Annotated in this window: 44 protein-coding genes; 5 read left to right on the top strand and 39 right to left on the bottom strand. The window is 27.0% G+C overall.

Translation table 11 applies throughout. The features are described from left to right. The first annotated feature begins 815 nt into the window (after positions 1 to 815). Entirely contained in the window at positions 816 to 1,706 is an 891-nt protein-coding gene (locus ABHC41_RS13625) for a TetR/AcrR family transcriptional regulator (RefSeq protein WP_166505491.1), read from the top strand. Further along, positions 1,696 to 3,117, top strand: coding sequence for an MDR family MFS transporter (locus tag ABHC41_RS13620; RefSeq protein WP_195237826.1), 1,422 nt, complete (start codon positions 1,696 to 1,698; stop codon positions 3,115 to 3,117). The genes ABHC41_RS13625 and ABHC41_RS13620 overlap by 11 nt, the downstream gene beginning before the upstream one ends. 106 nt (positions 3,118 to 3,223) lie before the next feature. Here the strand turns inward: ABHC41_RS13620 and ABHC41_RS13615 are convergent, their stop codons facing one another. The 20 genes from ABHC41_RS13615 to ABHC41_RS13520 form a co-directional block, all read right to left on the bottom strand. Beyond that, complete coding sequence (locus ABHC41_RS13615) at positions 3,224 to 3,709, bottom strand: zinc-ribbon domain-containing protein (protein ID WP_195237834.1); 486 nt, start codon at positions 3,707 to 3,709, stop codon at positions 3,224 to 3,226. A gap of 77 nt (positions 3,710 to 3,786) precedes the next feature. Beyond that, complete coding sequence (locus ABHC41_RS13610; RefSeq protein WP_195237836.1) at positions 3,787 to 4,275, bottom strand: threonine/serine exporter family protein; 489 nt, start codon at positions 4,273 to 4,275, stop codon at positions 3,787 to 3,789. Next, entirely contained in the window at positions 4,275 to 5,063 is a 789-nt protein-coding gene (locus ABHC41_RS13605) for a threonine/serine exporter family protein (protein ID WP_195237838.1), read from the bottom strand. Before ABHC41_RS13605 ends, ABHC41_RS13610 begins: the two co-directional genes overlap by 1 nt. A gap of 316 nt (positions 5,064 to 5,379) precedes the next feature. Further along, the gene (gene abc-f, locus ABHC41_RS13600; RefSeq protein ID WP_166505495.1) at positions 5,380 to 6,945 is read right to left on the bottom strand and encodes a ribosomal protection-like ABC-F family protein; all 1,566 of its coding nucleotides are present in this window, start codon (positions 6,943 to 6,945) and stop codon (positions 5,380 to 5,382) included. Positions 6,946 to 7,387: 442 nt separating this feature from the next. After that, complete coding sequence (locus ABHC41_RS13595) at positions 7,388 to 7,687, bottom strand: (2Fe-2S)-binding protein (RefSeq protein WP_092925629.1); 300 nt, start codon at positions 7,685 to 7,687, stop codon at positions 7,388 to 7,390. Between the two features lie 111 nt (positions 7,688 to 7,798). After that, positions 7,799 to 8,830 (bottom strand): ABC transporter ATP-binding protein, encoded by a 1,032-nt coding sequence (locus ABHC41_RS13590; protein WP_166505496.1) that lies wholly within the window; start codon positions 8,828 to 8,830, stop codon positions 7,799 to 7,801. Between the two features lie 20 nt (positions 8,831 to 8,850). Beyond that, positions 8,851 to 9,645, bottom strand: coding sequence for an ABC transporter permease subunit (locus ABHC41_RS13585; RefSeq protein WP_166505497.1), 795 nt, complete (start codon positions 9,643 to 9,645; stop codon positions 8,851 to 8,853). A gap of 8 nt (positions 9,646 to 9,653) precedes the next feature. Then, positions 9,654 to 10,514: an ABC transporter permease subunit gene (locus tag ABHC41_RS13580; protein WP_166505498.1), complete on the bottom strand. Its 861-nt coding sequence runs from the start codon at positions 10,512 to 10,514 to the stop codon at positions 9,654 to 9,656. Beyond that, complete coding sequence (locus ABHC41_RS13575) at positions 10,504 to 11,724, bottom strand: ABC transporter substrate-binding protein (protein WP_195237841.1); 1,221 nt, start codon at positions 11,722 to 11,724, stop codon at positions 10,504 to 10,506. Before ABHC41_RS13575 ends, ABHC41_RS13580 begins: the two co-directional genes overlap by 11 nt. Before the next feature lie 345 nt (positions 11,725 to 12,069). Next, positions 12,070 to 12,393 carry a hypothetical protein gene (locus ABHC41_RS13570; protein WP_166505500.1) on the bottom strand — a complete coding sequence of 108 codons (324 nt, stop codon included), beginning with the start codon at positions 12,391 to 12,393 and terminating at the stop codon, positions 12,070 to 12,072. A gap of 176 nt (positions 12,394 to 12,569) precedes the next feature. After that, positions 12,570 to 13,634, bottom strand: a complete 1,065-nt coding sequence (locus tag ABHC41_RS13565; protein ID WP_195237843.1) for a rhodanese-like domain-containing protein — start codon at positions 13,632 to 13,634, stop codon at positions 12,570 to 12,572. 257 nt (positions 13,635 to 13,891) lie between these two features. Further along, positions 13,892 to 14,959, bottom strand: a complete 1,068-nt coding sequence (locus ABHC41_RS13560; protein WP_092925615.1) for a DUF4179 domain-containing protein — start codon at positions 14,957 to 14,959, stop codon at positions 13,892 to 13,894. Then, a complete protein-coding gene (locus ABHC41_RS13555; RefSeq protein ID WP_092925613.1) occupies positions 14,960 to 15,514 on the bottom strand; it encodes a sigma-70 family RNA polymerase sigma factor in 555 nt (184 codons plus the stop codon). Positions 15,515 to 15,692: 178 nt separating this feature from the next. Beyond that, positions 15,693 to 16,871, bottom strand: coding sequence for an MFS transporter (locus ABHC41_RS13550; RefSeq protein WP_092925611.1), 1,179 nt, complete (start codon positions 16,869 to 16,871; stop codon positions 15,693 to 15,695). Between the two features lie 263 nt (positions 16,872 to 17,134). Continuing rightward, on the bottom strand, positions 17,135 to 17,557 hold the full coding sequence (locus tag ABHC41_RS13545) for a gamma-glutamylcyclotransferase family protein (RefSeq protein WP_092925609.1): 423 nt from the start codon (positions 17,555 to 17,557) through the stop codon (positions 17,135 to 17,137). Then, entirely contained in the window at positions 17,551 to 18,192 is a 642-nt protein-coding gene (gene pcp / locus ABHC41_RS13540) for a pyroglutamyl-peptidase I (RefSeq protein ID WP_092925607.1), read from the bottom strand. Before pcp ends, ABHC41_RS13545 begins: the two co-directional genes overlap by 7 nt. Before the next feature lie 41 nt (positions 18,193 to 18,233). Then, positions 18,234 to 19,166, bottom strand: coding sequence for a DUF979 domain-containing protein (locus tag ABHC41_RS13535; RefSeq protein WP_195237844.1), 933 nt, complete (start codon positions 19,164 to 19,166; stop codon positions 18,234 to 18,236). Between the two features lie 17 nt (positions 19,167 to 19,183). After that, complete coding sequence (locus ABHC41_RS13530; protein ID WP_092925603.1) at positions 19,184 to 19,855, bottom strand: DUF969 domain-containing protein; 672 nt, start codon at positions 19,853 to 19,855, stop codon at positions 19,184 to 19,186. Between the two features lie 250 nt (positions 19,856 to 20,105). After that, a complete protein-coding gene (locus ABHC41_RS13525; RefSeq protein ID WP_195237845.1) occupies positions 20,106 to 21,149 on the bottom strand; it encodes an ABC transporter substrate-binding protein in 1,044 nt (347 codons plus the stop codon). Positions 21,150 to 21,250: 101 nt separating this feature from the next. After that, entirely contained in the window at positions 21,251 to 21,898 is a 648-nt protein-coding gene (locus ABHC41_RS13520) for a hypothetical protein (protein ID WP_271893106.1), read from the bottom strand. A gap of 281 nt (positions 21,899 to 22,179) precedes the next feature. Here ABHC41_RS13520 and ABHC41_RS13515 point away from each other — a divergent pair, with 281 nt between their 5' ends. Then, entirely contained in the window at positions 22,180 to 22,365 is a 186-nt protein-coding gene (locus ABHC41_RS13515; RefSeq protein ID WP_092925597.1) for a hypothetical protein, read from the top strand. 33 nt (positions 22,366 to 22,398) lie between these two features. Here ABHC41_RS13515 and ABHC41_RS13510 read toward each other — a convergent pair whose 3' ends face one another. The 11 genes from ABHC41_RS13510 to ABHC41_RS13460 all read right to left on the bottom strand — a co-directional run bounded on the left by ABHC41_RS13510 (position 22,399) and on the right by ABHC41_RS13460 (position 33,113). Next, positions 22,399 to 23,256 carry a kinase gene (locus ABHC41_RS13510; RefSeq protein WP_166505505.1) on the bottom strand — a complete coding sequence of 286 codons (858 nt, stop codon included), beginning with the start codon at positions 23,254 to 23,256 and terminating at the stop codon, positions 22,399 to 22,401. 273 nt (positions 23,257 to 23,529) lie between these two features. Beyond that, positions 23,530 to 24,222: a DUF554 domain-containing protein gene (locus ABHC41_RS13505; RefSeq protein ID WP_195237849.1), complete on the bottom strand. Its 693-nt coding sequence runs from the start codon at positions 24,220 to 24,222 to the stop codon at positions 23,530 to 23,532. Positions 24,223 to 24,294: 72 nt separating this feature from the next. Beyond that, entirely contained in the window at positions 24,295 to 24,783 is a 489-nt protein-coding gene (locus ABHC41_RS13500) for a prolyl-tRNA synthetase associated domain-containing protein (protein WP_271893109.1), read from the bottom strand. A 48-nt stretch (positions 24,784 to 24,831) separates the two neighbouring features. Next, positions 24,832 to 25,920, bottom strand: coding sequence for an SIR2 family protein (locus ABHC41_RS13495; protein WP_166505508.1), 1,089 nt, complete (start codon positions 25,918 to 25,920; stop codon positions 24,832 to 24,834). Positions 25,921 to 26,130: 210 nt separating this feature from the next. After that, entirely contained in the window at positions 26,131 to 26,526 is a 396-nt protein-coding gene (locus ABHC41_RS13490) for a YdeI/OmpD-associated family protein (RefSeq protein ID WP_271893111.1), read from the bottom strand. A 24-nt stretch (positions 26,527 to 26,550) separates the two neighbouring features. Continuing rightward, positions 26,551 to 26,934, bottom strand: coding sequence for a VOC family protein (locus ABHC41_RS13485; RefSeq protein WP_092925587.1), 384 nt, complete (start codon positions 26,932 to 26,934; stop codon positions 26,551 to 26,553). A 314-nt stretch (positions 26,935 to 27,248) separates the two neighbouring features. Beyond that, on the bottom strand, positions 27,249 to 28,589 hold the full coding sequence (locus tag ABHC41_RS13480) for a TldD/PmbA family protein (RefSeq protein ID WP_166505510.1): 1,341 nt from the start codon (positions 28,587 to 28,589) through the stop codon (positions 27,249 to 27,251). Positions 28,590 to 28,591: 2 nt separating this feature from the next. Next, positions 28,592 to 29,983: a TldD/PmbA family protein gene (locus ABHC41_RS13475; RefSeq protein ID WP_271893114.1), complete on the bottom strand. Its 1,392-nt coding sequence runs from the start codon at positions 29,981 to 29,983 to the stop codon at positions 28,592 to 28,594. Between the two features lie 92 nt (positions 29,984 to 30,075). Next, positions 30,076 to 30,894: a YjjW family glycine radical enzyme activase gene (locus tag ABHC41_RS13470; protein WP_271893116.1), complete on the bottom strand. Its 819-nt coding sequence runs from the start codon at positions 30,892 to 30,894 to the stop codon at positions 30,076 to 30,078. A 2-nt stretch (positions 30,895 to 30,896) separates the two neighbouring features. Continuing rightward, the gene (locus ABHC41_RS13465) at positions 30,897 to 32,390 is read right to left on the bottom strand and encodes a YjjI family glycine radical enzyme (protein WP_166505513.1); all 1,494 of its coding nucleotides are present in this window, start codon (positions 32,388 to 32,390) and stop codon (positions 30,897 to 30,899) included. Between the two features lie 27 nt (positions 32,391 to 32,417). Then, complete coding sequence (locus ABHC41_RS13460; protein WP_166505514.1) at positions 32,418 to 33,113, bottom strand: Crp/Fnr family transcriptional regulator; 696 nt, start codon at positions 33,111 to 33,113, stop codon at positions 32,418 to 32,420. A gap of 320 nt (positions 33,114 to 33,433) precedes the next feature. On the opposite strand from ABHC41_RS13460, the gene ABHC41_RS13455 reads away from it, so the two are divergent. Beyond that, on the top strand, positions 33,434 to 34,003 hold the full coding sequence (locus ABHC41_RS13455) for an HD domain-containing protein (RefSeq protein WP_166505515.1): 570 nt from the start codon (positions 33,434 to 33,436) through the stop codon (positions 34,001 to 34,003). A gap of 514 nt (positions 34,004 to 34,517) precedes the next feature. On the opposite strand, the gene ABHC41_RS13450 is transcribed toward ABHC41_RS13455, so the two are convergent. The 3 genes from ABHC41_RS13450 to ABHC41_RS13440 form a co-directional block, all read right to left on the bottom strand. Then, positions 34,518 to 35,624: an alpha/beta hydrolase gene (locus ABHC41_RS13450; protein WP_195237865.1), complete on the bottom strand. Its 1,107-nt coding sequence runs from the start codon at positions 35,622 to 35,624 to the stop codon at positions 34,518 to 34,520. 150 nt (positions 35,625 to 35,774) lie between these two features. Beyond that, positions 35,775 to 36,662, bottom strand: a complete 888-nt coding sequence (locus ABHC41_RS13445) for an AraC family transcriptional regulator (protein WP_271893120.1) — start codon at positions 36,660 to 36,662, stop codon at positions 35,775 to 35,777. Between the two features lie 98 nt (positions 36,663 to 36,760). Further along, entirely contained in the window at positions 36,761 to 38,002 is a 1,242-nt protein-coding gene (locus tag ABHC41_RS13440; RefSeq protein ID WP_271893122.1) for an AraC family transcriptional regulator, read from the bottom strand. Between the two features lie 171 nt (positions 38,003 to 38,173). Between ABHC41_RS13440 and ABHC41_RS13435 the strand changes: the two genes are divergently transcribed. Beyond that, entirely contained in the window at positions 38,174 to 40,426 is a 2,253-nt protein-coding gene (locus ABHC41_RS13435; RefSeq protein WP_195581159.1) for a glycoside hydrolase family 3 N-terminal domain-containing protein, read from the top strand. A gap of 70 nt (positions 40,427 to 40,496) precedes the next feature. On the opposite strand, the gene ABHC41_RS13430 is transcribed toward ABHC41_RS13435, so the two are convergent. The 5 genes from ABHC41_RS13430 to ABHC41_RS13410 form a co-directional block, all read right to left on the bottom strand. Then, positions 40,497 to 41,804 carry a TRAP transporter large permease gene (locus ABHC41_RS13430; protein ID WP_092925571.1) on the bottom strand — a complete coding sequence of 436 codons (1,308 nt, stop codon included), beginning with the start codon at positions 41,802 to 41,804 and terminating at the stop codon, positions 40,497 to 40,499. Between the two features lie 37 nt (positions 41,805 to 41,841). Beyond that, the gene (locus tag ABHC41_RS13425) at positions 41,842 to 42,372 is read right to left on the bottom strand and encodes a TRAP transporter small permease (RefSeq protein WP_092925569.1); all 531 of its coding nucleotides are present in this window, start codon (positions 42,370 to 42,372) and stop codon (positions 41,842 to 41,844) included. A 21-nt stretch (positions 42,373 to 42,393) separates the two neighbouring features. Continuing rightward, complete coding sequence (locus tag ABHC41_RS13420; protein ID WP_092925567.1) at positions 42,394 to 43,401, bottom strand: TRAP transporter substrate-binding protein; 1,008 nt, start codon at positions 43,399 to 43,401, stop codon at positions 42,394 to 42,396. 19 nt (positions 43,402 to 43,420) lie between these two features. After that, entirely contained in the window at positions 43,421 to 44,821 is a 1,401-nt protein-coding gene (gene uxaC, locus ABHC41_RS13415; protein WP_271893126.1) for a glucuronate isomerase, read from the bottom strand. A gap of 165 nt (positions 44,822 to 44,986) precedes the next feature. Then, the coding region (locus tag ABHC41_RS13410; RefSeq protein WP_271893128.1) for a mannonate dehydratase at positions 44,987 to 45,211 on the bottom strand (225 nt) is incomplete at its 5' end.

The following is a 45,211-nucleotide window of genomic DNA, read 5'->3' as shown; positions in this document are numbered from 1 at the left end:
TAATTCCTCTTTAGTCAATTTTAGACCTTCTTTCTTCAATAATTATATATATATTTATACTTTTAATAACTATTATTTATGTATTATTCTTATTTGTAATTATACTCCTATATATTAATTTAAAACACTTTTATTTTTTATTTCTAATTTAAATAGTAGTTAACATAATAAGATTATGGTAATAAATTATTATTATTAATTTTTATATAATTAAATATTAATAATAATATAAATTTACGAGCGAATTTCTGTGATAATCATGTGTTAAAAATTTAAGTATTTTATATCTACTAGGAATATACCTTTTATATTTTTATATTTCTTCAATACTATACTTATGTCTACCTAGATTCCATTTGATTCTTGTGATTCTTCATTTTGTACTAGTGGTGTGCATTCTATGGGGTTGTATCAACAATTGCATTCATATTTTCCTATATCCTTTAAAATACCATCTATAAATTTGTCTTTATTCACTGCTATAGATAAATATTTTCTTTTAATTCACTTTACCATACGTTTTACTTAAATTAAGGCATACTTGTAGGTCTAGTATTATCCATTATTTATCCTTTGGCTGGTAATCTTATATGCTATATCGTTATTTGTATATTTAAGTAGTAGTATAACTAATTTTTTAGTTGTTTATTTTATAATTAATTTCATCTATTCCACTCCCGATTGCTATGTATATAAGATTAACTCCTTAAGAATATTGGCCCTGTTACTTGACAAAAATAATAAAAATATACATAATAGTACTATAAAGTATCAATAAGTACTAATCAGTACTATTAGTTTCTAAGAGGTGATTTATGAGTAGTAAACAAGAAGTTATTATGCAAGTGGCTCAAAAATGTTTTAATAAACAAGGATTAAAATATACATCAATAGATGATATTGTAAAAGAATGTAAGATATCTAAATCTACATTTTATAAGTATTTTGCGACTAAAGAAGATTTAGTTTGGGAAATGTTAATCTATTCTAATAAAAAATTTTCTAATGCATCTATATTGATAGACACAGATAATACAAAAACACCACATGAAAAATTAAAAGAAAAAATAAAACTTGTATCTGATTATCTTAAATATAACTATTCTTTTAATGCACACATTCTAGGAGAATTTTCAGAAATTAAGGGTAATTCTTTAATAGAGATAAGAAATAACTTAAGATCTAATATAATAAACTGTTATAAGACCCCTTTAATATTAATTTATGGTGAAGAAATAACTCCTTTTATATGGGAGTTATTATTTGTTATAGATAGCTTAATTCATGAATTTAATCTTGTAATGAAAATGAATAAAAGAAATATTAGTGAAGAATATATTTTTGAATTTATAACTAGACAAATAGATTTAAATATAAAAAATCTAAGATACAACAAAAGTATTATAAATGAAAATATATTTTACTCTATAGATGAAATTGGTGAAAGCAATTATAAAGATTCTCTAAAAGATGTTTTTTTAAATGTAGTATATTCTATAAAAGAATGTATTAAATTAAATGAAAACGAAAAACTATCTGAAGCAATTACAAAAATAGAAGAAGAATTTAATTTAGGTAATTATAATTCATTGACTATGCATGCTATGATAGCATACTTAGAAAAGCAAGATTCTCTAAAAGAATATGCAGCTAAATTAAATAGATTGATATCTAAGTTAGGAGATGAAATAATAAATGGAGAATAAAAGATTAAGGAATTTAATAGTTTCAGCGCTAATGCTAGGTTCATTTTTAACAGGGCTTAATCAAACTGTACTAACTTCAGCACTACCTAGTATAATGCATGATTTTTCTGTAAATGCAGATACAGCTCAATGGCTAACATCAATTTATATGCTTGTTTTAGGTATTATGATACCCTCAACTGCATATTTAATAAGTAATTTCTCAACTAAAAAGCTATATATTAGTGCTATGTTGCTATTTTCTATTGGATGTACGATATCTATATTTACAAAAAACTTTTCATTGCTAGTTGTGTCTAGAGTCTTTCAAGCGATGGCTTCCGGAATAATAATGCAATTAGTTCAAGTTGCAATGCTAAACCTATACCCTAAGGAAGAAAGAGGAGCTGCCATGGGTATGTATGGTTTTGTTGTTGGTGTTGCTCCAGCAATAGGACCAACATTAGCTGGGTATGTAATAGATAACTTTGGATGGAGAGTTTTATTTTATGTTCTAGCTTTTATTGCAGTATTAGATATGATATTTGCACACTTTACATTAAAAAATATTACAGAAATTAAAAAATCTAAACTTGAATTCATATCACTAATATTATCAACTTTCGGGTTTGGAGGATTATTAACAGGAGTTTCTAATGTTGGATCATATGGAATATTAAATCCTATAACATATGTACCAATAGTAATTGGAATTATATCACTTATATTATTTACAATAAGACAATACAAGGTTGATGTACCACTTTTAAACCTTAGAGTATTTAAAAGTAAACAGTTTGTAGTATCAGTTATATTGCTAATGATTACTTATGGAGCATTTACATCTGCAACTATGATATTATCTTTATATATACAATCAGCAAGAAAAATGTCCGCAATGATACCAGGATTAATGATGCTTCCAGGTTCAATACTTATGTCTATATTAAGTCCAGTATCAGGACGTATGCTTGATAAATATGGAGCAAGAATCCCAGTTTTATCAGGATTTTTATGTTTGGGAATAGGTACATTTGCATTTTCAAACTTAAGTGAAACAACGTCTATTTTAACATTAACTATTATGTATTCGTTTAGAATGCTCGGAATAACATTTTTATTAATGCCAGTTACAACTTGGGGACTTAATTCACTTAAACAATCTGAACTGGCAGATGGTAGTGCTATAAGCTCTACACTTAGACAAGTTTCTGGGGCAATAGGCGCATCTATGCTTATATCTATAATGACACATGTATCAAATAGTAGTTTAAATACGTCTCAAGTTCTTGCTGATATAAAAGGAATGGATGCTGCATTTAGAATTGCTACTATATTAGTAGTAATCGGATTAATAATTGCAATAATATATGTAAAAGATAATAAGAAAAAATCTAAAAAAACATGTAACGATAATCTGGCTTTAGAATAAATTATATAATTTACCCCTTAAATTAGTATATTTATTAACAGTTATAATAAAATATAAAAACTTAAATAATAAAAAGATGGCATCATATTTCACAATGCCATCTTCTTTATTTTTTTAAGTTTTTTATTTCTTCTATAGTAAGTCCAGTTTTTTGTGCTATCACTTCAATAGGTAATACATCTAATAATTCCTTTGCTATTTCTATAGCCTTTTCTTTTTTTCCTTGTTCTATCTTCTTTTTCTCAAATTCTAAATCTTCTATAGATTTGTTAATTTCTTCAGATTTATCATAATTAAAATAATTTCTATCTTCTAAATCAATAAATTCTATATTATCTAAATCTAAAGATACTTTTTCTTTCTTTTCGATTTTTCTTCCAATTTCATTATTTAACTTTCCTATTTTGTTACAGCAAGTCATTTTGACAAAGTATGTTTTGTTCCATTTAAAAAGAGGTATGAAGAAAAACATAAAATACCAATATGATATATATACTTCTACATGTCCATACTTTCCACAGCATTTACATATAGTAAATTCATCAAAGTCTAGTTTTTTCTCTTCTTGACTTACACCCATTATAAAAAACATTTGTTTCCTCCAATAGTCTTACTAATATTTAGTAATATTATATCAAATTAATTACCTTTAAAGTACTAATTCTATTTTTATTGTTGGCTAATTTGTGAAACCTTATGAATCTCTACTTTTTCATTTTTCCTTAAGTTTTTATAATATGTCCTAAATAAAGAAGAAACTACTATAACACCAAGGGCTATAGAACCACTTGCAAATAAAACATTAGCTCCTGTAGTGAATGATTCTTGGAAATTTCCTTCTATAACATAATACATTGTATTATATAATCCAAGACCTGGAATTAAAGTTATTATTCCTGGAACTACAAATAATATAGTAGGTTTTTTCATCTTTCTTGCTAATATTTCACATAATAATGCTGCAATTGACGCTGCTATAAAGTTTGCACTCATCATATCAAAATTGATTCTCATTAAAATTATATATATAGTCCATGATATCATTCCTATAGAACCAGATATGTATAGTGTTTTTTTAGGTGCATTTAAAAATACTGCAAAACCAACTGCTGCTAAGTATGAAAATATTATATGTATATACATTGGCATCCAAATCATTATAATAATCCTCCCCATTTTACATATATATTCATTGACATACCAACACCAACTGCAATAGCTGTGGCAATAACTCCTGCATCAATTGCTCTTCCTACTCCTGACATTAACTCCCCTGATACTAAATCCCTTATAGCTTTTATAAAAGGTACGCCTGGTAAAAGTGGCATTATAGATCCTACTATTAACATCTTTGGTGTATCTAATATACCAAGTTCTACAAGACCTATTCCACAAAATCCTATAATTATAGATGAAACTAGTGTTGCAAAAACAGGTATATGTGTTATTTTTTTTACCTTATTATAAGTAATCATAGCTATTACCGATGTTATAAGAGTTAGCATAAATGTTATTACGTTATCTCCTCCAACTAATACTGCAAAACTAGAAGAACCTATTGCAGTCCATATATTTATCTCACTTTGTGTATGCGGTGATTTATCTTCTAAGTTTTTTAATTCTGCTATTGCATCATCTATTGACATATCTATATCGTTAACAAATTTTCTTGAAAACTCATTTAGTAAGTCAATTTTATTTAAATTTATACACCTATTTTCTATTACTTTCATAAATGTATATCCATCAAATCTATCATCAGAAACTATAATGGTATTGGGTGCCATAAACACATTTATATGAGAAAATCCTCTAGATTTGCAAATCCGTTTTACAGTATCGTCTACTCTATAAGTTTCTGCTCCATTACTAAGCATTAATTGCCCTATAAATGTGGCTAATCTCAAGACATCCTTTTTGTATTTATAATTAATACTTTCTGCCATAGTTGACCCCCTCATTTACATATTATTTTTATTAGAAATTAATTATATCACTTCTATTTAGATATATAAAGCAAAATTTTTATACTTTAAAATCATTAGTACCTTTAAATATTTTCAAATATTAAAAAAATACTTTTCATTATTAAAAATAATTAAACCCGTTATATTAAGAGGAACATTTTGTTCCTCTTAATAGTTTATTATTATAAAAAAGATAGTGCCCAAAAGTACAACACTATCTTTTTTAATTATTGATAATTTAATTTTATTTACCATTAAATGATACAACACTAAATATATTTAAAATATATTCTTTTTATATTATATCTATAATTTTAGTAGCTATTTTCTCTCCAAAACATTTATCATGCTCTACAAAAAGCATAGTAGGTTTTTCTTCAAGAATCATATTTTCTATTTGTATACGCGAAATTACATCAATAAAATTAAGGGGTTCGTCCCAAATATAAAGTTGAGATTTTTCACATAAACTTGCAGCAATAAGTAATTTTTTCTTTTGACCTTCACTCCACTGTTCTATATTCTTTTCAAATTGAATATTTGTAACACCTACTTGATTCAAGCTACTTTTTAAATGCTGTATATTTATTCCTTTTTCTGCTGAAAACTCTTCAATTTTTCCTTTTAAAAAATTTGTTTCTTGAGAAACATATGATATCTTACTTACTTTTTCTACATAGCCTGTATAATTAATTTCTTCTCCCATTAATAGCTTTATTAAACTTGATTTACCACACCCATTTTTACCTCTTATCCAAATACGATCTCCTGGTTTAATTTTAAAACTTATTGGTTTTTTAAATATTTCCTTTTGATATACTATTTGTAAGTCTACTACCTCTAACAACTTATCTGAGTTTGTCTCTATATTCCCTATTTTGAGTTTTTCTACCTGTTCTATATTTTTTAGCAATTTAGATTTTTCCTCTATAGCTTTATTTTGACGCTTTTCTAAGCATTTAGCTCTTTTCATCATCTTTGATGCTTTATGCCCAATATATCCTCTATCTACAGGACCACCTCCTATTTTAGTGGACTCTAATTTATCAGACCAACTAGATTTTTGTTTAGCTGCTATTTTAAGTCTTTTAATGTTTTTAAGTAATTTTTCATTTTCTGATTTTTCAAACTCATCTCGCCTATCATTATTTACTTGCCATGTAGTGTAATTACCTTTTTGGATATCTATATTACTTTTATTAATAGATAAAACATGATTAATTACTTCATCTAAAAAGTTTCTATCATGTGAAACTAATATAAATCCCTTCTTCTTATTTAAATATTTTGCTACACATTCTCTACCTTCTGAATCTAAATGGTTAGTAGGTTCATCAATAAGTAAAAAGTTATTTTTTCTAAGAAATAATGCTGATAATAATAGTTTTGTACGCTCACCAGAACTTAATGTTTTAAAATTTCTATCTAGTATTTCTGGTCCTAATCCTATTTTTCTTACTTCTTTTTCTATCATTTCATTAATAATATATCCATCATAGCTTATAAATTTATCTAACACTTCTCCATATTCTTTTATATATTTAATATCACTTGAATATTCTTTTAGTTCTTTTTCCCATTTAGTGAACGGTGCTATTGCTTCTCTCATAACTTCTAAAGCTACTTGATTGTCATTCTCTACATTCATAGGAAAATAATCAAAGCTTACTGGACTTATTATTTGCCCACTATATTTATATTCTCCTTTTAATAATTTTAAAAAAGTTGTTTTCCCTCGACCATTTCTACCTATTAATCCTAACTTCCAGTCTGTATCTATATTTATGGATACATTTTTAAATATATCATCTCCATGGTTATCATATTGAAAACTTAAATTATTTATTTTAATTTGTGCCATAATTGTCCTCTCCTTTGTTGAGGAAATAAAAAAACTTCCTCAACTTAAATAGTATTTTTTACTACTTAAAAGATAAGAAAGTTATTATATTTAAATATTATGACATGCAAATAAAAGCAATGATTGCTTTTATTTGAGTAATTTAGTTATAACATTTAATCTTATTCTTAACTTTAAGTAGTTTATAGGGTAGCTTAATAAAACATCTATTTTTGATGTTTTAAAACCTAATTAAACTATATTATTGTTATTTTGAATAAGATTAATTGTTCATTTTATCTAATCACCTCTATATGTATTTTATATTATTATAATATTATAGTAACTTAATTTCAAGTGCTTACATTAGATCAAGAGATTTCATGAATTTAATTTTTTAAGATAATTTAAGTTAAAAAGGGATATGTCTTAAGACATATCCCCTTTTATAACTATAAACTAGTTATCTTTTATTTTCTATTATATTTGATATAATACCTTTACATCTTCCACATCCAGTACCTGCTTTAGTAACTTCTCCAACTTTTTCAACAGTGTCAGCTCCATTTTTTACTGCTTCTACGATTGTATCTATTGATACATTCTTACATTTACATGCATTTTTTATAAGAGCCTCTACTTCCTTAAGCTCTTCTTCGTTTTCAATATTTATATCAGACATCTTTTTAAGCTCTTCAATAGTTCTAGCTCCCTGTGCTTGAGCCTTTCTAACTTGTAAATATTTATCCATATCTAGTTTCATATGTATTTCTCCTAACCTTTAAATTTATTTATTAATATATTAACTTTATAATTATTTAATATTATAATTACATTATATTTATATCCAATATTAATATATAATAAACAAGTTTTATTGAGTAAAGTAAACTACATTTTCTAAATTAAAGTTTATTTTTACATTTTGGTTAACTTCATAAAAATGCTTATTTGAACTAACCTTGAGTATAAAGTCTTTTATATCTATTTCATAAATTGTATTTTCACCTAAATATGTTTTCTTTTTAATTTTTCCTATAACTCCATTTGGATAATTTTCATTATTAATTTCTATATTTTCTTTAGATATCATAAGTTCTACATTATCTAAACTTTCATTTTTATCAATATCTAAGCTTAGCTTAACATATTCATTTTCAAATAATCCATTATATATTTTCCCACTTATATAATTTCTTTCTCCAAATATATTCGCAACTACTTTACTATTTGGTTTTTCATATAAGTTTTTTGGAGTATCAAATTGTTTTATTTCTCCATTTACCATAACTGCTATTTTATCACTCATCATCAAAGCTTCTTCTTTATCATGAGTTACTAGTATTGTAGTTATTTTTAATTTTTTTTGTAAATTTAATACAAACTCTCTCATTTCTTGTCTTAAGTTTATATCTAAATTTGAAAAAGGTTCATCTAAAAGCAGCACCTTTGGATTTATCGCTAAACTTCTTGCTATGGCTACTCTTTGTTTTTGACCTCCCGAAATTTGTGATGGGTACTTTTTTTCGTATCCATTAAGTTTTACTAAGTCTATTAATTCTTGTACTTTTTTATTACGTTCGCATTTTTTAATTTTTTTCATTTTAAGTCCAAACTCGATATTTTCAAATACATTCATATGAGGAAATAAAAAATAATCTTGAAATACTATGGCTACGTCTCGTTTTCCTGTGGGTATATTTTTTATACTATTTCCATCAAATAATATATCTCCTTTATCAAAATCAAGTATTCCTGCTATTATATTTAATGTAGTGCTTTTACCACATCCTGATGGTCCTAGTAAAGAAATTATTTCGCCTTCATTTATTGATAAATTTATACTTTTTAACACATTTATATTATTAAAACTTTTATTTAAGTTAACTATTTTAACACTTGACATTGTATTCTCCTTAAATTGGTTTATCCTAAAAAGTAATTGTTTTTATTATTTAAATAATACTTTTTTATTTTTCCTTCTACAAGTATTAGTACTACTATACTTACAATTAAAAATACTAGACTGTATAGTGCTGCTACTGTTCTATCTCCGCTTTGTATATATGGAAACATAACCATAGGATATGTAATTATATTACCTCCTCCTATTAGCATAGTTAAGAAGTATTGACTAAATGAAATTATAAAACACATACTAGATGCACCTATTACTCCTGGAAATATTAAAGGTAATGTTATGTATCTAAATGTGTTTATTGAATTTGCTCCTAAAAGCTTTGCTTGTATTTCTAATTTGTCTCCTACTAAATTATATATATCCGCTATCATTTTTACTGCATAAGGAATACAAGGAAGTATATTTATTATTATTACTCCTATTATATTATTTGCTAGACCATTTCTTAAAAAAGTAATGTGAACCCCCATAGCTATAGATATCATAGGTACAATTATTGGTGATAGCACTAAAATTTCAAATAATTTTTTTCCTCTAAATTCATATATTGATATAGCCTTAGCTGCTGGTATGCTTATTATAATTGTTATTAATATCACTATTATTGATATTAATATACTGTTAATTAATATTTTTATATTATAAGTATTTAATATATATTCAAATCCTCTTAAAGAATAGTCTGTAGGTATTAGCTTTGGATAAGTCCACCTACTAGTTATTGTCCATATTAATAGTATTGAAATTGGTATTATAAGTACTATTAATAATATATATAAAATTAATTTTTTACTTTTCATAATTTCACCTATAATTTATACTTATACATCTTCGAAAAAACTTTGTTATATATTATTAATAAAACAAAACTTATGCCTGATAATATAATATTTATAACCATAGATAATGCCTTTTGGTTAAAATCCGTGCTTATATAATTATTGTAAGCTAATACTGATAATGCTTTAGGTGTAGTTGGTCCTATTAAAAATGGTACTTCATATGACCCAAAAGCAAAGGTAAATAATATTATAAATGAAGATATTATAGATGGCATAGCAAGTGGCAAAGTTATGTATCTAAAACTTTGTAATTTACTAGCACCCAAATTTAGTGCTACTACCTCTAGCTTCTCATTTATATTTTTTAGTATATTATAAGTAGTTATAGCTACAAAAGGTATTCCTTTGTATAAATATACAAGTATTATTCCTATACCATTTTTATCAGATATTAAATTTATAAATTGTGATGAATCAGATATTATACCTAAATTATATAAAAGTCTTGATATTATTCCAGATTGAGAAAATATTGTTACCATAAAAAATACTACTACTATATGTGGAATTATCATTGGCAAGTTTAGTATGGTATTTCTAAAGTTTGAATACTTATCTTGAGCTAGTAAATAGGCTAAGAAAACACCAAGTATTACAGATATTAAGCTTGATATTAATGATGTATTTAAACTAAATAGAAGAGACTTCAAAAAAGAAGTCTCTCTTAAAATCTCTTTATAATAACTAAAATTTATTTCATTAAAACCTATTTGTGGAAAGTATCCTAAACTTTGTAATATACAATTTATTATTCCACACCCCATTATAAATAACAAAAGTATAGCTGTTGGTGCTATGAGTATATATGGTTTTATTTTATTGTTCACTTTCTAAAACCTCTTTTGTCCATATTTTTTCTATTATTGGAACAAGATCTGCTCTTAATTCTGGAACAGCATTTTCTATTACTATCATTTCATCACTAAATTTACCTTTTTCACTTTTAGGTATTTTGTTCATATCTAATATTGTTGAATCTCCCCAGTTTTTGCTAAATGTTTTAGAACCTTGTGCATCTATACTCATTAAGTAATCTATTAAAACCATAGCACCAGCTTGATTTTGAGTATTAAATGGTACTGTTAAGAAATGAGTATTGCTTATATTTCCTTTTTCAAATTCTATTATCTTAGTATCAGGACTAAATTCTTTACTTTCTATTTTAGATGGTATTACATTTGGTGAATATGTCATTGTAAAATAAACTTCTTCATCTGAATACATATTATCTAATTGTGAAGTTGTTGAAGGATAAGTTTTACCTTTATTCCATAAATATGGTTTTATCTCTTTTAAATAGTTAATAGCAGGTTGAATTACTTTTTTTACCTTTGTTTCATCTGCTGGTAAATCTTTTACATTTTCATATCCTACTATATCGTATATTACGTTTCTTACAAAAGCACTACCCGTAAAGTCAGGAGGTGCTGGATATGTAAATTTACCTGGATTTTTCATTATTACTTCTTTTAAATCATTAGTATTTTTAATTTCTTTATCTACTTTAGAAGCATTTTCTACTATTGTAAATTGTGCTTTACCCCAAGGTGCTTCCATATTCTCTACTGTTGTCCCAAAGTCTGTAGTTATATCTTTTGAAGCTGTGTCTACATATTTATTAAAGTTTGGAAGTTTTTCAGTAAATTTTCCTAATAACAAATTACTATCTTTTGCAGTTTTAAAGTTCTCTCCATTTATCCAAACTACATCCATATTTCCTTTTAAATTGTTTGCTTGTTTATCTGATAATAAACTGTTTAATATTTCATCTATATTCATACCTACTCTTTTTAAAGTTATATCATACTTTTCTTTCATTTGAGGTATTATGTAAGTATCAAACCATTTATTCATTACTTCGTTACCACCATAACCATAGAAATTAACAGTAGTCCCTTTAGCTTCTTCTAATAATTGTTCATATTTTTTATCTGAAACATTTACTTCTTCTGGTTTTTTAGATGGTTTTGAGCATCCAATTAAACTTATGGTCATAATTATACTTAAAGCACCTATTATCTTTCTTTTAAATTTCATATTTATCTCCTTTTGTATTATTTTATTTTTTATCAATATTATCTTATGTTATATATCTATTTTTTATTTTTTATATGTATTTAAAAAATTTGATTCGCTCATGTTACTCAAACGACTTCGTCCGCTAATCAAAAATTCTTTTTTGAGCTACTGTGTAGGCGAATACCTTTACTTTTTCCAAATATGTTACTATAACTTTAATTCATAGATTAACAACAATTTACAATCAAATAAATTCCCTTGGTAAATAAAAAAGTATTGATGAGTTCATCAATACCTTTTTGTTGATATATAGAATATAATTATTTTTAATTCTTATAAAGATACTTAGCATACCATTTATTTTTAATTCTTATACCAAATAACTCCTATAAAAGTCTTAATAATCTGTATTAATGTCATTAACCCAAGCATAACGCTTATATAATAAAATGCTCTTATTTCTTCTGCTGAATATATCAATATAAATCCTATAAAGAAAAGTACAAGTATAACCATAGTAATACTCATAGTAGTTACTATTTTTTTTAACCTTACTTTTCTTTTCATGTATAGTATTAATACTAATAGCATTAATGTTATCAATGCTATTATGGCAATATATTGTATAGTTTGAATAGGATATTTATCTTCCCAAACATAATTTTTATGTACGACATGTCGTAACATTCCCATCTTTTTGTGTGTAAAATAGTTCACCATATACGCTCCGACTAAGAGCAGAATTTCTAGTATTGTAGTCAGTACATAAAAAATCTTTTTTATTTTTTCCATATAAATATCAACCTCATTATCTGAAATTTAAAATAATCACTACAATTAGTTTAGTGATTATTTTAAATTATTTATTTTGCAGCTTTGTTTGTTGGTAGTTTACCCACTGTAGTATATTCACAATTACCACTATTTGGATCTCCTACTTGTACAGGAAGATTATTATGCATTTGCCATTCATTCCATCCACCATCATAAACAGTCATCTTATCCCATCCTGCATCATAAGCAATTAACCAAGGAACTGATGCTCTCCAACCTGTTCCACAGTAAAATGAAAGTTCATTATTTTTATTTATATCAGAATCTGACCATAATTTTTCCATTTCTTCAGCAGTTATAACAGTTCCATCTTTATGTGTATAATCTTCCATATTGTATGGATTGCTTCCTGCATGTCCCCAAACTGCGCCTTTAGGCTCACCAGCTCTATCAATATAAGTGTATCCACTTGTTTTACCATCAAATTCATCTTTACTTCTTATACTTACTAGACGGAAGTTTTGGTCATTTTTTAATTTATCTTGAACTTGTTCTATAGACATCCAATATTCTGGATGTGCTGGAACAGTTGTTCCAAAGTCTTTTGCTGGTGTTGCTTTTTCTACTTTAGTTTCTATTTGATACCCTGCTTTTTTCCATGCATCAAGTCCACCATCTAGAACTTTTACATTATCAACACCTGCCCAAAGATATGCATATGCTACTCTACTTACTGCTGAAATATCTGTTCCATATAAAATAACAGTTTTATCTTTTGTAACTCCTAAATCTAACATACCTTTTTCAACTACCTTAGGATCTGATATATTCCAAATCGGTTCTGATTCAACACTTGAAGTATCCACATGTAAAGCTCCTGGAAGATGTCCTTTTGTATAAGTTGGACTGTCTTTATAAGTTCCCCACGAAACTTCTAATATAGTATAATTTTTAGACTCTGGTTGATTTCCATCTATTACACTTTGTACCCACTTAGGTGATACAAAGACTTTTTGTGTATCTACCTTTTCTGCCTTTATATTTAATTTCGTTTCTGTTGTTTTTTGAGAATCATTTGAAGGACTACTACATCCTACCGCCATTGTGGCTACCATTGTGATACCAACTAGTGCACTAATTAATTTTCTTTTCATAATTGTCCTCCGTTACTTTTTATCATTTTCTTAAAATGAGAGTATTTATAGCTAACCTTAATATCACCCTCAATTATTTAAACCCATATAAAAATTGATACCTTAAAAACAAATCTAAAAGATTTGAATTTACTGAAATTTGACCTCGATAATTTTATCATAATTCATATAAATCTCCAATATTTATACAAAATTTAAATACTTAATATTGGTATTATTTATTTTTTCTATACGTTAATATACAACATTTAAATTCTCTAATTTATATCTATATAAACAATAGCATCTTTAAATATCTTAGGATTATCATCAATATATATACAAGGTATTACACTAATCTTTTTTTCATTTCCTTTTAGTTCAAATTCATCACCTATATATAAATTACCATCAATTAACTCTCCTCCAGTTCCAGGTCCATGTATTAATTCATTATTATTTTCGTCCTTTGCGATTAATACTGGTTCTCTTCTTTTATTAACACTAAGTTCTGTGTATAAGTCATAATTATATTTAATCTTAACAGATACAGGAGATACCCTAATTTCCTCTATAGTGAAATTTCCTTTATATACATTTTCATCTATTTTAAAAGTTTTATTTATTTTATGTACTTTAGTATCATTTAATATATTTGATGCATTTATTATAGTATTAAATTCCCAATTGCCCCTAATAGCTTCAAATTCTTCATTTCTATAGTTATGCATTTCATTAAAAATAATCTTTAAGTCATAATCTTTGTTTCCTTCTATCTTATCTAATATTTCATAAGGAGTGTCAGATGCACCATCTCCATCAGTATCTATTGATAGTAAACTAGTTTTAAACAATATATTCCCTTTTTTTTCTCCTATTACTTTTTCAACTTCACAAGAATTACTCTGTCCCTCAAATACAAGGTCATCAATAATAATTGTTGGATATAATGGTGATAAAGTTTCTATATTTAAATTATCATTAAAATTGGAATAATCAACACTCATACTAATTATTAGCTGTCTATCATCTAACATAACTTCACCTAGACTAATTTTTAGCCCATTAGATTCAATAGTTTGATTCCCTTCAAACTTGTACTTATCAAATTCATTTTCTTCTCTTCCTAGTAAAACTTCTATTTGTTTTGTTATATTCTCTATATAAGCCCATGTAGTTTTACTATTTAATGCCATAGTTCCTAAAAGAATGATGCTTGATCCAGCTATTATAAGCTTTTTCTTTTTTAATTTTATTTTTTGTTTATCCTTTAAAGCCTTATTTATAACAACCTCTATAGAAGAATCAAAGTTATCTGGTATCTTTATATTATCTAATTTGCTCATTTATTTCCCCTCCATTAATATCTTATATAATTTCTTTTTTCCTCTTTTTATGTAAGTTTTAATAGTATTTTCATTGCATTCAAGTACGTCTGCTATTTCCTTTATAGTCATATCTTGAAAGTATTGAAGTATTATAGGAGTTTTAAATTTTTCTTCTAATATATCTATAGCATTATATAAATCTATTTTCTCTTCCAATTTCTCATATGATATATCCTCAACTTCTTCTAATGCTTTTATGTCATATATAACCTTACTTTGACTTCTATTTCTATCATTTACATTATTGATAAGTATTCTTGTAATCCAAGTTTTAAAGTATTTTGGATTTTTTAATTTATGTATATTTATAATTGCTTTATATACTGTTTCTTGGCATACTTCTACTGCCTCTTCTTCATCTTTTATATACAAAAAAGCTGTTTTATATAAGTATTCTTTGTTTTCATTTATAATTGCATTAATTGAATCTTTGTCTCCCTTTATAGCTTTTTTTATTATATCCTCATCACTAACTTTATTTTTACTCCTTCTTAACATTAATAATTGTCCCATATCCCTCTCCTTTTGTTTGTATTACATTCATTAGACGCAATAGATATATAATAAGTTTCACTTAAATTAAATTATTTTTTAATTAATAAAAGCCATGTGTATAGAATAGACTTCCATACTCATGGCTTTTATTAATATTTAGCATTTTATATAAGTTATTTTATTTAGCAATTTTAATCTATGCAATAACTTTTTCAGTTTTTTCTTCTAAACACACTCTTGGCACAAGTAAGCATACTATCATACAGCATATCCCACTTAATATAAATGGTAATTTATTACCTATATCAAATATAAATCCAGATGCTAAAGATCCTACAATCATACCAATAGCTTTGTATGATCCTTGTATACCCATTATTTCACCATAATTTTCTTTTGCAAGTTTTGATACTATACTTTGTTGTATAGGAGTAACTAAAGCACTACTTCCAACGAATACCATTATAAACATAAAGCTAATTAATATGTTGTTAAATAATGATGCTAATATCATACTTATTCCAGCTATCATACAAGCTACTATTAAAGTGTATTTTTCATTATATTTTTTACTTAGATATGGATTTATACATAAGTTCATAATTAAAGCTACAACCCCAGCAAATGCCATAACAATACCATTAACTGTAGTTGGCATATTTAACACTGATTCTATATAATAGTTTATAGTCGAATTATATGAAGTTGTTGCTATAGTTATTAAAGTCATAACTATCATCATAATACTTACAGTAGGATTTAATGAAGTTGACTTACTTCCTTTTTTAAGATGTTTAGTATAAATCTCTATTTTACCAAGCTTTTTATCAATAGTTTCATCTAAAACAAAGTATATAACTCCTGCAACTAATAAACATAATATAAACTGAGTAAAAAATGCAAATTTATAACCTAAATTTCCACTAAATCCACCCATAAGAGCTCCTACAGAACTTGCTATTGATGTAGTTGCTGTATGATATGACATATATTTTGTTCTTTCTTCTTTCGAAGATATATCACTAACATAAGCTATACAAGTAGTTATAAATGCTACTGACATAGCTCCACCAGTTATTCTAAACATAAGTATAAGTGGTGTACTTTCTATAAATCCAAATCCTAGTTGGCTAATACCATAACCAATTACCCCAATAACTAAAAATCTCTTTCTTCCTCTTTGGTCAGACAAACTTCCCCATATAGGTGACATTACAAAATGAGATACTGCCATAGTTGAGTATAGTACACCAAACATATATGTAGGTAGGCTTAGTGCGTTTATAAGAGATGGTGTTACAGGATGTGCCATATTAAAGGTCGCCATGGTTATAAAATTTATAAATAATATCTTTCTCATTTTTATCTTGTCCATATTTACTCCTTAAGTTTTTATTTTAAACCTTAATTATTATATCATAAAAATATTTATATAACATAAAAAATTCACTTCACTTTATCAATGTAATTTATATAGTCAACTACATATTCCGTTATCAAAAAATTATTTTTACTTAAGTAAATATTTTGCTATAACTTTAACCTATAGATCTTTTACTATTTCTAAATAAGTGCAATATCTTAATAATTAAAAAAGCACAGATTACCATCTGCGCTCTTTTATACATCTCTTTTATATTAAATTTTACTTATAATATATTCTTTCCAATCTCCATGAGGTATCTCAATTAATTTATCTTCTGAATTATTTAAAGCTTTTGTATTATATTCATAGTAATATGCTATTTCTTTTATTCCATCTTTTAGAATAACTTCTATTTCTTTCCTTAAATACTCACAATTTATATTATTATCTTCACTATAGTTTTCTAAATCATCTAATTCTTTTAGGCTTTTATCAAAGTCTTTAAGCTCCATTAGCTCACCTATAATAGTACCATCCCCTGGTACAACAGCTGGATATCCCTTATTATCTAAATGAAATAAATTTCCATTTATTGTTGCTTTACAAGTTTTTGATACCTTACCTTTTAGAAGTTTTTCATAATTGAACATATCACTTCTTAAACTACCATATACAAATATTTTATCTATTAACATATTTCTCCACCTACAGCTTTTATATCTTTATCATATAATGTACATGCCTCTATTGCTAATTCTAGACCCTTTACTATTTCTTCTAAAGACATATATGGAGTATTTTTCTTGTCTATAACTTGAGAAGTCATATATGGTATATGTATAAACCCACCTTTTATATTTGGATATTTCTTATCTATCATGTACATTATTCCATACATTACATGATTGCATACAAATGTACCAGCTGTATTTGATACTGTAGCAGGTATTTTATTTTCATTCATATGTTTAACCATAGCTTTTATTGGCAAGTTTGAAAAATATGCAGCTTGTCCATCTTCTTCTATTATCTCATCTGTTGGTTGATTTCCTTCATTGTCCTTTATTCTAAAATCATCCATATTTATAGCAACTCTTTCAGGAGTTATATCATATCTTCCTCCAGCTTGTCCTATAGATATAACTATGTCTGGATTGTGTTTTTCTATAGCTTCCTCTATAGCTTTTACTGATTTATGTCTAACTGTTGGTATCGTTAACTTTATAACGGTAGCTCCATTTATATTTTCTTTTACCATTTTTACAGCTTCCTCAGCTGGGTTTACTTTTTCTCCACCAAATGGATCAAATCCTGTTAATAAAACTTTCATACTCACCGTCTCCTATCTTTATATTAATTCTTTACTTCAAATTAAAATGCTAAGAAGTACATTGCAAATATATGAATTACTAATAATATTATAGCTACTGGTGCTTGATACTTTATAACATCATATTGCTTTTTCATATCAAGTAATGCTGCTGGTACTATGTTAAAGTTTGCAGCCATTGGAGTTAACAGTGTACCACAATATCCTGCTGTTAGTGCAAGGGCACCAACTATAGCCGGATCTGCTCCTTGACTTAATACAAATGGAACACCTATACCTGCTGTTATAACTGCAAATGCAGCAAATGCATTTCCCATTATCATAGTGAATATTGCCATTCCTAGTACATATGCTACTACTCCTAGGAATCTATTATCTACCGGAACTACTCCAGATATTATATTAGATATAACTTCACCTACTCCAGCTTGAGTAAATAATGCACCTAATGCAACTAAAAGTTGTGGTAACATACTTGCAGGACCCATCTGTTGTAAAAGTCTTGCACTATCTGTTACTGTTGTAGATGGTTTTGCTTTTGTTAATATAAATGCTGCTATTAATGCAACTACCGAACCAGCTCCTATTGCAAATTGCGATGAACTACCAAAGTCTTTTAAAGCCATTGCAACTAAAACTGCTACAAGTGCTAATACTAATGATGGCATAAATATTTTATTACCAAGTTTTTCTGACTGCTTTTGTCCAAATTCTTCACTTGGAGTTTCATATTTAGCAAATACAACTTGCTTTGTAAGTGTTAGTAAACTTGAAGCTACTAATATTAGCCCTATTACATTTGATGGTATCAATTTCCCAAATATAAATGGTATAGATATTAATACCCAAAATAAAGCTGTTCCAAATCTTTTATTGCTATCTATTGTTTTATACGATTTTATCGCTATAACTATCATTAAAATCCCCATAAGGGCGTAAAAAATTTCTAAAGATATATTTATAAAATTTTGCACTTAATTTTCCTCCTTATTTAATTATTTTGTCTGTATTTTTTATTTAGTTTTCTATCAAATAAGTAGTTTTGAAGTGCAGATACTAAAAATGCAACTACAGCCATTATTATACTAGCTTTAACTATTTCTAATTCTGTAACATTAAACCCTTGTTCTGATAAAGTTGACGCTATAAGTAATACTCCACTACTTCCTGCAAATAAGTTTTGTCCATAGAAGTTACCATAGTTTTCCGAAGCAGCTGATAATGCTTTTATAGCCTCTTCATCTTCTTCATTTATTTTATTGTTTTTGTTTATAGCAGCAGCTTGAGCCATTGGGTTTACTAAAGGTCTAACAAATTGAGGATGACCACTCATTCTTATTGATAAAGCACCTGCTATTTGTCTTGCAAACATATATATGCTTAGTACCCCTCCAGCTGTAATCTTTCCAATCTTTTCTATTAGATATATAGCCCTTTGCTTTAGCCCGTATCTTTCTAGTATACCTATTACTGGTAATGTTAATATAAACAGTGATACTGCTCTGTTAGCTACAAAGGAATCTCCTAATATAGTTAGTATTTGGTTTATATCTAACCCAGATACTAGTCCTGTAACAATTCCTGCTACTAATACGGTAAATAGTGTTTCTATTTTGAATAAAAATCCAATTACAACTATCAAAACACCTATTAGTTTTATCATTTTTATTCCTCCCTAATTATCTAAATTAAATTTTCAGAAATTTAATTTTTTTCATAAATTTCATATTTTTCAATTTTATTAAATTATACAATATAAAACATTTTCTTACAATATTTTTATTTATATTTTTAATATTTTAATTTTGAAAATATTTTTTATTTAAATATTTAAATAAAAAAACCTATAACGATAAACATAAATTTAAATATGTTTACTTATAGGTTTTTTTTATTTATGTTAATTATTTTAATTAATCAATACTTTTTATAGCTTTATCTGCAAAGTCAGTAGTTACTATGTCACTATATAGAGGTTTTTTATCTAACTCACCAGCTTCAGTCATAACTTCCATTAGTTTATTTAAACTTTCTTCTTTTAATGTAGGTTCTTGACACCATGCATCTATTTCTTTATATCTATCAGCAACTGATATTAAATCATCTAAGCTCATATCATCAAAGAATGGTTGCATAGATTTAGCAATCTCTTCTGATGATGCACTTTGAACCCATAATTGTCCTTTATATACTGCATTAGTAAATCTTTGTATTAAATCTTTATTTTCGCTCATAAAAGACTTAGTAGCACAATATGCAGTATATGGAATTTCACCAGAATCTTGACCTACTGATGCTACTATATAACCAGTGCCTTCTTTTTCCATAGCTGTACCTGTTGGCTCAAAAGCAGTTGTAAAATCAGCTTCTCCACCAGCAAAAGCTCCAGTCATTACTCCAAACTGCACATCTGTTCTTACATTTGTTTCACCAGCTTTTGTATTTTCACCTATTGTAAGTCCATTTTGTTTTAATACATATTCTAGTGTCATTAAAGGTACGCCACCTTTTCTTCCACCTAGTATTTCTTTTCCTTTTAAATCTTCATATTTAAAATCTGGCATTTCTTCTCTAGCAATTATAAAACTTCCATCTCTTTTAGTAAGTTGTGCAAAATTTATTGCATAGTTTTCTTCTCCTTGATTATAAACATAAATAGATGCTTCAGGTCCCATAAGACCTACTTGTGCTTCTCCAGATATTAATGCTGCCATAGTTTTATCTGCTCCTTGAGCATTTATAAGGTCTATGTCTATACCTTCTTCTTCAAAGAATCCTTGAGTTATAGCTGCATATTGAGGTGCATAAAATACTGAATGAGCAACCTCAGCTATTGTTACTTTATCTAGCTTTTTCTCATCAGTTTTTCCTCCTTCACTAACATCTTGGCTGCAACCTGTTATGCATAATAAACCAACTGCTAATGAACTTATAAGTGTAACAGCTTTTTTAAACATAATATCCCCCCATGTTGAGATTTAACTACTGATATATAATATTATTTCTTCATTAAAATTGTTACATTCTAATAAATCAACCTCACTTAAGGGATTTATTTTTAATACTTATTTACAATAAATTTTTTATTTAATGCATCTGTAATATAATTAATTCCTATGCCATTAATCATCTGAGTAAAACTTTCATATTTATCATAAATATCTTTATAAAAATCTACTAAAATTTCTATAACTTCAAGTAGTTCCTTTTGTGTACTTACTTCAACTATTAATTTGCTCTTTATATATATCCTATAATTTGGTTTATCTCTTTCTATTATTTTAAAATAACATCTTTTAATGCATTCTCCACATCCTATACATTTTTCTTTATCTATACAAACATCCTTACAAATTCTTTGCATTGCCCTACTTTTGCAATTTCTTATAGATGGACAAGTTTTGCAGTAAAAGCACATACCTTTATGCATACTTACACCTTTCTTTATTAATATAGCTAAGTCATATTCATTAATATCAAAATTATCACTACAAGATTCACTTATACTTATGTTTATTCTATGGTTTAGCTTTATTTTCTTAGTACTTTTATCAATATATTTATATATTTTATTAGCTAAATTAACATCTTCACTCACAGAATATATATATATATTGTTAGTACAATACATAAAGGACTTTATATGTTGGTTGTATATTTTTAATTTATTATGTTCTTTTATATGCATAGCTTTATCATTATTCATAAAATACTCCCTTTAATATAGATTATTTATGATTATTAACTTTAAATTCTTTCAGTATAAAGTATATTTTTATTATTTTGTAATTATGTGCTTATATTTTTAAATAAGATATTATTGTTCTTAAAATTTAAATTAATTTAGAAGGTGTGTTGTAAAATAATTTATATCCATTTTAAAATTTTTTTATATGAATATTTATCTATATATGTATTAATACTAATTATAAGAATATAATAAGTTGGATGTGTTAATATCTAACTTTGAATTACGAGGTGCTTATTATGAGATTATCTTTTAAATCATCTAAAAAAAGTAGTGTATTAAACCTACTAAACTTCAATGAGTTTACTTATGATAATGATGTTTTATCATATGATGATGAATACTTTGAAGAATATGACTACTATACAAATAGTATTCCTAACACAAATTATGGATTTGAAAAAGATGATATCTTGTATTATTGATATAAAAAGGACTAGGATTACCTAGCCCTTTTCTTATGCATTTTCAAAAGTATATATAGCATCTATCCTAGCTGTATATATAGATGAATTAGTACAACCTACATACTTTGCATATTTTTCTATTTTTTCCTTATCTATTTCAAGATTATAAGAATGTTCTTTTAATAACTTTTTAACATAATTATCCATTAAATAATCTTTATAATCACTTATGTCATACCCTAAGTAAATTGTTAATCGTTCTATTTCTTTATTAAAATCTCCATCTTCTTTTATTAAAAACTTATATACCTCTTCTCTATATGGATTTAAATGTATTATTTGTTTAACTATTTGAGCTTCATCTAATCTAGTTATAAATCCATCTTTGTAATTATTAAATAGTGCATTAGATTTTTGCTTGCTTTCTTCATCTATAAAAAAGCCAATATTATCTACTTTATTTTCTACAAGTGCATCTACAACTGCCATATGTATGTTAAAGCAATCATTATATAAATGATGAGATAATGATTCTAGTGTTGATTTAGCTTCATTATTTTTAAAGTTGTTTCTCTTACCTTTACCTTTAAATAAATTATTGCACATTCTTTCATAGTTTAAGTATTTTTCACAATAACTTTTTTTAAATACATCTATGTCTATTGTTATTACATCAAAGCTTATTATAGTTTCTATAGCCTTTTTTAGACCTTCTTCTATATGTTTAAAACCATCATTTTTGCAGTACCCTTGAAGATTATTTATATTTTGAATATGTTTAATTCCTTCATTATAAAAACTTTCACTAACTTCTATAGCATATAGCTTAAATAATCGTCTTATCTTATTGTAATTATCCATTTTTTCATCAAACTCTACAACTGCCCCATTTATATCAAATGTAACCATTTAATTTCCTCCTATCAATATAAAACCTTCTATACTTCTAATATTTGATTTTAAAATTTATTTTCCTTTTAAATACGTAATTTGTCTAACGTTTTATTTTTTCTATTTAAATATATGGTGTTATTTTATATTAATAAGAGGTCTTTGGTAAAATTTTGATAGCATTATATACAAAATTCGATTTTTTATTAAAACCATTAATAATATTTTTCAAAAACAAAAAAATGAATTACCTTATATCTTAGATAATTCACTCTTTTTACTTAATACTATTTATATAATATTAATCATCCCTGCTAAAATAGGTAAAAATACTGCTATAAGTAAATTAGCTACCTTTATATTAGTAACCTTTAACATATTAAGTCCAAGACCTATTATAAGTAAACTACCTATGGCAGTCATAGAATTTATAACAGGGGTTGAAAGTATTCCCGACAAACTAGATGAAAGTATTGTTATAATACCTTGATATAAAAATACAGATACTGCTGAAAATAAAACACCTATACCAAGAGTTGATGTAAATATAATAGCACTAACACCATCCAATATAGACTTAGCAAATAATGTTTCATGATTTACACTTAGCCCACTTTGAAGACTGCCAACTATAGCCATAGCTCCAACACAAAACAATAAACTAGCAGACACAAATCCTTCAGATATAGATACAGCTTCTTTTTCTTTATCTTTATTAAACTTTACTTCTAAATAATCCCCTAATTTATTTAGCCATTTGTCTATATCTATAATTTCCCCTAATAAAGCCCCTAAAGCTATACAAACTATAGTCAAAAGTGTATTTTCTCCTTTAAATGCTCCCTCTATTCCTATATATATAACACAAAGTGCTAAACCATTCATTACAGTTGTACTTATTTTTTCACTTAGTCTTCCCTTGACAATAATTCCTATTATACAACCTAAAACAATAGATATACTATTTACAATAGTTCCTATCATAATATCCCCCCCAATATTTTAATCCTAAAATTTATCCCTTAAATAATATTATTTACCTCCATTTTATATAGTTTAAACTTCTACAGGTATTAAATCATATCCCATACTATGTACAAACTTTTTCAGACCTTCTGAGGATAAATTAACCATCTTTGTATTTATATTAGGATGAAAGTTTAAATTTTGTCCATCTAATACATCTTTATCTATACATAAGGTTACTTTTTTCTCTTCATCATTTATTATAGAAAATGGATTAACACTACCTGGTGTAAGTTTTAATGTGTCATATAGCCTTTCTGCTGATGCAAAAGATAATCTAGTACTTCCTAATTGTTCTTTTAATATCTTTAAGTCTGCTTTTTTATCATCTCTAACTACTACTAGATAATATCTATCTCCTTTAGAATTTTTTAAAAATAAATTTTTACAATGATTTCCCTTAGCTACATCCTTTATAATCTCTAACTGCTCTGCTGTGTATATTGGTTCATGTTCAAATACTTCATACTCAACATTTAAATCATCTAATATTTGATATACTTTAGTCTCTATGTTCATATATTTCTCCTTATATCTTTTGTGATTATATATTTATATTTAATTATACTAAATATTAGTAATTTCTTGTAAGTACTTTAATGGATTTCTAGAAAAATCTTGAAAAGAGCCTTCTGTATATATCACATCTTTTCCTAAAAATCTTTTATATCTTTCTTCTTCCTTTCTCATAGAGTAATCTTTTTTTCCTTCATGATTATTAAATACCATAATCTTTAAAGGAGGTTTTCTTCTACTACCTTGAACTCTTTTTAACATATACTTTATATGTATATCAGAATCAGGGAAAGAATATCCACAAAATACAAGTATATCTGCGTTTCGTAAATTCTTTTCTACTTCTCTCCAAACATTAGATATATAAACATTTGACATATCTTTAAAGTATGTAGGTGGTATTATTATAGGTATAGTAGTTTCACCACACTCTAAACATTTAGCATCTTCTATATTATATAATAATCTCATAACCCCTCCTTCATAAGGAGTTAATGTTAGGCTGTTACATATAGGGCAGTATAGCCAATTTAATGATCCATGTATTTTATATAGCTTTATAGTTTTTCCAAATGGTTTTCTCCAGCCATCTTTTACATAAAAGTTAGTAAAATCAACTCCATAATCTAGCATTATATGATTTTTTTCTTCACTATATAAGGATGCTATGGTATTATCTACATGTATATCATAGTTTGCACTTATAAATGTTGTCTTTTCTATTAAGTTTGCTTTAGATAAATTATCTACTAATAGCTTATGGTATTTGTTATTTCTATTTTCACTTTCATGTATTGCCTTTGCCATTAATAAAATTAAATATTGTCTTAAAAATCTTATGCTATCACTTTTGTTACTTAAATTTTCCATCCCAAAGTTTTTAAAAGCTTCTCCTCTTTTTTCTGCCAAATCAAGAAGTCCTAATACTTCTTCAAAGGTTGGAAAGTTTACTTTATCTATATTATCTTTTGTTATATCTATATCAAACATTTGTTTAAAGAATTTATATAGTTCTTTATTCATGTCACTTTCAAAATCATTATCTTTTAAACTTTTAAAGTAATCTACAAAAAGGTCACTTTGTATTGGTAAATTTTCAGCAGCAGATGCTCCTGCTCCAAGGAATATACTTATGTTCATTTTGCCCTCCATTACTAATTTAAAGTCTTTATTTATTATATTAAATTTTTTAAAATTTATAATTTATCATAAATTTTCTTAATAAATGATCTATGTTTAGTAAACTATGTAAAAAAACCACCATTAAGGTGGTTATAAGTTTACTATTTATAATTTAGTGTTTGATTTTAATTTTAAAACTGCTTCTGCTATTCTTTTTTTTCTAGTTTCTTATTTTTTGGCACCTGTTATCCATTGATAGTATTTTTTCTTTGAAGAGTAAGGTAGACTTTCATAAAATTTCATAGCTTCTTCATTTTCGTTAATAGCATTTTTAAAATCACCTGGTAATTCAATTACCCTTTCCTCTTCATCTTTTTCAATTTCAACAAATACTTTATCTAAAGCTTCTTTACCTATTTCTTTTCTTATGGCTTTAGTTATCCCTATTATATAACATCCTAGGCCCATATTTACTATAGATCCTCTATATTTGACTCCATCAAATTTAGCTTTTACTTTTATCCTTTTTGCATTAAATTCTGTTTCAACATCAAATGGTATTTCAATGAATGTAGCATCTTTATCTGGTACTTTCTGTATTATTGCTTCAAACTCATAGATCATATTTTCCTCTCTAGGCACAAATCTTTAGTATATATCTTCTCTAACTAGATAATCATTACCATCTTGGTCTTTGAATGAGAATATTTTTCCATAAGGCATTATCATTAATTCTCCTACTTCAACTTCATTTGATTTCATTTTATTGTAAGTATTTTCTATGTCCCTAGTACTTAAAATTATATTAGGATGATTAACATTTGCTTTTGGATTTTGAGATAACATCATATTTTTATCATATATAACAAATGTAGTAAATTCTTCTTTACTTGGTCCAACTTCTAGCCATTTCATAGAAGGTCCCATTTGCTTTTCTAATTTAACTATAAAGTTCATTTTGTTGATCCAAAACTCTTTAGCCTCTTCTTGATTGTTAACATATATAGTTATTTTTCCTATTTTGTCTATCATATAATTTCCTCCTAAATTGTTGTAAAAAACTACATATTTAATTTTTTATTTCAAGTTCTATAAATTAATTTGAGATAATATTATAAACATATTCTTTTTAAGATTATATACCCCAAAAAACAAAATGTATATCTTATTATTAATAAAAATTATGCTAAATTTTTATCATTAACTTACATATTTTTATATCATAAATAAATATAGGCTATGGAGATTGCTCCATAGCCTAAGTTTTTATCTTATTTATTTTAGTTTTAATAAGATAGCTTCTACTGATTGTTTTTGTATTAATATAAATTATTAGATTTTATTACTTATTTACCAGCTATTGATAGCTCCTTAACTATAACAGAAGGAGAACCAACATTACTCATAGGGAATTTTAAATCACTTCCAACTACTTCTATATCTTTTAATAATTCAAAGTAATTTCCTGCAACAGTTATTTGTTCTATAGGATGAGTCTTAACTCCATCTTTTATATAAAATCCTTTAGCAGCTAATGAAAAATCTCCACTTATTGAGTTAGCTCCAGAGTGAAGCCCTGCTAAATCAGTTATCATTATTCCCTCATCAACTATCTTCATAAGTTCATCTAAATCTTTATCTCCAGCTTCAATATATAAGTTACTACACTCAACACCTATATTTGATGCAAATGATGCTTTAAATCCATTACCAGTACTCTTAGTATTTGCTTTATTTGCAGTTTTTAAGTTGTGAAGTAATGTATTTAATCTACCACTAGATACTAATTCTTTTTTATAAGTTGCCACACCTTCATCATCAAAAGGAGTTGACCCTAATCCATTATCTAAAAGTGGGTTATCAACTATAGTTAAAACTTCACTTCCTATAATCTCACCTTCTTTTTCCTTAAGAAGAGATAATCCCCTTTGTGCAGCATCTGCACTAAATGTATTTGAGAAAGTTTCAAGAAGTGATGCCATAGCATCTTTATATAGTATAGTTTTATATTTTTTAGATTCTATACTACTTCCATTTAATTTACTTATAGCTTCTTTAATACCATCTTTAGCTATTTCTTTTGGATTTAATTTATCTATAGAATTAACTATAGAATATCCTATACCATCTTGTTTTTGACCATTATCTTCAACAACAGGTACAACATAAGCCATTAATATATTACTTTTATTATTAAGCTCTAATCCATTAGTGTTATATATGCTATGACTAGATGAACTATATGATATTTTACAACCATTTATATTAGCGACCTTATCGTAAGACTTAGCTTCTTTTTCTATATTAAGTACTAAATCTATCATTTTAGCTGGGTCTATGTTTTCTAAGTCTTCACTGTAAGTTTTAACTTCGCTATAATTCTTATCACCTTTATATATAAATTGAACATCATCACTTTCTACATTTAAAGCACTTTCCTTAGCATTTTTTATAAGCATATTTAAGGCATCAAAATCTAGTATTTCAGTAAAAGAATATCCCATTTTACCATTTATTAATCCTCTAAAAGAAAGCCCCTTAGATTTTTCTAAGTTGTACTTTTCAACTTCACCTTCATAAACACTTATACTTAAGCTTTCTCCTTGAGTGTAGTATATTTCGCATTCACTAAATCCAGCTTCTAATCCTTTTTTAAGCAACATTTTTCTAAAAGCATTAAATTCCATGACTAATTCTCCTCTCTTCCACCAACTGTTATTTCTTTTACTCTTATCATTGGTTGACCTACGTTAGTTGGTATACTTCCAGAAGATGAACCACACATACCTTGTGCTTGTTTTAGATTGTTTCCAACCATATCTATATTCATTAAAACCTCGCTACCTTTTCCTATTAAACTAGCACCTCTTACAGGTTCTACTATTTCACCATTTTTAACTAAATAACCTTCTGATACTGCAAAGTTAAATTCACCAGTAACAGGGTTTACTGATCCTCCACCCATTTTTTTTGCATATAATCCATTGTCTATAGACTTTATTATATCTTTAGGATCATCAGTACCATTAGCTATATAAGTATTAGTCATTCTTGAAGTCGGTGCAAATTTATAGCTTTGACGTCTACTACTTCCAGTAGCTTTCATATTCATTCTTCTACCATTTAATTTATCTATCATATATGACTTTAGTATTCCATTTTCTATTAATACATTCTTTTTAGTAGGATTTCCTTCATCATCAATATTTGCTGAACCCCAGTGATTAGTTAATGTTCCATCATCTATTGCAGTTACCTTAGTTGATGCTATTTGCTGACCTAACTTATCTGAAAATACAGAGTTTCCTTTAGCAACAGAAGTAGCTTCTAGTGAATGGCCACATGCCTCATGAAATATTACTCCACCAAAACCATTGTCTATTGCTACTGTCATTTTACCTGCTGGGCAATTTTTAGCATTTAGCATTGTTACTGCTACACGAGATGCTTCTTTTCCGTAGTATTCTGGGTCTATTTTTTCAAATAACTCAAATCCCATACTAGCACCAGGTCCTTCAAAACCTGTTTGATTTTCAGTTTCATTAGATGCTACAGAGTTTATAGATAGTCTTGTTCTTATTCTTCTATCTTCTACATATAGTCCTTCTGTGTTTGCTATTAATACTTGTTGGTCTTTATCTAAGTATCCAACACTTACTTGAGATATTAAGCTATTGTATGATTTTGCACTTTTATATGCCCTTTTCATAACGTCTATTTTTTTGTTGTATCCTACAGTGTTTGGATATATTTTTATAGGATTTATATCTGTTAAAACTTTAGTATTATTTAAAGTTATGCTTATATCTTCTTTTAAGCTACCTAATGCTAAAGCTGCTTTATAAGCTGTATCAATTAGTGAGTCTAGGCTATTGTCATTAGTGTATGCATATACACTTTTTAATCCTTTAAATATTCTAATTCCTATACCGTAACTTCTTCCCCCTAGTGCATTTTCTATTTTTTCATCTATTAAACCTATAGAGTTAGTTATAGTGTCTTCTTCAAATATTTCAGCAAAGTCAGCACCTGTTATTAGGCACTTTTCTAATACTTTGGTTGCTATTTCTTTAGATAACATAATTTTCCTCCTATTTACTCGTATATTTATATTATATATATAAAAACACCCGTATACAATGTATACGAGTGTCCTATATTTAAATGATTTATTTATAAGTTATTAGCAATACTTTTTCTAAGCTCTATAAAATTATTTATTTCTTCTTCATTAGGTCCTACTTCACCATGAAAATCTAATCCTTCTTTTCTAACTCCATATTTTCTATATGCATTAAACTTATACTTGCACTTATCTTTAATAATCTTTGAAACTTCTATTACAGTTTCTTCATTATTTAAATTAGGAGCTATAACAGTTCTAACTTCGTAAAGTTTTTCTATACTTAAAAGATATTTTAAGTTTTTTAACACTATATCATTACTTACTCCTGTTAATTTAATATGCTCATATTCATCAATACTTTTAACATCTAGCATAAATTTATCAGTTAAATCAACAAGTTCTTTATGCTCTGTTAAGTCTATGCTTCCATTAGTATCTACAAAACAAGTAAGGTTTAATTCATCTTTAACTTTTTTAAATAATTTTACTAAAAAATCTGAGTTAAGAGTACACTCACCACCACTTACAGTTATCCCTTGAATAAATGGACTTATTTCTTTAATTTCTTCAAAAAGTTTATCTACTGAATAGTCTTTAGTTTTAGGGCTTGATAAATTATCACATGCTTTAATGCAATCGTCACATCCTATACATTTTTTATCATCCCAAATCACTTTATTATCTATTTTAAATAATGCATCTACCTTGCAAGTTGAAATGCACTTACCGCAATTTATACACTTATTTATAGTTTCTGGGTTATGACAATAAGTACATTTAAAATTACACCCTTGAAAAAATATAGCGGTTCTATTTCCTGGTCCATCTATACAAGAAAAAGGAATAATCTTGTTAACTAGTGCCATAATTAAGCCCTACGCTTTCTATCAAAAGCTTTAGAACCATGTTTTGCATTCATACCAAATACTGTTGCATTATTTTTAACTGCATTCCCACTTTCAAGCTGATTAACTTCTGATTTTTTAACTAAATATCCTGTAACACGAACTACATCACTACTATCTGAATAAGCTGATATATATCTTATTCCAGTTTTAAATGCTCCATCTATAACATTAACTATAGCTTCTGGATTATCTTTATATGTATCTTCAAACACAAATATATCACCTATTCCATTAAAGAAATACTTATGATATGGTGCTGATTGTATAATGTGTTTAAATAATTCAGGTTCTTCTCCTACTGGAATTCTACATCCTGGAGATATACCTGTATCTGTATCTATTCCAACTTGAGCGTGCATTAAGTGTTGACCTCCAAAACACCCTGTATACTTTGATTTATGTGAAGTTACTATAGAATTAATATTTTCTATTATTCTTAACCCTAGTTCATTAGCTTCTTTTGAATATCCAAATCTGTCCTCTTGATTAGTTGCATTTAATAAATGATTTACAGCCTCAGCAAGTCCAACTATACCAAACATTCCTGAGAATAACTCTTTTTTAATAAATCCTTCTAATACAAGGAAGTTTGATTTAAAGAATGCTGCTTCTTCTACTAAAAATCTTATTCTTTCATCTATATACTCAAGCATCTTTTGTGTAACAAAAGGTATTTTATTTTCTATAAAATCATCAACAGAACTTGATTCTTCTGCTAATCTACTAAGAACAAGTCTAACTAGGGTATATCCCCCTCCACCTATTAAAAATCCATTGTAACAACTTGCAAGTGCATATTTTTCAGTTTTAAAATCAACAACATCCATCTTATGATTTGCAAAACTTGGCTTAGCTGTAGATAATGCTGTTTGTGCACATAGTGCTATAAATTCTTTTGATGTTAAGTCTTTATCATATTTAACTGTTAAATTTGGTACTGCACATTGTAATTCGCTCATTGCTTTAAGTATAAGTCTACCAGCTTTAGTATCTATTGGACCTATGTTTGCATGAACAAATGAATCAGTAAGTGTTCTATCTATGTGTTTTAAGTATAATTTTATAGCCTTGTAAGCTTCTTCTTCATCTTTTACAAAAGGCTCTAAAAGTTCATCTATATTCCCTAAATATACTGGATATGATGTTATTGATGGAACATGCTTGTAAAATATTAATAAGTTATTAGTTGCTTCCCATATATCATTAGGTACATCAAGTTCTAAAAACTTGCATCCTTCTTTCATTAGTTTTTCATAATCTGGTATAACATATCTTGGTCTGTAAGGAGCATTACCTTCAAACATTGTGCATATTATATTTTTTTCTAGCAAAGGTTTAGTTTCTTCATCTATATTTAATACATTAAGAGTACTTTCTCCTTGACCTGCTAGCTGTAGTACTTGTTGATTATAAGTTAAAGTTTCATTTTTTATAATGTTTAGTGCTTGGTTCATATATTTTCCCCCTATAATTTATATTAATTATTTACTTTTAATTGAATCTAGTTTATTTAATAATTTATAAAACTGTTCTTTATTTATTGATATATATTTTCTATTTACACAAATTAATTTTTCTTCTTTTAATTCTTTTAAGTTTCTATTTATTGTTCTTATAGAAAATCCTAATACTGACCCTATTTCTTCTCTTGTTTTATATATATATACAACATCTTTTTCTTCACTTTCAAATATATCTATTAAGTAATTTATTAGTGAATAGATTGCTGGGTATGCAAGAACTTCTCCTTTATTTAAAGATTGTTCATACATACTTTTTGATACAAAGTGTAATATTTTTAATGTTAAATCTTGGTCTAGTTTAATCCATTTTATAAAATCACTTGTAGATATTTTAAGCATTATACAATCTGTTATAGTTTTAAGTGTTGATGAGTAAGCTTGTTTATTTGCCATAATTTCCATAACACCTATATATGCTATAGAATCTACATCGGCAAAACTATATACAAATCCATTTTCAAATTCATTTCTAACTTGCATTTTTCCATCAAGACTTATATATATGTCTTTTATATTTTCGCCTTTTAATGCTACTGTTTTTTCCTTTTTAATTTTTATAATTTCACATTTATTTTTTATATTATTGGGTATTTTATCTATAAATTCTTTTGTATGTTTATCTTGTGTATAATTAGAGAACACACTATCTTGCATATTTTAAGTTTCTCCTAACTATTTAACTTTTATTTTATTTTATCATTGTTTTACAAAAGTAAAAGGACATATGTCCCTTTATATTTTAAATAATGGCTACAAACATACCTATATTACAATAAATACTATTAGAAATAGATTTTTTAAACTTAATTAAGATAATATATTTCACTTTAAATTTAATGAAACTATTTTTTAATTGGAAAATAATTGAATACTGTATATAATATAATCAAAGTTCGCAATTGATATATAATGCGAAATAAAGATATTTTAGATATCATATAGATAAATATGAATTTGTAAAGGGGATAATAGGTATGAATACAGCAACATTTCTAGATATATTAGCAGTAGCAGAAAAACTAAAATGTAATACGAGACATTCATGGACATCGAGCGGACGCCATGAAAGTGTAGCAGAACATAGCTGGCGTATTGCATTAATGGCATTATTAATGCGTGATGAATTTCCAAAAATTGATATGGACAAGGTAATTCGTATGTGTTTGATTCATGATTTAGGTGAAGCCTTTACTGGTGATATTCCTGCTTTTGAAAAGAAAGAAGAAGATAGTAAAAAAGAAGATGAGGAACTTTTCAAATGGATAAAAACTTTCCCTAATCCTTATCGTGAGGAATTCACAGAGCTTTTAAAGGAAATGAATGAACTAAATACTGATGAAGCAAAGCTTTACAAAGCATTAGACAATTTAGAAGCAGTCATTCAGCATAACGAGGCGGATATTAGTACTTGGATTCCGCTAGAATATGACTTACAGTTTACTTATGGTGCAGATAAGGTGAAATTTTCTCCTTATTTAAAAGAGCTAAAGGAAGAAATAGACCAAAGAACGACAGAAAAAATAGCTCAAAAGAAGGAAGCTTAGTTATTTAGAATAAAGGCTATGTTAGCTAACTTTGTTATAAATATCAATTTAAAATAACTCTATCTTAGTCATTGAAATGTTGAGTATACTAAGATAGAGTTATTTCGTAATTTATTAATATTATTCTTTAATATCTTCTGTTGTAAGTATTGCGTTCTTATCTATCCCTGAATATTGATAACCTGTAACTTTAATTCCAACTAATACTGTTAATGCTATTCCTATGATTATTTTTTACCTTTTGATTTCATTTTTATCCCCCATGATATATTTTCTTGTTTATTGTACAATTTTGATCCCTAGTTAAAATGCATTTGTTATAATTATGATAATATATTTTTATGGTGAGTGTATATATTTATATTATTTTTGTTGTAGTGTTTTATTTTTTGATGTATTTATAATTTTCATCACTACGCATTATATTTTAATAAATTTATGTATAAGTAAAACCACCTTAATATTAATCAAGGTGGTAATAAAATCTATTTTATATTATTTTCATAATCCTAGTTTATTTACTATACTTTAAAATAAAGTTCCCCATTTCAATTGCACAATCTTCACTTTGTGGATAAACGCCTATATTATCTCCATATGCATGACCAAATCCTTTATACAGTACTGTTGTAGTGTCAACACCAGCTTTAACAAGCTTTGCAGCATAAGCTAAACATTCTACCTTTAAAAAATCATGTTCTCCAACTGTAATAAATGTAGGAGGTAATCCTTTTAGATCTCTAATATACGGACTCAAATATCCATTTTTAATTTCATCTGTACCTAATATATCTTTTAACCCACCTGATAATCCATCAAACATGTTTAGCATAAACTCTATGCCTGATTTATGTTTAGGAGACATTTCATATTCATCCTTACTCCATTTAAAGAATTCATCTTCTTCATTAGCCATATTTACAGTAGGGTAAAGTAATAATTGTCCTTTTACCATACCTAAGTTAGCTTCAAAATCTTTAGTAGTACAATATTGAGTTAGGTTTCCACCAGCACTATCTCCTGCTACAAATATATTATTCTTATCTCCACCTAGACTTTCTGCATTATCATAAATCCACTTTAACACAGAATAACAATCTTCATGACCAGTTGGATATGGATTTTCTGGTGCTAAACGGTAATCAACTGAAAAAGCTAGTATGTCTGTTTTTTCAACAATTAACTTTACTAACTCCTCAACAACATCAGGTGAGCCTCCAAAGAATCCACCACCATGAATAAAGTAAAGAACTGGAGCATTTTCCTTCATAGTTTCAGATTTATATATACGTACTGGTATTTTATATCCATCATTAGCTTCAACATGTTCATTTATAATATCAATATTTTTTTCAACAATCGGAATACTCTTAATCTCACCAAACATATTTCTTAATCTACCAATTGATTTTAAAGATGCATCCATATTCAACATGCTTTTAGGCATAAGTTTCATTATTTTTAGTTGTTTTTTCATATCATTATAAAGACGAGGATCCATTGCCCCTCTTTCATCACTATCAGGTAAGTTCTTCACTAAAACTTTTGCACCTTTAATATCGACTATTTCTTGTTTTTTTACAATATTATCTAATAATTCTTTTGAATATTTTCTACTCATCTTTACGCTCCCCTTTTTATTGATTATATTTTTTTAATGTCCATTTTACTAAACGTTTTCATGTATTATAAAAAAATAAACCCATAATTTGTTTATATTCAAATATATGCGTTTATTTTACTCATTAAAATTTTATCATTTCTTATTAAGTTATTGTTTCCATTTTTTGTTCTCTTTTTGGTTATTTTTTGACGCTTTAAAATACTTACGGTATTTAAGTGGAGTCATATTATACTTTTGTTTAAACACACTTATAAAAGACTTTATATTTGAAAATCCATGAAAAGATGCAATATCTTGGATGTTGTCATCACTATTAATTATATCTTCATAAGCTTTAGAAAGCCTAAAGTTATTTAAATAAGCTTTATATGTAACTCCAAACCACTTATGAAATTTTCTTGAAAAATATTCACTACTCATATAAAAATGCTTAGAAATATGTTCTAAAGTTAATTCTTTCTTATAATTTTCACTTATATAAATTAAAATTTCTTTTTGCCTTTCTTTATACTTAAAATAATTATTTGTATAATTATCTTCTTTTTGAATCCTATAATTAGTTAATAAAATATATAAAATTTCATAAATATATGAGTTTATCTTAATATAGTCTAATTCATTTTTATTTAAAGAAAATTCTTTTATTTCTAAGAAAATCTCCTGTAATCTATCCTTTTTACAATTTGAATTCATAATATCAAACTGTATATTATCAATATTTGGATATACTTTTTTTATAAAGTCATAAGATAAAACTAAAATAACAACCCCACATAATTTGCCTTGATATTTCTCAAATTCATGAACATCTCCACTATTTACAAGAACGAAATCTCCACTCTTTGCACTAATACTTTTGCCATTAATAAAACCCATTAATTCCCCTTCAGTTACAAAATTAATTTCAATACTTCTATGCCAATGAGAATGAATATAGTAATGTCTTTTCACATCAGTATTTTCTTTTCCAAAATATCCTAATAAGGCTGGTAAATTAGGATTTAGGTTTATTTTTTCATATATAACATTATTCATAATAATCTCCACTCTAAAACTTCTAAAAAAATATATTTAAATTATCTAAGTTCAGTTATTTAATTAATTTCTATTATAATTTACATTTACATAATTTACTATAGCCTAGCAGAATCTCTAAACTTTTTTGGAGTTACCCCTGTAAACCTTTTAAATATTTTAGTAAAATAGCTTTGATCATTAAAATGTAGCAATACAGATATTTCTAAAATTGAATAATCATCTAATAAAAGCAATCTCTTTGCTTCTTCAACTTTTTCTTTTAAAATATATTCACTTATAGTAATACCCACCTCTTTTTTAAAAAGCCTAGATATGTAGCTAGTATTAAAATTAATATGCTCACATATATCCTCTAAAGATATATTACTATATAAGTTTTGATATATAAAAGAAATGCAAGCTAGTATAGGGCTTGAAAAATTATTATTTTTTAAAATACGAACTCGATCAGAAAAATCACAAGCCATAGTTATTCTTAAATTATTTAAATCATTGAGTGTATTAAGTTCTTCAATATGTTGAATATAAGAGTCACTAAGTGTATATGCAACTTCCGTATTCATTCCACCAGCAATTGCAGCACGAGTTACTAAGGTAGCAGTGGTAATTAACAAATTTTTTAATGATCTTATTGAATTATTCTTAGCTAAAACACCATAATTGCCAATTACAGGATCGCTCAAAACTTTAATTAGCTTCTCTTTGTTCCCAGTTCTTATACAGTCCATAATTGTCTCTTCATACATAAACGGATGATGAAAAACATCATTTTGTCTAGCTAAAGTGGCTATATTTTCAAAATTGCTAGAAATATTACTGATTATATCGTTGTTATAAGAGTTTGTTTTTATAACATCATCAAAACTTATCTTTTTATTGTAAATTAGATAATAAGATAGAATACTTGTATTTATAAATGTATTAAAATCTATAATTGGTAAAGAATTATAATATTTTAATAAAATATTCTTTTCTTCAAGAGTTATCTTATGTAGAAAAATATTATCTATATTATCAAATTCAATGTGCTCATAAAGGCAAGGTCCAATAATAAAAGTACCAATAAATTCATTCTCAATACAAAGTCCAATAGATATAAAATTTTCCATATACTCTGTAGATTTAATCACAGGAACAGATGTAAACGTATTTAAGTTAAAGTTTTTTGAAATAGATTTTATTAATCTATCATCAATTATATCTAAATTATTCTTACCCTTTGTAGAGTATTTCAATGAGCCATCTTTACTAAAAAAATATAAAGGTATTTTTAAAGTATCAAATATAATATTACAAATAAAATTTATATCATTACACATTTCTGTTTTTAAAATCATAAAAAATCCCCTTTAGTCAAAATAATAATAAAAAAGCAAAAATAATACAAAAATTATACTATTATTATTGATAATATATTATATATAACTAAACAATCAAGTCATACTTGATAGTGATATTTAAAATAATCATCAATAAGGTAAATCAAAATAAAAAGGGGAATTATGACTATGAAAAAATGGAAAGAAATTAAAAAACATGGCTATAATATTATCTTAAATGAAGGTGGTCAAAATATAGCTTATTCACCTAACTCAGGAGTTAAAATAATTGAAGAAGATGGATATGCTTTTAAAAACTTAAGTAAAAGTGGAAAATTAGAAAAATATGAAGACTGGAGATTACCAGTAGAAGAAAGAGCTAAAGATTTAGCATCAAAAATGAGTATAGAGCAAATAGCAGGGCTAATGCTTTATAGTGCACATCAATCTATTTCAACTAAAGATGACTTTTTCTCTAAGGCATTTGCAGGTACATATAATGGTAAAAAACTAGAGGAATGTGATGCTAAAATAACTGATTTAACTGATCAACAAAAGAATTTCTTGTTAAATGATAACTTAAGACATGTATTAATAACAGTAGTAGACGATGCTAAGACTTCTGCTGTGTGGAATAACAATGTACAAGCTTTTGTAGAAAAAACAGGATTAGGAATACCAGTAAATACAAGTAGTGACCCAAGACATGGTGCAAGTGCAGATACAGAATTTAATGCAGGTGCAGGTGGTGATATTTCAAAATGGCCAGAGCCACTAGGTCTTGCTGCTACTTTTGATAGTGAATTAGTTAGAAATTTTGGGCATATCGCAGCTAAAGAATATAGAGCTTTAGGAATAGCTACAGCTTTATCTCCACAGGTAGATATAGCAACAGAACCAAGATGGATGAGATTTAATGGTACTCTTGGAGAAGACCCAATTTTATCAAGAGATTTAGGTGAGGCATATTGTGATGGCTTCCAAACTTCATATGGTGAAAATGAGATAAATGATGGTTGGGGATATGATAGTGTAAATGCAATGGTTAAACATTGGCCAGGTGGAGGTAGTGGAGAAGGTGGTAGAGATGCTCACTATGCTTATGGTAAGTTTGCTGTATATCCAGGAAATAATTTTGATGACCATCTAATACCTTTTACAGAAGGTGCCTTTAAATTAAAAGGAAAAACTAAAAAAGCTTCTGCCGTAATGCCATACTACACTATATCTTATAATCAAGATAAGAAAAATGGTGAAAATGTAGGTAATTCATATAACAAATATATAATAAATGATTTATTAAGAGATGAATATAAATACGATGGAGTTGTATGTACAGACTGGATGATTACTAAAGATAATCACGTAGTTGACGCATTCATATCAGGAAAGTGTTGGGGTGTTGAGACTCTTTCAGAAGATGAAAGACATTACAAAGCACTTATGGCTGGTGTTGACCAATTTGGAGGAAATAATGAAGTTAAACCAGTACTTAATGCATATGAAATGGGTGTTAAGGAACATGGAGAAGAATTTATGCGTGCTAGATTTGAAAAATCAGCAGCAAGGTTATTACTTAATATTTTCAGAACAGGATTATTTGAAAATCCATATGTAGATGTAGATAAGTCTCAAGAATTAGTAGGTAACCCTGAATTTATGCAAGCTGGATATGATGCACAATTAAAATCATTAATTATGTTAAAAAATAAAAATAACGTACTTCCAATAAATGAAAGAAAAAAAGTATATATTCCAAAAAGAAAAATAAAAGAAAGTAAGGACTGGTTTGGTAATGTAATACCTGCTAGAGAAATTGATCCTGTTAGTAAAGTTATAGTAGAAAAATACTTTAATGTTGTAGATGATGCAAAAGATGCTGATTTTTCAATAGTATTTATAGAATCTCCTAAAACTGTTGGATATACAAAAGAAGAAGGATACTTACCAATAAGTTTACAATATAGACCATACACTGCAGTAAATGCAAGAGAAACAAGTATTGCAGGAGGTGACCCATTAGAATCATCAACTAATAGATCTTACTTAGGAAAAACTAACTTTGCTAGTAATGAATCAGATTTAGATATAATACTAGAAACAAGAAAAGCTATTGGTAAAAAACCTGTAATAGTATCTTTAAATATGACAAATCCAACTATAGTAGGAGAATTTGAGCAATATGTAGATGGAATAATCACAGACTTTGGAGCACAAACACAAGCTATAATGGATATAATTAGTGGAAATGTAAATCCAAGTGGATTGTTACCATTTAATATGCCTGCTAATATGGAAACTGTAGAGGCGCAATGTGAAGATGTTCCTCATGATATGAAGTGTTATGAAGATGAATTAGGAAATGTATATAAGTTTGCATATGGCCTTGATTTTAATGGAGTTATAAATGACAGCAGAGTAGCAAAATATAAAATTAAATAAGTAATTTAATATTTATAAATAAAAAACCTCGACAAGACATTTATGTATTGTCGAGGTTTTTATGATGGGTCTAAATCATTTTCATAAGTTTTGGTATAAATAAACTTATTTCTGGTATAAATGTTACTAACATAAGTACAACCAATATACCTACATAGAATGGTAATAAATATTTTATTACATCTTCTAGTTTTGTTTTACCTACTTTACATCCAATAAACAGTGTATTTCCAACTGGCGGTGTTATATTACCTATACATAAGTTAAATATAAGCATTATACCAAATTGGACAGAGTCCATTCCAAAGTTTTTAGCTATTGGTAAAAATATTGGTGTAAATATTAATATTGCTGGAGTTAAGTCCATAAATGTACCAACTATTAATAATATTAAGTTCATTATTAGTAATATTACAACTGGATTTGAAGATATTCCTAATAATAATTCTGTTATTGCACTTGGAATATTTGTAAATGCCATAACCCAAGACATTATTGATGATACCCCTATTAAGAATATTATTATCCCTGTCATTTCAACTGTTTCTAGTAGTATTCTAGGCATATCTTTTACTTTTATAGATTTGTAGAAAAAGAATGATAATATGAAAGAATATACAACTGCAACAGCTGCTCCTTCTGTAGCTGTGAATATACCACCTACTATACCACCTATTATTACAAATATTAAGGCTAAACTAGGAAGTGCATCTATAAATATTTTCATAGCTTCACCAAAGCTTATCTTATATTTAGTTGAATACTTATACTTTTTCGCAAGTATAAATGCTACTACCATTACTGATAATCCCCATAATATTCCTGGTATATATCCAGCCATAAATAGTGCTGCTACTGATGTTCCTCCACTTACTAATGAATATATTATAAGTGAGTTACTTGGAGGAATTAAAAGCCCAGTTGGTGCAGATGCTATATTAACTGCCGCACTATAGTTTTTATTATAACCTTCTTTTTCTTGAAGTGGAGACATTGTTCCACCGATTGCAGCAGCTGCTGCAACTGAAGAACCACTTACTGCCCCAAATAGCATGTTTCCTACTACATTTGTATGTGCTAAAGATCCTGGTAATTTACCACTTAATACTTTTGCAAAGTTTACTAATTTTAATGCGATACCACCGTTGTTCATTATTATCCCTGCTAATACGAAAAATGGTATTGCTAATAATGAAAAACTACTTATTCCCGTAAATATTCTTTGTGCCCCAGTTAGTACTGCTACATCCCATGATAATGTAGTTAATATTCCAAATATAGATGCTACACCTATAGTTACAGATATTGGTATTCCTAATAAAAGCAGTATAGGAAATGCAATAGCTATAGCTGAACCTGCTTGAAATGCTAATTCCATAATCTTATCTCCCTTGGATTAATTATATTTTTTATTTCTACGCAACCTTTTCATTCTTTCTGTTTGATTTAGTTACCTCTCTGTCTGATTGAGCCATCTCTTGCTTTAAATCAATTAAGTTTAATATATTGTAAATAATCGTTATTACTCCTGATAATGGTAATGCTAAATATATATATCCCATAGATATTCCTAGTGATGGTGATACTTGCCCCATAGCTAACATACTTATTTGAACTCCACCTAATACTAAAACTAATGCTGAGAATACCATTACTACCAATTCTGTCATTACATTTAATATCATTTTTACTTTAGGACTTTTTGATTCAAGTTTTTGTCTAAAAAACACCATAGTCATATGATCTTTTTTACCAAATACATAAGCTGAACCTAATAAAGCCATCCATACAAATGAATATATTAGTAAATCTTCTGATACTGTACTTGGATTATTTAGAACATAACGAGTTATTATTTGCCAAGTACCTAAAACTACCATAAATGCTAGTAGTGTCATACATATGACTTCTATTACTTTGTTTAACATTTTTCTTAACTTATTCATCTTCGTTCCCCCTACTAGTATTTATTTACTTGTTGGTGCTTTTGCTTGTATTTTATCGTATATAACTTTTACTTCTTTGTCATTTTCAGTCATTTCTCTATGAAGTGGTAAAACTTTTTCTTTAAATGGTTCTGTATCTGGGTAGTAGAATTTAACCCCCATCTTTTTTGATTGTTCTACTGCTTCACTTACTTTATCTTCCCAAGCATCAACTTGGAATTTATTTATTTCATTAGCCGCATCTAATATTATATTTCTATGTTCTTCACTTAAATTATCTAATAACTTAGCATTCATTATTAATATGTCTGGAATCATACCATGTTGGTTATATGAATAATATTTTGCAACTTCTCCATGCTTATTATTAGTAAGTGCTAATTCATTATTTTCAGCTCCATCTATAACCTTTTGTTGAAGAGCAGTATAAACTTCTCCGAAACTCATTGGTGTAGCTGAACCACCTAATAATTCCATCATCCTTATGTTTGTTTGACTTTGTTGTACTCTTATTTTCTTCCCTTTTAAATCTTCTGGCTTCATTACAGGCTTATCTGTTGTGTACATATTTCTTGAACCTGCATCAAACCATGTAAGACCAACAAATCCAGATTCTCTAGTTGATTCATATATATCGCCCATTATATCTTTGTCATTCATTACAGAATGATAATGTTCTTTACTATTAAATAAGTATGGAAGGTTGAATACGCTATATGATTTATTAAAACTTTCAAGCAAACTTATACTTCCAACAGCTATATCTATAGCTCCCGTTTGAGTAAGTTCTACCGACTCACGCTGTCCACCTAATAACTCATTTGGGTATACTTGTATATCTATTTCATTATTAGTTTTATCTTCTACAATTTTTTCAAACTCTTTTAGTGCTAAGTGTATTGGATGTTCCTCACCTTGGTTGTGAGCAACCCTCATAACCCTTGCTTCATTACCTTTACTTGAACTACATCCAACTACCGATAAACTAGCTATAGCTGCAAGTAAAATAACTTTAATCCTTTTATTCATATATAAATTCCCCCTAGGATTATTTTATAAAATATTTTTTAGCGTTGTTGTAACATATATCTTCTACTATGTTGCCTAATATTTCTAAATCATATGGATATTCTCCATTTTCAACTAACTTTCCTAAATAATTGCAAAGAATTCTTCTAAAATACTCATGTCTTGTAAATGATAAGAAACTTCTTGAATCTGTAAGCATTCCTACAAATTTACTAACTAAACCTAATTGTGAAAGTGCTATAAGCTGTCTTTCCATTCCATCCTTTTGGTAATTAAACCACCATCCAGAACCAAATTGGATTTTCCCTGCAACTTGTCCACCTTGGAAGTTTCCAATCATAGTTCCTAATACTTCATTATCTTTTGGATTTAAACAATAAAGAATAGTTTTAGGTAGCTTATCTTCTACATCTAAGCTATCTAATAACCTTGATAAAGAATAAGCGATTTCCCCATCGTCAATACTATCAAATCCTGCATCCGCTCCAACAGAATTAAACATTCTAGTATTATTATTTCTAAGTGCACCTATATGAAGTTGCATTACCATATTTCTTTCACTATACATTTTCCCTAATTCTATTAATGTAAATGTTGTGTATTTTTGAGCATCTTCTATGCTTATTTCTTCTCCCGCTAAAACTTTAACAAATATGCTTGCAACTTCCTCTTTGTTAGTAGGTTTAAAATAAACTCTTTCTAAACTATGGTCTGTTATATTGCAACCATTGTCTACAAAGTAATTTAACCTTTTTTCTAATATTTCTATTAATTTATCATAATCTTTAATTTCTGTATCTTCTGTTTTCCCTAATAACTTTATGTAATCACAAAAATCTTTATTTTGTATCTTTAATGCTCTATCTGGTCTAAATGTAGGTCTTACCTCACACTCAAAACTATCATCAGCATTAATTTCTTTATGATATTTTAAATCATCAACTGGATCATCTGTAGTTCCTATATAAACTACATTAGATATACTTATTAATTTTCTGGCAGTTAAATTCTTTTTTACTATAGCATTATTGCATTTTTCCCAAATGTCTTTTGCAGTCTTTGCACTTAAAGTATCTTCAACATTAAAGTATCTTTTAAGTTCTAGATGTGACCAATGATATATAGGATTTCCTATTAAATAAGGCATCATATTTGCAAATTCATAGAATTTTTCAAAATCACTAGCATCACCAGTTATATATTTTTCATCTATTCCAAAACTTCTCATGGCTCTCCACTTATAATGATCATGGTATAACCACATTTGAGTTATATTTTCATATTCTTTATCTTCTGCTATTTCAACTGCTGGCAAGTGGCAGTGGTAATCAAATATCGGCATTTTTGAAGCATTATTATGATATAAGATTTTAGCTATCTCATTTGATAATATAAAATCTTGATCCATAAACTTTTTCATAACTTTCTCCTAAATTAATATTTTTAATATCGTTTTCTTACTACATTAAATATTAACATGCATCTTAATATTTTCTAATATATTTCATTATTTTACCTTTTATACTATTTTTTATAAAGAGTGTTTCGAAATAAAATTTATTTCAAAACACTACTTTTATTTTCATTATTTATTCTTATTTATAGCCTCTATTAATCCATTTATATAAACTGCTCCTAAAGCTCTATCATATAATCCATATCCTGGTCTTCCTGTTTCTCCCCATATCATTCTACCGTGGTCTGGTCTATATGGTCCTTTAAAGTCATAGTCACAGTATGCTTTTACTATTTCATAAAAATCAAGCGATCCACACTCAGATAAATGAGCTACTTCATTGAAACTACTTTC

Source organism: Romboutsia sp. 1001216sp1, assembly GCF_039841805.1.
Taxonomy (GTDB): Bacteria; Bacillota; Clostridia; order Peptostreptococcales; family Peptostreptococcaceae; genus Romboutsia_C; species Romboutsia_C hominis.
Note: the sequence above shows the minus strand (reverse complement) of the source record. Positions and strands in the feature narration are given on the sequence as shown.

Coding starts and splice junctions, on each gene's coding strand:
- ABHC41_RS13625 (WP_166505491.1), top strand. CDS start 816: ATGAGTAGTAAACAAGAAGTTATTATGCAAGTGGCTCAAAAATGTTTT.
- ABHC41_RS13620 (WP_195237826.1), top strand. CDS start 1,696: ATGGAGAATAAAAGATTAAGGAATTTAATAGTTTCAGCGCTAATGCTA.
- ABHC41_RS13615 (WP_195237834.1), bottom strand. CDS start 3,709: ATGTTTTTTATAATGGGTGTAAGTCAAGAAGAGAAAAAACTAGACTTT.
- ABHC41_RS13610 (WP_195237836.1), bottom strand. CDS start 4,275: ATGATTTGGATGCCAATGTATATACATATAATATTTTCATACTTAGCA.
- ABHC41_RS13605 (WP_195237838.1), bottom strand. CDS start 5,063: ATGGCAGAAAGTATTAATTATAAATACAAAAAGGATGTCTTGAGATTA.
- abc-f (WP_166505495.1), bottom strand. CDS start 6,945: ATGGCACAAATTAAAATAAATAATTTAAGTTTTCAATATGATAACCAT.
- ABHC41_RS13595 (WP_092925629.1), bottom strand. CDS start 7,687: ATGAAACTAGATATGGATAAATATTTACAAGTTAGAAAGGCTCAAGCA.
- ABHC41_RS13590 (WP_166505496.1), bottom strand. CDS start 8,830: ATGTCAAGTGTTAAAATAGTTAACTTAAATAAAAGTTTTAATAATATA.
- ABHC41_RS13585 (WP_166505497.1), bottom strand. CDS start 9,645: ATGAAAAGTAAAAAATTAATTTTATATATATTATTAATAGTACTTATA.
- ABHC41_RS13575 (WP_195237841.1), bottom strand. CDS start 11,724: ATGAAATTTAAAAGAAAGATAATAGGTGCTTTAAGTATAATTATGACC.
- ABHC41_RS13570 (WP_166505500.1), bottom strand. CDS start 12,393: ATGTTACGACATGTCGTACATAAAAATTATGTTTGGGAAGATAAATAT.
- ABHC41_RS13565 (WP_195237843.1), bottom strand. CDS start 13,634: ATGAAAAGAAAATTAATTAGTGCACTAGTTGGTATCACAATGGTAGCC.
- ABHC41_RS13560 (WP_092925615.1), bottom strand. CDS start 14,959: ATGAGCAAATTAGATAATATAAAGATACCAGATAACTTTGATTCTTCT.
- ABHC41_RS13555 (WP_092925613.1), bottom strand. CDS start 15,514: ATGGGACAATTATTAATGTTAAGAAGGAGTAAAAATAAAGTTAGTGAT.
- ABHC41_RS13550 (WP_092925611.1), bottom strand. CDS start 16,871: ATGGACAAGATAAAAATGAGAAAGATATTATTTATAAATTTTATAACC.
- ABHC41_RS13545 (WP_092925609.1), bottom strand. CDS start 17,557: ATGTTAATAGATAAAATATTTGTATATGGTAGTTTAAGAAGTGATATG.
- pcp (WP_092925607.1), bottom strand. CDS start 18,192: ATGAAAGTTTTATTAACAGGATTTGATCCATTTGGTGGAGAAAAAGTA.
- ABHC41_RS13530 (WP_092925603.1), bottom strand. CDS start 19,855: ATGATAAAACTAATAGGTGTTTTGATAGTTGTAATTGGATTTTTATTC.
- ABHC41_RS13525 (WP_195237845.1), bottom strand. CDS start 21,149: ATGTTTAAAAAAGCTGTTACACTTATAAGTTCATTAGCAGTTGGTTTA.
- ABHC41_RS13520 (WP_271893106.1), bottom strand. CDS start 21,898: ATGAATAATGATAAAGCTATGCATATAAAAGAACATAATAAATTAAAA.
- ABHC41_RS13515 (WP_092925597.1), top strand. CDS start 22,180: ATGAGATTATCTTTTAAATCATCTAAAAAAAGTAGTGTATTAAACCTA.
- ABHC41_RS13510 (WP_166505505.1), bottom strand. CDS start 23,256: ATGGTTACATTTGATATAAATGGGGCAGTTGTAGAGTTTGATGAAAAA.
- ABHC41_RS13505 (WP_195237849.1), bottom strand. CDS start 24,222: ATGATAGGAACTATTGTAAATAGTATATCTATTGTTTTAGGTTGTATA.
- ABHC41_RS13500 (WP_271893109.1), bottom strand. CDS start 24,783: ATGAACATAGAGACTAAAGTATATCAAATATTAGATGATTTAAATGTT.
- ABHC41_RS13495 (WP_166505508.1), bottom strand. CDS start 25,920: ATGAACATAAGTATATTCCTTGGAGCAGGAGCATCTGCTGCTGAAAAT.
- ABHC41_RS13490 (WP_271893111.1), bottom strand. CDS start 26,526: ATGATCTATGAGTTTGAAGCAATAATACAGAAAGTACCAGATAAAGAT.
- ABHC41_RS13485 (WP_092925587.1), bottom strand. CDS start 26,934: ATGATAGACAAAATAGGAAAAATAACTATATATGTTAACAATCAAGAA.
- ABHC41_RS13480 (WP_166505510.1), bottom strand. CDS start 28,589: ATGGAATTTAATGCTTTTAGAAAAATGTTGCTTAAAAAAGGATTAGAA.
- ABHC41_RS13475 (WP_271893114.1), bottom strand. CDS start 29,983: ATGTTATCTAAAGAAATAGCAACCAAAGTATTAGAAAAGTGCCTAATA.
- ABHC41_RS13470 (WP_271893116.1), bottom strand. CDS start 30,894: ATGGCACTAGTTAACAAGATTATTCCTTTTTCTTGTATAGATGGACCA.
- ABHC41_RS13465 (WP_166505513.1), bottom strand. CDS start 32,390: ATGAACCAAGCACTAAACATTATAAAAAATGAAACTTTAACTTATAAT.
- ABHC41_RS13460 (WP_166505514.1), bottom strand. CDS start 33,113: ATGCAAGATAGTGTGTTCTCTAATTATACACAAGATAAACATACAAAA.
- ABHC41_RS13455 (WP_166505515.1), top strand. CDS start 33,434: ATGAATACAGCAACATTTCTAGATATATTAGCAGTAGCAGAAAAACTA.
- ABHC41_RS13450 (WP_195237865.1), bottom strand. CDS start 35,624: ATGAGTAGAAAATATTCAAAAGAATTATTAGATAATATTGTAAAAAAA.
- ABHC41_RS13445 (WP_271893120.1), bottom strand. CDS start 36,662: ATGAATAATGTTATATATGAAAAAATAAACCTAAATCCTAATTTACCA.
- ABHC41_RS13440 (WP_271893122.1), bottom strand. CDS start 38,002: ATGATTTTAAAAACAGAAATGTGTAATGATATAAATTTTATTTGTAAT.
- ABHC41_RS13435 (WP_195581159.1), top strand. CDS start 38,174: ATGAAAAAATGGAAAGAAATTAAAAAACATGGCTATAATATTATCTTA.
- ABHC41_RS13430 (WP_092925571.1), bottom strand. CDS start 41,804: ATGGAATTAGCATTTCAAGCAGGTTCAGCTATAGCTATTGCATTTCCT.
- ABHC41_RS13425 (WP_092925569.1), bottom strand. CDS start 42,372: ATGAATAAGTTAAGAAAAATGTTAAACAAAGTAATAGAAGTCATATGT.
- ABHC41_RS13420 (WP_092925567.1), bottom strand. CDS start 43,401: ATGAATAAAAGGATTAAAGTTATTTTACTTGCAGCTATAGCTAGTTTA.
- uxaC (WP_271893126.1), bottom strand. CDS start 44,821: ATGAAAAAGTTTATGGATCAAGATTTTATATTATCAAATGAGATAGCT.